This is a genomic window from Streptomyces sp. NPDC057702, assembly GCF_042799315.1.
In the GTDB taxonomy this organism is placed as follows: domain Bacteria; phylum Actinomycetota; class Actinomycetes; order Streptomycetales; family Streptomycetaceae; genus Streptomyces.
Genome location: NZ_JBHVJC010000030.1, coordinates 57,530 through 112,471, shown reverse-complemented (window position 1 = coordinate 112,471; position 54,942 = coordinate 57,530). Strand labels below are relative to the sequence as shown.

Sequence of the window (54,942 nt, the reverse complement as noted above, 5' to 3'; positions counted from 1 at the left end):
ACCTGGGCGGCGCCCACTCCCCCTCCCGCACCGTGAAACCGCCGCACGGGCCGCGCGCCACCCCCCGGGTGGTGCTCTACCGACGCGCCGACCTCGCCTGTCAGCGCACGGTGGCCGTGCCGGGCGAGTCCGTCGACAACCTCGCCTTCCATCCCGTCCTGCCGCTGCTCGCGGTCGGCACAAACGAGGGGGACGAGTACGCGCGACACGGCACGCTGCTGCTGGTCGATGTGGTGACGGGGCGCCAGGCCCGGGTGGTGTGCGCCGACGCGGGCGTCGCCGCACTGCGCTGGCGTGACGGGGACACGCTCGACGTACTCCTGACCGAGACCGACCCCGACCTGATGGCGGAGGGGCGGGTGCGCCCCGTCGCCAGCACCGTGCGCCGGCCGGCCTCCGGCGACTGGCTCGACCTCGGCGGCCCCGAGGCCACCGCCCCCGAGGCCACCGCCCCCGGGGCCACGGCCCTCGACGTGCGGCGGCCGGCCCCCGAGGACTGGTCGACCCGGGTCCCGGCGGTGGACGTCGCCGCGCGCCACGCCGAGCTGCGCGAGCTGGCCGCGTCCGTCGGACGCGACTGGAGCGCGCGGCGCGCGGTGTGGGCGGTGGCGCCGCTGCGCGACGGCCGGGTGCTGGCCGTGCGCGAGGACAGCCCGCTGGAGTGCTGGTCGCCCGAGGGACAGCGGGTGTGGGCGGTGCCACGGCCGACCGGATTCCTGCACCGCGGCGGCCTCCAGCTCCAGGTCACCCCCGACGAGCACACCGCCCGCGTCACCGTGGACACCGGCGACAGCGCGAGCCGCCGCACCCACGTGCTGACGGTCCGCCTGGCCGACGGCTCGGTACGCACCGAGCACCGGCTCGCCTACCCGGCCCTCCTCACGGCCCGCGCCGACGGCCTCTGGGCCGCCCGCGACACCTGCGAGCTCTTCCCCTCGTATCCCTCGTGGACCCCGTCCGCCGCCCTGCTCTTCGCCCCCGACGGCACGCCGCTGGGCGCGGCCCCCCTGGGCCGGTACGACCCGAGGTCCGAGCTCACCGTCCGCCGCTCACCGCACCTGTTCTTCCTGGTCGTACGCGAACGCCGGGCGCCGGAAGGGGAGTTGAGCTCGACTGCGGACCCGGCGCCGGCCTCGGCGTACCTGCCGGACGACGAGGTGTTCGGCACCCGCGCGACCGGCGGGCCGGCCACGTTCGCCGAGGAACAGGCGCTGTTGGCCCGGCAGGAGAGGTGGCTGGCCCGCGTGACGCCCGGCGAACGGAACGCGCCCGGCACCGTCCAACCGCTCTTCGCGCTGGGCCCGAAGAGCGCCGTGCACGGCGGCCCGGCGGTGTACGTCAGCGACGCGGCGGGCCCCGCCCTCATCCTGGCCACCACCGACGCCGGGACACCCCGGCTCACCCGCCGCTCCCTCCCCGACGGCGAGCCGCTGTGGTCGCTGCGGACCGACTCCGCCGTCGCGGGCCTGGACGTGCACGCGGGCACGGTCTACGCGGCCCGCACGGCGGGCGACCTGCTGGCCGTGGACGCCGCCACGGGCACCCGCCACGCCCGCCATCCCCTCACGAGCCCCGAAGGTCACACCTTCACCCCCGTGACGCTGGCCACGACGGTCACAGGCGACGTCGTCATCGGGACGCTGGAGGGGCGGCTGCTGGTGCACCGGGGTTCCGCGCGGGACCCCTGACGGGCCGGGGCACCCGGGGCGGGCGCGCGCGCCGGTGCGCGAGGAGCCGGACTCGCCTACTCCTCCACGACCGCCTCGAACCGCCAACGGTGCACCGCCCGGCTCACCAACTCCCGCTCGGGGTCGGGCAGTTCGGGCAGCTCCGCCTCGTACGGGGCGTCCCACCACGTGATGACCAGCACGCGGTCACCGGGGGCGCGGAGGGTCTCGCGACGCAGCGGGGCGGGGGTGAGGGGCTGGCGGCGGGCCCAGTCCAGGAGCTCGGGGCCGCGCCCCTCGGTCGCCCGGGCTTCCCACATCAGCGCGAGGGTCATGAGTAGAGGTTGTCCTTGCTCAGCTCGTGGAAGTGGTCGTGCGCGTGGTCGTCGCCGTGGCCGTGCCCGTGCCTGTGGCCGGCTCCGTGACCGTGACCGTGGTCGTGCCCGTCGCCGTGGTCGTGGTCCGGGTCGTGGGTGGCCGGCACGTGCGGGTCGGTGACCGGCAGGGAGGAGTCGGCGGACAGGTCCCAGGACGACGCGGCCCGGCCCCGGGCGACCATCTCGGCGCCGAGTGCGGCCACCATCGCGCCGTTGTCCGTGCACAGCCCCGGGCGCGGGACGCGCAGCACGATGCCGGCGTCCTCACAGCGGCGCTCGGCCATCGCGCGCAGTCGCGAGTTGGCGGCGACACCGCCGCCGATCATCAGGTGGTCGACGCCGTTGTCCTTGCAGGCCCGCACCGCCTTGCGGGTCAGCACGTCCACCACCGCCTCCTGGAACGAGGCCGACACGTCCGCGACCGGCACCTCCTCGCCCGCCGCGCGCTTGGCCTCGATCCAGCGGGCCACGGAGGTCTTGAGACCGGAGAAGGAGAAGTCGTACGCGGCGTCCCGGGGCCCGGTCAGGCCACGGGGGAAGCGGATCGCGTTCGGGTCCCCCTCGCGGGCCATGCGGTCGATGACCGGGCCGCCGGGGAAACCGAGCTGGAGCACGCGGGCCACCTTGTCGAACGCCTCCCCCGCCGCGTCGTCGATGGTCGAGCCCAGCGGCCGGACGTCGGAGGTGATGTCGGGGGCGAGCAGCAGCGAGGAGTGGCCGCCGGAGACCAGGAGCGCCATCGTCGGTTCGGGCAGCGCGCCGTGTTCCAGCTGGTCCACGCAGATGTGCGAGGCCAGGTGGTTGACCCCGTACAGCGGCTTGCCCAGCGCGTACGCGTACGCCTTGGCCGCCGACACGCCCACCAGGAGCGCGCCGGACAGGCCGGGGCCGGCCGTGACCGCGATGCCGTCCAGGTCGCTGGCGGCCACCCCGGCCTGCTTCAGGGCCCGCTGGATGGTGGGGACCATGGCCTCCAGGTGGGCCCGGCTGGCCACCTCGGGCACGACGCCGCCAAAGCGCGCGTGCTCGTCCACGCTGGAGGCGATCGCGTCGGCCAGCAGTGTGTGCCCGCGCACGATGCCGACTCCGGTCTCGTCGCAGGAGGTCTCGATGCCGAGGACGAGGGGCTCGTCCCGGCGACCGGTCGCGTCAGCCATGGGTTCCTGTCTCTGTCTCGCGCGCCGCCGGCGGCGCTGACTCGGGTGCGTGCTCGGTTGCCGGCCCCGGGGCCTCGCCCGTGGCGGGGCCGGCGGGGTCGTGGGGGGTGGCGGCGGGGGCCGCCGGGCCGGACAGCCGCATCACCAGGGCGTCCACGTTGCCCGGCTGGTAGTAGCCGCGCCGGAAGCCGATCGGCTCGAAGCCGAAGCGCTCGTACAGGCGCTGGGCGCGCGCGTTGTCCACGCGCACTTCCAGCAGCACCTCGTGGCACTCGAACGCGGTGGCCGCCGTCAGCAGCTCGCCCAGCAGGCGCGCGCCGAGCCCGGTGCCCCAGTGCTCGCGCGCGACGGCGATCGTCTGGACGTCGCCCGTGCCGTCCACGGCGGCCAGCCCGGCGTACCCGACGAGGTGGCCGGCCCCGTCCTGGGCGACCACGTAGTGCCGGGTGGCGCCCGCGCCCCTGGCGTGGGCCAACTCCGACCAGAACATCCCCGGCGACCAGGCGTCCTCGGGGAACAGCGCGTCCTCAAGGGCGAGCACGGGCGCGATGTCCCACCAGCGCATCTCGCGCACCCGGGGCGCGGCCACCGCGTCGCCCCCCACCGTCGCGGCCTCGCCCGCCGCCGCGACACCACCCGCCGCGCCGTCGCCGGTCGTGGCCGCCGCACCGTCGCCGCCGGTCGTGGCCGCTGTGACGCCTGTGGCGTCACTCGCCGTCGCGGCCTCGCCAGCCCGCCCGGCGCTGGCTCGCCCGGCGCCAGCCCGCCCGGCGCTGGCCCGCCCGGCGTCGGGCCGCCGTGTGGCGTCCGCCTCCCGCGCCGTGCTCACTTCGGGGTGACCACCTTGTAGTTCGCGGGCACCTGGGCGTCGGGGCGGCGCAGGTACAGCGGCTGGGCCGGCGGGAACTCCTCGCCGGCGGCCAGCTTCTCCACCGCCAGCGCGGCGAGCGCGGCGGCCGACTGGTGCTCGGGCAGCTCGACCCCCGCGGGCAGCGGCGGCGGCCCGGCCGGCACGCCGTCCCCGCCGGCGCCTCGCTCGGCGGCCGAGCGCGCGTCGGCATCGAAGCCAGCGGCGGCGGGAGCCGCGCCCGCGAAGACCTCCTGGTAGAGGGTGCCGCCGGCGCCCACGATCCGCAGCCCCGCCAGCCCGTCGGCGATGTCGGCCGGCCGGTCGACGGCGGGCTCGGTGAGCCGGGTCCTGGCGTCCGCGTACCGCGCCCAGTAGACCTCCTTGCGCCGGGCGTCCGTGGCGACGACGAACGGCCCGGTGAGCCCGGCCTGCCCGGCGGCGTACGCGATGCCGTCCAGCGTGCCCAGCCCGCGCACCGGGATGCCCAGCGCGGCGCCGAACGCGGCGGCCGTGGCGAGGCCCACCCGCAGCCCGGTGTACGGACCGGGGCCGATGCCGACCACCAGATCGGTGAGGTCCCCGGGCGTGACGGCGGCCGAGGCGAGCACCCGGTGCACGGCGGGCAGCAGGAGTTCGCCGTGGCGGCGGGCGTCCACCTGGTGGGAGGAGGCGAGGACGGAGTGGCCGTCGTGGAGCGCGACGGTCACGGCGGGGGTAGCGGTGTCAAGAGCGAGCAGCAGCACGCCCACAAGCGTACGGCCGCGCGGCCGTACGCCGATCCCGCGCCGGCCCGCCGGGTGCTACCGTCGGCCCGTTGGAAGCGTGCGGAAGGATGGCTCAGCGTGGCACGGAACAGCTCCGGAACCATCGTGGCCGGGCTCACCACAGCGGCGATCGTCGTCGTGGGCGTCCTCGCCTACCACGCCTCCGCCAACGCCCCGATCAACCCGAACCAGGCGGCCCGCCCCGGTGCCTCCGACTCCGCCAAGCCCAAGGACAAGGCGAAGAAGGAGGAGTCCACCGCGATCCCGGCCAGCTCGGGCACCGGACGTCGGGCGGTGTACGCGCTGGGCAGCAAGCGGGTGTGGCTGATCGGCGCGAACGAGCAGGCCATCCGCACCTACCGGGTCTACCCGAGCTCGGTCAGCCCGGCCCCGGGCACGTACAGCGTGACCTCCCGGTCCGCCAGCGTCACCGGCTCGGACGGGGTGTCCATCGAGCACGTCGTGCGCTTCCACACCGAGGGCGACATAGTGTTCGGCTTCAGCGCCGCCGTGGACGGTTCGACGCCCGACCCGGACTCCACCCGCCGCACCGGCGGCATCCGCGAGAAGCGCGCCGACGGCGCCGCGATGTGGACCTTCGCCTCCAACGGCACCGAGATCGTCGTCGTCCGCTAGCCGCCCCACGTCAGCCCCGGCCGCACGCGGCACGATCGCGGCCGACACGGGCGCCGCGCGGACGCGTGTCGGTGTCAGGTGACACGTCACGTCGGGTGACGCTTCCCACGCGTCGCGAGCGGCGGGCCGCCCGGGCGGGGGCCGTCGCCGGTGCGCGAGCGGAAACGTGAAGGAAGGAAAAGCGCGAGGTCAGGCGGCCTCACGCTGACACTGCGCCGTCGGTTCGGTCTCCACGGCCGGTTCGCTCCCGGGGATCGGTTGGCCCCCGGGCGGTGTGGACACCGCTGCTGCCGCGGCACAAGCCGCCAGCATGTCACTCACCGATGGCACCCCGGACACGTATCGCGCTGCGGACTGGCCGGACTCGTGGGTCGCCATGGGGTGCCTCCCGGTACTCCTGGAGCGTGCGGCGCGACCGTGGCGGTTAGGTACGCCTAACTAGTGCGCTCGGATTCCATGTGACCACGCCGAAGGCGGTGGGCGCAACATCTTCCCGACGGCTTGTCGGAATCTACGGCGCGGTAACGCCCGCCGGCTCGCGCCGGGGCACGCCGGCGCCGACGGCGGTACGCCGGGGTCGGCAGCGGCGGGGGCCTCGGGTGTCGCGTACGGCTCGCTCGCGGCCCGGGTCAGTCGGCGTGCGTCAGCCAGCGTGGGTCGCGGACTCCAGCGGGGTCAGGTCCACGTCCGCCCAGCGCGGCCCGACGCCGGTCACGGTGACCCGGCGGACGTCGACGGCACCCGCGTCCTCGGCCTCGATCTCGGTGCCGGCGGCGGGGTCGGAGGCGTTCGCGGGCGACTCCGGGGCGTCCCCGGGGGCGGGCCCCGTGGCGGCCAGGGCGGCGTCCGCGCCCACCGCGCGTTCGATCACGACGTGCAACCGGTCGTCCGACAGCTCCTCGACCTTGCCGTCGCCCCACTCGACGACCACCACCGAGTCCGGCAGCGAGACGTCGAGGTCCAGGTCCTCCATCTCGTCCAGGCCGCCGCCCAGTCGGTAGGCGTCCACGTGCACCAGCGGCGGGCCGTCCCCCAGGGAGGGGTGCACCCGCGCGATGACGAAGGTCGGCGAGGTCACGGCGCCCCGCACGTCGAGCCCCGCGCCCAGGCCACGGGTCAGCGTCGTCTTGCCGGCCCCCAGCTCCCCGGTGAGCAGCACCAGATCGCCCGCCCGCAGGAACCTGGCCAGGTGACGGCCCAAGTCCCCCATGCGGTCCGGGGTGTTGACGGTGATCTGCGCGCGGGCGTACGGAACGTTCATATCCGCCGATGGTACGGGCCCGCGCGGCCCACCCCGTACTCCCCCGAAACGCCCGCCCCGGTCACGCGTCCGGGGCGCCCCGGCGCGCGGGGCGGGAGGGCCCCGACGCGGGCGGCGACTCAGGCCGGCCCGGCCTCGGGACGGCGCGGGGCGGCGGAGGCGGGGTCGGCGGGGTCCGGGGTGGTGGCGGGGTCCGGCGGGTCGGCGGGGCCGGCGGGGCCGGGAGCGGCGGCGGGTTCGGTGGCGGCCAGCAGGCGGAGCAGGCCGGTGGTGACGGTCTCCGGGTGCTCCAGCATCACCAGGTGGCCCGCGTCGGGGACGATCTCCAGGTGGGCCTCGGGCAGGAAGTCGGCGATGGCCTCGCTGTGCTCGCTCGGGGTGATCAGGTCCCGCTCCCCCGCCAGGACGAGCACCGGCAGGCCGCCGAAGAGCGGCAGCGCCTCGGACTTGTCGTGCTCGGCGAAGGCCGGGTAGAACTCGGCCACCACGTCGATGGGCGTCGCCTCGATCAGCCGCTCGGCGAACCGCGCCACGCCGGGGTCCACGTCCCGCGAGCCGAACGAGTACCGCTTGATCACCCCGGCGAACAGGTCGGCCGTCGCCCGCCGCCCCCGCTCCACCAGTTCCGCCTGCGCGCCGAGCGCCCGCAGCGTGCTGGGCAGCACCCGCCGCACGGCGCGTACACCGGCCGCCGGCAGCCCGAAGCTGACCTCGCTGAGCCGGCCCGCCGAGGTGCCGACGAACGCCGCGCCGACCACCCGCTCCCGCACCAGCTCCGGGAACTGCGCGGCCAACGCCATGACCGTCATGCCGCCCATCGAGTGCCCGACCAGGACCAGCGGCCCCCTGGGCGCGGCGGCCTCGATGACCGCCCGCAGGTCGCGGCCGAGCAGGTCGATGGTGACGGGTTCGCCGTCCGTACGCTGCGCCCGGCCGCGTTCGGAGCGGCCGTGGCTGCGCTGGTCCCAGTAGACGGCGCGGACGGTGCCGGCCAGCGCGGCCCGCTGGAAGTGCCAGGAGTCCTGGCTCAGGCAGTAGCCGTGGCAGAACACCACGGTCAGCGGGTCCGCCCCGGCCGGCTCGGCCCCGCCCGCCGGCCCCACCGGGCGCGGGCCGGCCTCGATCTCGTACGCCAGCTCCGTACCGTCCTCGGCCACGGCCGTGCCGGGGACGCCGCGCAGCGACCCGTAGGGGCCGGACGCGTCCAGCGCCAGCCGGGCCTTGCGCCGTACGCCTCGGCCGACGGTCAGCCGCTCCACGGCGACGCCGACGGCGGCACCGGCGGCCACCACTCCTATCGCGGCGCCCGCGAACCCCGCCCCGCGCCGCCAGCCCGCGCGGGCCGCCGCCCGGGCCGCGTCGCCCACCGCGTCCACCGCCCTGCCCGCGTCCTCGCTCATGCCGGGCCGCCCGCCCCCTCGTCTCCCGGCCGGCGCGGCTCGGCGGTGGCGCCCGGGGTGTTCGCGGAGTGCGCTGGGGTGGGGCCGGGTTCGTCGGTCGCGTTCCGGTAGACGCGGGGCACCCGCTGGCCGACGCGGGTGACGATCTCGTACGCGATCGTGCCCGAGGCCCGCGCCCAGTCCTCGGCCGTCGGCTCGCCCCGGTCGCCCGGCCCGAACAGCACGGCCTCCTCGCCCACGGCGGCCCGGTCGCCGGCGAGGTCCACCACGAACTGGTCCATCGCCACCCGGCCGGCCACCGTCCGCCACTTGCCGGCGACCAGCACCGGCCCCGCGTCGGAGGCCGCGCGCGGCACGCCGTCGGCGTACCCGACGGGCACCAGCGCCAGCGTCGTCTCCCCGGGCGTGCGGTAGTGGTGTCCGTAGCTGACGCCGTGCCCGGCCGGCACCCGCTTGACCAGCGCGATCGACGCGGAGAGCGTCATCACCGGGCGCAGCCCGAAGTCGGCGCTGGCGCCGACCTCCGGGCTCGGCGAGATGCCGTACGTCGCGATGCCGGTGCGCACCAGGTCGAAGTGCGCGTGCGGCAGGGTCAGCGTGGCCGGCGAGTTGGCGATGTGCCGTACCTCGGGCGAGATGCCGGCGGCCTCGGCGCGCGCCAGCATCTCCTGGTACGCGGTGAGCTGGGCGACGATCGAGGGGTGGCCCGGCTCGTCCGCGCACGCGAAGTGCGACCAGACGCCGGTGACCTTGATCGTCCGCTCGGCCTCGGCCCGCCGGGCGGCGGCCACCAGCTCGTCCCAGTCGTGCGGCTGGCAGCCGTTGCGCCCCAGGCCCGTGTCCGCCTTGAGCTGCACCCGCGCCGTCCGCCCCGCCGCGCGGGCCCCGGCGATCGCCTCGCGCAGCGCCCACAGTCCGCTCACCGACACGTCGATGTCGGCGGCGACGGCCTCCCGCCAGGGCCCGCCCGGCGTCCACAGCCAGCACATCAGAGGCCCGGTGTCACCGGCCGCGCGCAGCGCGAGCGCCTCCTGCGGGGTGGCCGTGCCCAACCAGCCAGCGCCCGCCTGCCGGGCCGCCCGCGCACACGGCACGGCCCCGTGCCCGTACCCGTCCGCCTTGACCACGGCCATCAGCTCGGCCCGGGGCGCGCGGTCCCGCAGCGCGCGAACATTGTCCCGGAACGCGGCCAGATCGACCACGGCCCGGGCACGCATCGGTGTCTCGTTCATCGGGACCAGTCTCTCAGGCCCCCACGGTGAAGCCCCCGGAGCGGGCGACGGGCGGGCGGCGGGGCCACCGAGGCGGGGCGCCGGCGAGCCGGGGCCCCACCCCGGGCCAGCGCCCCGGCCCGCGGCCTCGCCCTCCTGCTGTCCCGGGCCTCGGCCGCACGCGCCCCGCCCGCTCCGGCCCCGCCCGGGCCCGCACCCGACACGGCGGTGCTCCGCTCACGCGCCCGCCCGCGTGCCGCCGGGGCGCGCTCCGCGGCGCACGCCGGACGACCAGGGGTGGCGAGGTGGCCCGTTCCGCTGCCCGGCCGGGGCGCCTGGCCCGGGCGCGTACGCCGCCGGAGCGACCGAAGCGACTGAAGCGACCGAAGCCGCCGCAGCCGCCGACGGCGGCAGGCACGAGGGCGAGCCGCTGCCGGCCGAGGCCGGCGCGCGAGCCCGCGCCGGGCGACGGGGAGGACAGCTGGACGTGCCGGCCACCGTCCGGGCCCCCGTGGCGACATCGGCGGTCGGCGGAGGCGGACGGCGTCGCTCGGGGCGGCTCAGGCCGTGGTGACGTCGCGCCACGCCGCGCCGAGGGCCTCGGCGACCTCGAAGGCCGTGACGGGAGCGCCGGGGTGTCCGGGGGCGCTCGCCGCGTGGCGGGCCGCCAGGCCGTGCAGGTAGGCACCGACGGACGCGGCCGTGCGGGCGGCCAGGCCGGTGGCGAGCAGGGCGCCGGTCAGGCCGGACAGGACGTCGCCGCTACCGGCGGTCGCCAGCCAGGCGGTGCCGGTCGGGTTGACCCGTACGGGCTCCGCGTCCGGGCCGGCGACCAGCGTGGTCGAGCCCTTGAGGAGCACCGTCGCGCCGGTCCGCGCGGCGAGGGCGCGGACCGCCGCCAGCCGTCGCGTCTCGACCTCGGCGCGGGACCAGCCGAGCAGCGCCGCCGCCTCGCCCGCGTGCGGGGTCAACAGGGTGGCGGCGGGGCGCGCGCGCACGCCGTCGGGGGGCAGCAGGCGCAGCCCGTCCGCGTCGACGAGTACGGGGACGTCGCTGGCCAGCACGTCGGTGAGCGCCTGCCGGGCCTGCGCGTCGTCGCCCACGCCGGGCCCGACCACCCACGCCTGCACCCGGCCGGCCCGGTGTGGCGGGCCGGCGGAGACCAGGGCCTCGGGGAAACGGGCGATCACGGCGTCGGCGGCGGGCCCCACGTACCGCACCGCACCGGCGCCGCCGCGCAGCGCGCCCGCCACGGCGAGCACGGCCGCGCCCGGGTAGCGGGCCGAGCCGGCGACGACGCCGACCACCCCGCGCCGGTACTTGTCGCTCTCCGCCGCCGGGCGCGGCAGCACCGCCGCCACGTCCGCGTGCTGGAGCGCCTCCACGTCGGGCACGGGCGGCAGCCAGGGGCCCAGGCCGATGTCCACCAGGCGCAGGGCGCCGGCGCGTTCGGCCGCCGGGTCGATGAGCAGGCCGGGCTTGTACGTGCCGAAGGTGACCGTGGCCGTGGCGCGTACCGCCGCGCCCGGCACCTCGCCGGTGTCGGCGTCCACGCCGCTGGGCAGGTCGACCGCGACCACCGGCACCCCGGCCGCGACGACGGCCGCGACCAGCGCCTGGGCCCCCGGCCGCAACCCGCCCCGGCCACCGATGCCCACGACGCCGTCCAGCACGAGATCGGCCCGCGCGATGGCGCGCGCAGCGGGGTGCGCCCCACGGACCGCACGGGACCCCGCGCCCCCGCCGGCCGCGCCCGGCCCCCCTCCCGGACCGCCACCCGCACCCGGCTCGCCCGCCGTGCTCGTGGCGACGGTCACGTCCACCGCGTCGACGAACCGGCCGCCGGCCGCGCGCAGCGCCGTGGCGGCGTCGGCATGGGTACGGTCGGGCGCCAGGAGCAGGGCGGTGACCCCGGCGCCACGGCGGGCCAGCCGGGCGCCCGCGTACAGCGCGTCGCCACCGTTGTCACCGCTGCCCACCAGCAGCACCACCCGCGCGCCGGAGACCCGACCGCGCCCGCCCGGCCCCGCCCCGCCGGCGCCCAGTACCCCGGCACAGGCCACGGCGAGGCCGGCGGCGGCCCGGTGCATGAGTGTCCCTGCCGGCAGGCGCGCCATCAGTTCCCGCTCGGCGGCCCGTACGGTCTCCACGCTGTACGCAGTCCTCATGCGCCCAGTCTCCCGCGCCGCACGCCAGCCGGCCGGCGGGGCCGTGGGGCCGGCGGGGCCGCGCACGTCGAGGGGGCCGCGTCAGGTCGCCGGCGTGTCGTCCGCCGGCCAGTCGTCCCCGGCCTCGGCGGGGGCCCCGACTCCGGGCCCCGGCTCGCCCTCGGCGATCACCACGGCCGAGGCGACCCCCGCGTCGTGGCTCAGCGACACGTGCCAGGCGCGGACGCCGAGCTGGGCGGCCCGCTCCGCGACCGTGCCCCGTACCCGCAGCCGGGGCTGGCCGGTGGGCAGCGTCCAGATCTCGGCGTCCGTCCAGCGCAGCCCGCTCGGCGCGCCCAGCGCCTTGGCCAGGGCCTCCTTCGCCGCGAACCGGGCGGCCAGCGAGGCCGTACCGCGCCGTTCGCCGCTGGGCAGCCACAGTTCCCGTGCCACGAAGACGCGCCCGGCCAGTCCCGGCGTACGCTCCATGGCCGCGCCGAACCGGTCGATCTCGGCGACGTCGATTCCCACTCCGATGATCACGCGCCTGTCCCTCTCACCCCGCGTGGGCCACGGCCCCCGGCTCTCGCGCGCACCGTCGCCACCGCCTCACTCCACCGTCCCGGACGTGGCGAGGTTACGCGGCCGGCCCACCGCGTCGCCGCCGAGCCGCGCCCCCGACACTCCAGGCGCCCGGGCCCGGCCGGCACGACATCGCGGGCGAACCGCCCTCCCGCGTGGTCGCGCCTTCGCGCGCGGGGGCGGCGTCCGCGCCCGGGTCGGGGACGGCCGGATGGCGGTCAGCCGGCGGTCGGGGCGTGGCGTGATGGAACGCACGCTCCGCGCGTCGGCGGGAGAACGGACAATGAATCGGTGATCAGGTCTTCGGTAAGCGACCAACGGCCGCAAGGCGGGCAGCACGGCGGTGCCCCGCGGCGGACCGATTCGAGTCCGTACGTCGATCTCTCGCGCGCCCAGTGGAGCGGGCTGCGCGAGAAGACCCCGCTGCCGCTGACGGCGGAGGAGGTGGAGCGACTGCGTGGCCTCGGCGACGTCATCGACCTCGACGAGGTGCGCGACGTCTACCTGCCGCTGTCCCGGCTGCTCAACCTGTACGTCGGCGCCACCAGCAACCTGCGGGGCGCACTCAACACCTTCCTGGGTGACGCGGGCAGCGGGCAGGGCGCGCAGCGGGGCACGCCGTTCGTCATAGGGGTGGCCGGCAGTGTCGCGGTCGGCAAGTCCACCACCGCCCGGCTCCTCCAGGCCCTGCTCGCGCGCTGGCCGGAGCACCCGCGCGTCGAGCTGGTCACCACGGACGGCTTCCTGCTGCCCAACGCCGAACTGCACCGGCGCGGCCTGATGTCCCGCAAGGGCTTCCCCGAGTCGTACGACCGCCGGGCCCTGACCCGCTTCGTGGCCGACGTGAAGGCGGGAAAGGAGGAGGTCAGCGCGCCGGTCTACTCCCACCTGGTGTACGACATCGTGCCCGACCAGCGGCTGACCGTGCGCCGCCCCGACATCCTCATCGTCGAGGGTCTGAACGTGCTCCAGCCCGCGCTGCCGGGCAAGGACGGCCGCACCAGGGTGGCGCTCGCCGACTACTTCGACTTCAGCGTGTACGTGGACGCGCGGGCGGAGGACATCGAGCGCTGGTACCTGGGCCGGTTCCGGAAGTTGCGCGAGACGGCGTTCCAGAACCCGTTCTCGTACTTCCGCAAGTACACGCAGGTCTCCGAGGAGGAGGCACTCGACTACGCGCGCATGATCTGGCGCACCGTCAACCGCCCCAACCTGCAACAGAACGTCGCCCCCACCCGGGGCCGCGCCACCCTCGTACTCCGCAAGGGCCCCGACCACAAGGTGCAACGCCTGCGGCTGCGCAAGCTCTGACCCCCGCCGGCGGGGCGGCGGCCCGGCGATCGTCCGGGGCCGCCGCGCTCCGCTCACAGGGCGATGAGGCCCGCGTCGGTGGGGGTGAACCCGCAGGCGTCGAAGTAGAACGCGCGCAGGTGGTCGTCGAAGTCCACGTGCAGCCACTCGCACCGCGCGGCCCGCGCCCCGTCCACGGCCCCGGCCACCAACCGCGCGCCCACGCCCGTCCGGCGCGCCTCCTCGGCGACCACGGTGTCCAGGACGAACGCGTGCACCCCGCCGTCCCAGGCGACGTTGACGAATCCGACCAGCTCGCCCCCGCGCCGCGCGCACACCCATCCCAGGCTGTGCCGGTGCACCTGGGTGTGCCAGTCGATGTCCAGCGGGGGGTGGTCGAAGCCCTGCGCGTGCAACGCGTTGACCTCGGGGTTGGCGAAGTCCCCCCGCCAGACGTACGCGGTGTCCGCCCCGGGGCGGGGCTGCGACGGGGGCCGGGAGTCGGGCTGCGGGTGGGGCTGGGGCTGCTGCGTGGCATCGGGCGCGGTCATGGTCGGGAGGGTAGGCGGCGGGGCGGCGCGGTGCGCGCGAGTTTCCGTGCGCCGCGCCCGAGTTGACCCGGCACCGGTGCCGTACGGGCCGCGCCGGGCGGGAGCCGGCGAGGTGATCGACGACGCGACCGGCGCGGCGGAACGCCTCAGTCGAACCACAGCTCCCAGCGCTTGCGGGGCGGCTCACAGCGACCCGACTCGACGGCCGTCGCGAAGGCCCGGTCGGTGACGTCCCGCTCGCGCGTCCAGATCGCCAGGTCGGGCTCGGTGGGGACGGTGGGGCTGGTGATGCGGGAGACGGCCACGACGCACTCGGAGTGCACGGTCCCCGTCGCGTACCGCTCCATGCCCACGGCCCCCAGGGCCGCCACGAGCCAGGCGAGAGCGATCAACCGCTCGGCTCCGCGACTTCGTTGGGAGGGCATCGCCGCATCGTAGCGGCCGCCGAGGCGGCACGAGCCGGCCGGCCGTGGGAGCCGGGCCGGTTCTCCACGGGACGCCCGAGCGCCGTCGCGTGGGGGCGCACGACGCGTCCGCCCGTGGTGGGAAACGGCGCACGCGTACGTCCTATCCGGTCAGTTACGAACGGCGCGTGGCATGACCCCTCGCCTTTCCAGCAGCCTCATGGTGCTCGCCTGAGAATTCCCGTACCCCGGTCACGGCTCTCCACTGTCGGCCACCTTCCTTTTCCGTAGCGAACGGAGACCGCTTTTCAGTACTCGCGCACGAGATGTCGCCCCACCGACAGGTGGTTATCGCGGCGGCACACCCAAGGCGCGAGATGGCGCATACGCGCGGGCGAGGGATTCCTTCCGTATACGGCCGTTGCCAGCGCGCGACGCCGATGGCTACGTTCACCCGAAAGCCCGTCGGGCACCACTCGAAGAAGGAGAACAATGTCCACGAGAAAGGCTCTCACCTCGGCCGCGACCGCCGCGGCCATTGCCGGCGCGGGGCTCGTGGCCACGGCCGGCCCGGCCCAGGCGTCGGTCCCGGGCACGGAACAGTTCCGGAATGTGGCCACCGGATTCTGCCTGGACAGCAATTCCGCCAAGCAGGTGTACACACACGCCTGTAACAGCGGGAGTTACCAGAAGTGGAAGGTCACCAGGGTAAGCGGAGGCTATCGCCTCAAGAACGTCGCCACCGGTTTCTATCTGGACAGCAACGCCCGCAAACAGGTCTACACCCACGTCGGAAACAACGGCAGCTACCAGAAATGGAAGATCACCAAGTCAGGTGGCAACTACCGCCTCAGGAACGTCGCCACCGGTTTCTATCTCGACAGCAACGCCCGCAAACAGGTCTACACCCACGTCGGAAACAACGGCAGCTACCAGAAGTGGCGTTGAACGGCGCGGCGGTAACGCCGTAGGTCAGCGGCCGGCCCCCTTCGCCACGCGAGGGGGCCGGCCTTCCGGCCCCGCCAGGCGGCGCGGCGCCCGTCGCCCCGGCCCGGGTGTCGGAGGGGGGCCGTAGCCTCTGGCGTCATGGGCATTGAGGTGGACGCGGTGGTCAGTTACCCGATCAACGACGAGATGGAGCGGGCGCTCGGGCTGGCCGAGGCGGTCGGCGAACCGGTCACGGTGACGTTCGTGTACGAAGGGGGCCGCGAGCCCGAGCGCCGGGTGCTCGTGCCCGCGGCCACGCTGGCCCGGTGGGAGCACTGGGCCCCGGCGGCGTACGCGGCCGGCGACGAGGAGGGCGCGGGCCGGGACGTGGTGGAGCGGGCCGAGTTGGCCCACCCCGTGGAGCACGGCGCGTTCACGCTCTACCGCCGTCGCGTGGGCGGGCGCACGGCGGTGGCGCGCGACGGTGTCGTGGTCGCCGAGTTGCTGGACCCCGGCGAGGCGCACTGGCTCCGGGAGCGGGCCCGCGAGGTCCGCCAGGGCTTCATGGACCCGAAGCAGAAGGCGGCGTTCGAGGAGTTCCTCGCCCGCCAGGCGTCCCGCGAGGCGCGCTGACACGCCGCCGGGCCGACGCCGCCCGGCCCCCCGCTCGCGGGGCACCCCCGGAGGTTGCGCACCATGCGACACACCCGCGCCCGGCACACCGTCGTCGGCGCGCTCGCCGCACTGCCCCTCGCCCCCCGCGCGGCCTGCGGCGCGGGCGGCTCCTCGGACGCGCCGGCCGGGACCCGGACGGGGCCGCCCGCGTCGCACACGCCGTCGGCCCCGGCACCCACCTCTACCTCCACCTCGCGGGGCGGCCCCGTCGGCGCGTCGCGGCGGCTTGAGCGGAGGTCGAACCCGGGCTCGACGACTGGGGCCCGGCCTCCACGCGGGACACCACCACGCCCCGGGCGTTCGCGCGTGGACCTGCGGGCCTTCGTCCTCGGCGACGTCCTCCGACCGGCCGAACGCGCCCAGCTCACCACCTGGCCGCGTACCCATCACCCCGGGGACGGGCTCGTCCGGGCCGGCGTGCCGAAGGGGGGCGGGTCGGCGGCAGGACCGGCGCCGGCGGCACCTACGGCACCCGTGCCGACATCGCCGCGGTGTGGCCGCCGAACTCGGCCCCCCTCGTCCTGGCCGTCACGACCCACCGCGCCGACAGGAACGCCGACCACGACAACCGGCTGATCGCCGAGGCGGCCACGATCGTCACGGACACGCTGTCCCAGCCCCGACCCCGACCGACCCTGACCCCGGCCCCCGCCGCGCCGCCGGGTCAGCCGGGTCAGCGGTGGCTGAGCACGTTGACCACCCGGCCGTTGGGGTCGCGGACGAAGAACCGGCGTACGCCCCACTCCTCGTCCCGCAGCTCGTGCACGATCTCCGCCCCGCTCGCCCGCACCGCCGCGTACGCCGCGTCCACGTCGTCCACCTCCACGCTCAGGTCGGGCACCACGGGCCCGGTCCTGTCCTCGGTCATCAGGCTGACCTGCGCCGTCGGGTCGGACGGCGAGGCCAGCGTCATGATCCAGCCGTGGTTCATGACCTCCTCGAAGCCCAGCAGCCCGTAGAAGTCGCGGCTTAGCTCGGGGGCCTGGGAGGCGATGTTGGGGACGACGCGGCGAATGGTCATCGGGGTACTCCCGGGGAAGGACGGCGCGGGCCGTGGAACGGCCACCGGCTCCCCGGCCGCGCCGCCCCACGCGGGGTCGAACTGCACACCACGCTAGACCGCCGCACTGACAGTCGCGCCGCGCGGCCCGCGCCCCGGCCCCTCGCTCCCTCCCCGCCGCCCCGTCCCCGGTCGCCCGGGATCCCGCTCCCTCAGTCGCCCTCGCGGGCCCGGTGGAAGCGGTCGCGGCCGGCGGCGAGGTCGACGATCGGCTCGGGGTAGTCGTAGCGGGCGCGCTCCTCCGCCGACAGCTTCCACGGCTCGTGCACCGCGGGCCCGGCCAGCTCGGCGAGCTCGGGCAGCCAGCGACGTACGTACGCGCCGTCCGGGTCGAACCGCCGCCCCTGCCGGACGGGGTTGAGCACGCGCCCCGGCCGGGTGTCGGTGCCCGTGCCCGCCACCCACTGCCAGTTGAGCTGGTTGTTGGCCACGTCGCCGTCGACGAGCAGTTCCAGGAAGTGCCGGGCGCCGACGCGCCAGTCGACGTACAGCGTCTTGGTCAGGAAACTCGCGGTCAGCAGCCGGCCACGGTTGTGCATCCAGCCCTCGTGGGCCAGTTGCCGCATGGCCGCGTCCACCACGGGAAAGCCGGTGCGGCCGGCCCGCCAGGCCGCGATGTCCTCCGCCGCCGCCCCGTCCTCCTCGTCGCGCCAGCGGTCGCCGCGCGGCCGGTAGTCGGCCGAGGACGTCGCGGGCCGCGCGGCGAGCACCTGATGGTGGAAGTCCCGCCAGCAGAGCTGTCGTACGAAGCCCTCCGCGCCGGGCCCGCCCACCTTGCGCGCGCGGGCGACGAGTTCGACCGGCGAGAGCGTGCCGAAGTGCAGATGCGCCGAGAGGCGGGAGGTCGCGTCGCCCGGCAGGTCGTCGTGCCCCTCTCCGTACGAGGTCAGCCCGTCGCGCAGCCACGCCGTCAGCCGGCGCCGGCCGTCCTTCTCACCGCCGGCCGCCAGCCCCGGCGAGACCCCGCGCACGGCACCACGTACGGGCATCCGGTCGGAGGCCACGGCCCGGTCCGGCAGCCGCACGCTGCGCGGGGCCGGCAGCGGATCGCGCGGCGCCTGGCGGGACCAGGCGCGGAAGTACGGCGTGAACACGGCGAAGTGGTCGGAACCCCCCGAGGGGGTCACGGCCCCGGGCGGCAGGACCGTGGTCACCGCCTCGTGAACGATCAGCCGCCGCCCGTCCCGCTCCAACGCGACCCGCAACCGCTCCTCCCTGCGCTGCGCGTAACCGCTCACCCCCGCGGACACATGCACCTCCGCCGCCCTGACCTGCGCCGCGACCCGCAGCGTCTCCTCCACCACATCCCCCGAACGCAGCACCAGCCGGCCCCCGCGCGAACGCAACCCGGCATCCAGGTCGGCCAGGCAGTCGCGGAGGAACGCCTCCCGGTTGGGTGTCTCGAAGCCGGTCGCGAGGATGCCGTTGTCACAGACGAAGAGCGGCACCACCCTGCCGCCGCCCGCCGTGGCGGCCCGCAGCGGCGGGTGGTCGTACACCCGCAGATCGGCGGTGAACAAGACGACGGAGACCTTCATCGGCTCCTCCTGGTCGGGTGGTCCAGATGCGCACGGGGTCGCGAGGCGCGACGGGAACGTCCCGCCGCCAGCTCACCCGACGGAACGGGACCCGACCCCCGATGGACCAACGCCACGGAGACCGGCTCGGTGCTGTCAGGCGAGGCGAACGAGCGCCACGCGATCGACGGAACGGGGCTGGGGCGGGGCGGGAACGGCGCTGGGGCGGGGCGGGAACGGCGCTGGGGCGGGTGGGGGTGAGTGGGAACGGACGGGAACGCGGACGGTTCAGGGGTGGGGCAGGGGTGACGGTGTGGCAGGGGTGACGGTGTGGCAGGCGGGCTGTTCGGAGCGGCTGGGTGGTCGGCTCATGCGGTGACCGACGCGGAGGCGGTCGGTCTCGGGCGAGGTCGTCGGTGGCGGCTGGGTGGACGGTGGCGGGGTGGACGGTGGCGGCGGGGCGGTCGGTCTACGCGGGGCTGGCGCGGAGGCGGTCGGTGGGGGCTGGGTGGTCGGTGGCGAGGTGGACGGTGGGCGGTCGGCCTTCGCGGCGGGGGTCGTCGGGTACGGCGGTTGGTCGGTCTGCGCGGCGGGGGTGAGTGGTCGGGCCCGGATGGCGGACGGTCCGGTGCGGATCGGACGCGGGGGGCCGTGGAGGGCTGTGTGGTCGGGCGGCGGGCGGGCTGGTCGGTTTCGGCTGGGTGGTCGGCTCACGCGGTGACCGACGCGGAGGCGGTCGGTCTCGGGCGAGGTCGTCGGTGGCGGCTGGGTGGACGGTGGCGGGGTGGACGGTGGCGGGGTGGACGGTGGCGGCGGGGCGGTCGGTCTACGCGGCGAAGTGGTTCGGTCGCGGTGGGTGGGGGGTGGTGGGCGGGAGGTGGTGGGCGAGGTGTGGTGCGTGGTGTCGGTGGGGTGGTCGGCTTCCGGTGCGGCGGCCAGCGTGGGGGGCGGGGTGGTCGGTCGCGGCGGGGCGGGCTCGTGCGGGTGGTCGAGCCACGTGGTCGGGCGCGGCGGGCGGACGGCGTCCGCCGGTAGGCGGGGCGCGGCGTGACGGTCGGTGCGGGCGGGGCGGACGTGGCTGGTCGGGTGGTTCCGTCCTCGGCCGGTGGGCGGGGGGTCTCCGTCCTCGGCCGGTGCGGTCGCGGTGGGTGGGACGGTCGGTCTGCGGGGCGGGGCGGGGCGGGCACGGTGGGCGGGGTCAGCGCGGTGTGGCGGGCGGTGCCGCGTCGGGCGCCGTCTCGCGGGTGGCGGCCCGCACGATGTTGCGGGCCATGCCACCGAAGATGACGGTGTGGAAGGGCGCGACAACCCACCAGTATGCGTGGCCCAGCAGCCCGCGCGGGTGGAACAGCGCCCGCTGCCGGTACCACGTACGACCGCTGTCCTCCTCCCGGTCCACCCGCAGCTCCAACCACGCCAGCCCCGGCATCCGCATCTCGGCACGCAGCCGCAGCAGTCGGCCCGGTTCGACGGCCTCGACCCGCCAGAAGTCGAGCGCGTCGCCCACCCGCAGGCGCTGGGCGTCGCGGCGCCCCCGCCGCAGCCCGGCCCCGCCGACCAGCCGGTCCAGCCAGCCGCGTACCGCCCAGGCCAGCGGAAAGGAGTACCAGCCGTTCTCCCCGCCGATGCCCTCGACAACCCGCCACAGCGCCTGCGGCGAGACGTCCACGGCCGACTCGCGCAGGTCGATGTACAGGCTGCCGCCGGCCCAGTCCGGGTCGGTGGGCAACGGGTCGCTCGGCGCGCCCGGCAGCGCGGCCGACGACCAGCGGGTGGCGACCTGCGCGTCCTGGATCTTGCGCAGGGCCAGTGCGAGCGCGGTGTCGAAGGGCATCGGCTGGCCCGGCGCGTCGGGCACGTACCGGGCGATGTCGTGCTCCTGGCAGACGACCTCGTACCGCAGCGAGGCCGCGAGCGGCTTGGCGATGGCGTGCGGCACCGGCGTCACCAGGCCCACCCAGTAGCCGGACAGCCGTGGCGTCAGCACCGGCACCGGCGCGATGACCCGCCGAGGCAGCCCGGCGACCTCGGCGTACCGGCGCATCATCGCCAGATACGTCATGACGTCGGGACCGCCGATGTCGAACGCGCGGCTCACCCCGGCGGGCAGCTCGGCGCTCCCGACGAGGTAGCGCAGGACGTCGCGGACGGCGATCGGCTGGATACGGGTCCGCACCCAACTCGGTGTGATCATGATCGGCAGCCGCTCGGTGAGATAGCGCAGCATCTCGAAGGACGCGGAGCCGGAGCCGATGATCACGGCGGCGCGCAGCACGGCCGCCGGCACGCCCGAGTCGAGCAGGATGTCGCCCACCTCGGCCCGCGAACGCAGGTGTGGCGAGAGCTCCTCGCGCGGCACGCCGGCCGGCGTGAGGCCACCGAGGTAGACCAGGCGGCGTACGCCCGCGCCGGCGGCGCACTCACCGAAGACCCGCGCGGCGCGACGGTCGCTCTCCTCGAAGCCACGCCCGGTGCCCAACGCGTGGACCAGGTAGTACGCCACGTCGATGCCCTCCATCGCGGCGCGCGTCGCGTCGGCGTCCAGCACGTCGCCGCGCACGATCTCGACCTGGTCCGCCCAGGGGTGCGCGCGCAGCTTCTCGGGCGAACGCCCCACGCACCGCACCCGGTGCCCCGCCGCCAACAACTCGGGCACCAGCCGGCCCCCGATATACCCCGTGGCCCCCGTGACCAGGCAGTGCAGACCGGTTCGGCCATCGTCGTTCACGCCGCTCACCTCGGGTCGCGTCGGTTCCTACCGCACAGTGCGCCTGACGCTACGACTCTTCCCACCGCACCCCACGCCCCCACGCGGCCCCACCCCCAACAAACCCAAACACACTCCCCACGCCCAGCCCCCTCCCCCACACACCCCACCAGCACCTCACGCAACGCCCCAACCCACCCCTCCACCCCATCCGAGCCACACGACACCCCCCGCCTCAACCCGTACCCGCCACGTGACGCCCCCCGCCTCGACCCCGTACGCACCACGCGACGCCCCCGCCTCGCCCCCGTACGCCGCAAACACAGCGCCCCACCTCTGCGCGCGCACCGCACACGCACCACCCACAACACCCCGACCCACCCCGTACGCCACACGCGCACCGCCCCCCACCCACGCATACGCAAGAACGCGCGGCCCCACCCCGCACGCCACACACGCGGCACACCGCCCCACCCCCGACACCACCCACCCCCACCACACACGACCCGCCCCACTCCGAAGCTCGCCCACCCCCGTAAGGCCACAACCGCGCCCCGGCCCGCACCCCACGGGCCACGCACTCCCGTGAGCCCCCCACGCGCGACCCGGCCCACCTCCACGGGGTCCCCCACCCCTGTTGAGGCACCACGCACGACCCGGCTCGCCTCACCGGCCACGCACTTCCGTGATCCACCGGCGCACCACCCGGCCCACCCCCACGAGCCACCCACCCAGTGACCCTCACGCGCGGCCTGGGGCCACGCCCGCGAGTCACCCACACGCAGCGACCCGGCCCCCACGGCCACGCACTCCCCTAAGCCATCCCCAGGCGGCCCAGCCCACCCCCACGCTCGGCTCACCCCCTGTGAGCCGCCTGGCGCGCGCCCCCCACGGGTCACACATCCCCACGAGTCACCCACACAGCGACCCGGCCCGGCCCCACTGATCGCCCACCCTGCGTACGCCGGGCAGCGCACCCCGCTCGCCAGCGCCTGGGCTCGACCGGCTCCCCGAACTCACCGAACAGGCCGCTCGCGAGTCACCCACGCAGCGACCCGGCCCCACGGGCCACCCACCCCCGTAGGCCACAACCGCACCCCACGGGCCTCGCCCCCCACAGGCCACACACTCCCGTGAGCCCCCACGCGCGACCCGGCCCCCACCGCCGCCCACCCCAGTGGGCCACCCACGCGCAGCCCGGCCCGCCTCACGATCACCCACCCCGTGAGCCCCCACCCACAGCGCCCCGGCCCCACGGGTCACCCACCCCCGTGAGCCCACACCCGCAGCGGCTCGGGCCGCCCCTACGAATAGCCCACCCCCGCGAGCCACCCACACCCGCAACGCCCCCCGCGCGGACGGGCCAGTCCGGCGTCAGCGGGCCCGCTCCGTGTGGAGCCCCGCTCGACGCACGACTCTTGTCATGCGCGCGACCGCAGACTTACCGTCAGGTAACACACGCTGAGCGCGCCCCCTTCGGGTCGTGGCCAGCAACGACACCGCGCGCACCCACGCGCCACCGGCACCGCCGCGCAACACCCGCGCCCCACACCCCGCACCACCGCCGGCACCCGCAACGCCCCGCAACGCCCACGCGCCGCGCCGCCCCGCCCCGCCCCGCCCCGTCAGGAACCGTGCGCCCAGGCGAACCCCCACACCACGCTCCCGACGGAATCCCCCCACCCCCACGGAAGCCCGCACCCACCCCTCGCGCCAAAGGCGACGCACCACGAACCAGACCCGCCCGCATCCCAGGCGAAACCGCCCCGCACTCACGACCAGAGCCACACCCCCACCCACCTGCGAAGCCCTCTCGGAACCACCCCGCCCCCACCCACCGGCAGCGCCATCCGCGAAACCGCCCCCACACCCCAGGCGAAGCCACCCCACGCCCCACGCCAGGTTCTCGCCGCACCCACCTCCCACACCGCGCCGAAGACCACACGCACCAGCCGAACACCACACGCCGCGCGCCACGCACCACACCCCACCACCCCAGGTCAGGCACGCCCGCAGGACGAACCGTGCCGTTGCCGGGGGCGGGCCCCGCGCCCGCCGGCCGGCCAGGTCCCCGTGCCCTCGCACGCTCACGCGCGCCGTTCGGCACACCCCCACAGGGCCCGACCGGACCACGGTTGGTCCGAGTCGGCGCTCTCCCCCTCGGAGGAACCCCACCCATGACCGAGACCCTCGACCGCCACCGGCCACGACGCCCCGTACGCCGCTGGGCCACCGCCGTCGGCATGGCACTGTGCCTCGGCGCGGCGCCCCTCTCCATCGCCGGCCCGGCCCAGGCCGAACCCGCACACCGAGCGGAACCAGCCACCCGCGCGCCACAGCAACAGGTCGCCCAGCAACAAGCCGGGCAAACCAGGCATCCGGTGGGCGGCCTGGCAGAGGCCGTACGCAACTTCGTCGCCAGCCCGGGAGCCGTGGCGGGCGCCAACGACTGGCGGTGCCGGCCGAGCGCCGAGCACCCGTACCCCGTCGTCCTCGTCCACGCCACCGGCGTCAACCTCGGCGCGAACTGGACGAAGATCGCGCCCACTCTCGCCAACGCGGGCCACTGCGTCTTCGCCCTGAACTACGGCATGAACCACCTCTCGCTCGGCCGCGTCGGCGGTCTGGCCGACATCCCGGCCTCAGCCCGGCAGTTGAGCGCCTTCGTCGAGCGGGTGCTGGCCGCGACGGGGGCGCCGAAGGTCAACCTCGTGGGCCACTCCCAGGGCGGCATGATGCCGCACTACTACCTCAAGCGACTGGGCGGCGCCGGCAAGGTGGGCACCCTGGTCGCGTTGTCGCCGAGCAACCACGGCACCACGCTCTCGGGCCTGACCCACCTCGGCCGGGCCCTGGGCCTGATCGGCTTCGTCAACGACCTCTTCGACTTCGTCGGCCTGCCCGCGCTCACACAGCAGGAGGTCGACTCCCGCTTCCAGCGCGATCTCTTCGCCGACGGCGACACCGTGCCCGGGGTGCGGTACGTGGTCCTCCAGACGACCCGGGACGCCGTCGTCACCCCGTACACCCACGCCTTCCTCACCGGCGACGCGGTCCGCAACATCACCCTCCAGGACCAGTGCCCGGCGGACCCGGTCGGCCACGTGGGGATGTTCGTGGACGGGCCGGCCGTCCAACACGTCGTCAACGCGCTCGGCCCCAACGACCCGCGGTTCAGGCCCACCTGCACCGACTACGGGCCGGCGCTGTAGGCCCGACACGGACGACGTACACGCCCCGCGCCGCAGCGCCTGAGCGGCAGCGCGGAGACGGGACGGCCACCACGGCGGCCGTCCCGTCCGGCCCGCCCGTTCGACCGGGCCGACACCACCGCCTGGTTCATGGCTGAAAGCGGACCCATCCACAGGCCATCGCTTCGGGTCACCTCTAGTACGGATGCCGCACTCGCGGCCATCCGCACATCCCGCGCACAACGCCGGGTCAGTACGAGGAGGGGCCGAACCCATCATGCACAGCACCCGCACCACCAGCACCGCAGCACGGCACACCCCGCGCACCCGCGCGGCCGTCACCGGGGGCGCGACCCTGGCCGCGGCCCTGTTAGTCGCCGGCCTGACCGCGAGCAGCGCGGGTGCGGCCGGCCACCCGACCGCCGATCGTGGCGCGTCCACCGCGGCTGCCACGCCCACCTGCAAGCTCGCCGGCCTCAAGGTCACGCTGGACAAGGGCGGCGTGCCCGACGGCGCACGCAGCGGCATGAGCCACGCCGGCATCTACCTGCGGTTCGAGAACACCACGAAGAACACCTGCATCTTGCGCGGCTACCCGGGGCTCGGCCTGGAGAACACCGGGCACAAGCCGCTCGTCACCAAGACCGAGTGGGGCTCGACCTGGTACGCGAAGGACCCGGGCAAGACCAACGTACGCGTGGAGTCCGGCGATTCGGCCTGGGCCGACCTGGCGTGGACCCAGTCGGGCACGGACGCGGTGCACGCGGGGAACCTGAAGGTCACCCCGCCCGCCGAGACCCGGTCCGCCACTCTGCGCTTCGACCGCGTCGTGGACTGGGGCCGGCTCCAGGTGACAGCCCTCGCGGACACGCCGCCGAAGATCGGCTGAGGCCCGCCGGGCCCGGCGACACCCCGGTCACTCGCCCAGGCACCGCCGCCTCCCGCTCACGCCCCGACCCGCGCACACCCACGCGCCGGCTCCCGCCAGTCGTCCCCCGTGGGCCGGCTCCCGCCAGCTCCGACCGGACCTCCGCCGGAGCGGAGGTGGGCACGGCGGCCCGGCGACGGCGTCGGACGGCGGCCCCCGCCGTAGTGGTGCCGTCCGTCGCCGACTCACCCCGGCGCTCCGGGGACGCCGCCGGCGACCCGCCCGGCGCCGTGCCGCGGCGCGGGGCGGATCAGGCGGAGAGCGCCGGCGTGCGGTGCCGCCGTGCCCGGTCCGGATTTAGCTGACGTTCACGTCCACGCAGGCGTAGAACGCGTTGGGCGTGTCGGCGACGTTCCACACCGCCAACACCTTCTGCTTGCCGGACAGGCCACCGAAGTTGACCTGGTGGGTCACGGTCTCACCGGGCCGAGCGCCGCCATCGTTGAACTCGGCGATCTTGTTGCCGCCCACGTAGTACTGCCAGGTGCTGGTGGCGTGGCGGGCGGTCAGGCGCCAGTTGAAGCTGGTGGTACGGCTGACCGGGGTGACCTTCCAGGCCTTGCTGTCATCGTCCAGCTCGGCGAAGGCGGCGTTGCCGCCGCTGCAACTCCGCAGCCCCTTGGGGCCTTCCACGCTCTGCGGCTCGTACTTGATGGGCCCGCAGGGCAGGTCGCCGGCCGCGCACTGGGCCTGCCGGCTGGGCGGCGAGTTGATGTAGCCGTGGGCGCTGGCCGAGCCAGAGGGCAGGCTGACGGCCAGGATCGGCGCGATGGCCGCGCCAAGCGCGACAGCCAGCTTCTTCTTACCGTGCATCGTGGGGCTCCTTACAGTGGGGGGCCTACCGTGGGGGCAGGTGTCGTACGCAGGAGGCGCGGGATCGCGGGCGTCTGAGATGGCGACCGGGTGTGGGGGCACGGGTCGTCGGCCGTTGAAGCGACCCCACGCCGCCTGCTTGGTCTAGACCATACTGATTGTCAGAGCGCGGTCAAGAGTTTGTTCCATCCGAACTTTCCCGGCCCTCCACCAAGGCACCGGTTCACGCCGCCCCGCTCACTGGCGTACCGTCAGCTCCCTCCACACCACGCCCATCTCACACGCTCCGCCCACCCACCGCGCCGCAACCCCGCCGCCACCCGACCCCGGCCCCCGCGCCACCAGCCCCGACCTGCGCGGCGACGACTCACCCCGCCCGCGAGGGCCCCCTCCCAGGCGATCCCGCCACGCCCCCGGTCGCTACAGCGGCAGCGGGAAGACGGCCCGGATGACGCGAGCGCCGACCGGACTCAACTCCGCGTGCGCGTTGGTCGCGTTGACCGAATAGACGAGGGTGCGGGTCAGGTCCCGGGTCGCGGCTATGGCGGTGGCGTACCCGGGCCGCGCGCCGGACTTGGCCCACACCTCCGTGCCGTCCTCCCCCACGAACCGCTGGAGCCCCGCGCTGTAGGTGGCGCCCTTGATCTTCGGCAGCGTGAACATCTCCCGGTCCAACAACGGCTGGGGCACGAGCCTCCCGCGGAACAGCGCCTGAATCAGCCGCTCCAGATCGGCGGTGGTCGAGATCATGTCGCCGGCCGCCCACCGGTCCGAGACGTTCCACTCCGTCGCGTCCACCAACCTGCCGTCCCGCAGCAGTTGGTAGCCCCGGTGGTGCGGGCCACGGATGCGCGGGTCGGACCCGGCCGGGAACGAGGTGTGCCGCATCCCGGCGGGTCGGAGCACCCGCACTGTCGCCTGGTGCGCGTACGAGTCGCCCGTGACCTTCTCGATGAGCAGGCCGAGGACGGTGTAGCCGATGTTGCCGTACCGCTGCTTCCTGCCCGGCCCCTCGCCCTCCCCGACATAGGGCCCCTTGGCGACGGACGCGGCCACCACCGCACGCGGCGTCAGGGTCTCGAAGCGGCGCTCGTACCCTTCGCCGTCCGTCGGGCCGAGATCGGCGCCCGGCTGGAGCCCACTGGTGAACGTCAGGAGATGGCGCACCGTGATGGGCTCGAAGGCGTCCGAGAGCAGCCCCGGCAGGTACTCCTGCACCGTGCCGTCCAGGTCGAGCCGCCCCTCGGCGGCCAGTTGCAGCACGACGGCCGAGGTCACCACCTTGGTCGTGGACCCGGCGCGGAACCGGGCGTCCGACAGCGCCCCGCGCCCGCTGACCAGATCACGCACCCCGGCCTTCCCCCGCCAGGTGCCGTCGCCCCCCACCCGCACCAGCGCCGCGCTGGCCTCCGAGCTCGGCAGCCCGCGCAACGCCTCCTCCAGCGCCGCGACGTCGGGCCCGTCCGTCACGGAGGCCGCCGGCGAACCGGCCCGCACGTGCGCCGACGTCGCCTCGGGGCCGGCGGCGGCCCCCTCCCGGGCCCACGCCGGCCCGGCGGTCAGTGGCACCACGGCGCCCAGCCCCACGGCCAGCGCGGCGGCCACCACGGCGCGAGCCCGGCGCCGAGGCCGACCGGACCGACCACCCGACAGGCCACCACCCCCCAAGCCGGAGCCGGAACCAGAGCCGACCCCCGCGACACGCTGACGCCCGGTCAGCTCGACCGCCCCCGCACCCCCGCCCGCACGGCCGGACCCACCCGCGCGGACGCGCCGGTCGGCCCCACCCTCGCGAACGCGCTCAGCACCACCCCCGCGCACCCGGTCAGGCTCACGGTCAAACGCGCGGTCAGGCTGGGTGTGGGCGCTCATGCGGTACTCCCCGAAACGGACGGCAGATGCGTACGTCCCCCATGGTGGCGAGCGCCTCGCGACCGCGAATCAGCCCGCCGTACTACGCCGCCCCTGGCCCCACCCCGACCCCCGCACCCCCACACGCCCCCGTGCGCGTCGGGGTTCTTCCCTAGGAGGGCCACCCACGACCGAACCCCGGTACTCCTGGGGGGGAGTTCCGGGGTTCGGGTCGTACGGCTTCGGCGGGGCGCCACGGCGGGCCCGGCTAGCCGAGGGCCGACTTCACCACGTCCGCCAGCCGGCCCGCGACCGACCCGGCGTGCTCGATGTCGGCGGCCTCGACCATGACGCGCACCAGCGGCTCGGTACCCGAGGGACGCAGCAACACCCGCCCGGTGGCGCCGAGTTCACGCTCCGCGTCGGTGACCGCGATCCGCACCTCGGGCGAGGTGGCCACGCGCGACTTGTCGACGTCCGGCACGTTGATCAGGATCTGCGGCAGCCGCTCCATCACGCCCACCAGGTCCGCCAGCGAACGCCCGGTGGCGGCGACCCGCGCGGCCAGGAGCAGGCCGGTCAGGGTGCCGTCGCCGGTGGTCGCGTGGTCCAGGACGATCACATGCCCAGACTGCTCGCCGCCCAGCGCGAAACCGCTGCGCTTCATCTCCTCCAGGACGTACCGGTCGCCCACCGCCGTCTGCACCAGGGACAGCCCCTCGCGCTCCATGGCCAGCTTGAAGCCCAGGTTGGACATGACGGTGGCCACCACGGTGTCCTTGCGGAGCGTGCCCGCGTCACGCATGGCCAGCGCGAGGACGGCCAGGATCTGGTCGCCGTCCACCTCGGCGCCGGCCCCGTCCACCGCCAGGCAGCGGTCGGCGTCGCCGTCGTGGGCCACGCCCAGGTCGGCGCCGTGCTCGACGACGGCGGCGCGCAGCTTGGCCAGGTGCGTCGAGCCGTAGCCGTCGTTGATGTTGAGGCCGTCCGGGTCGGTGCCGATCGTGATGACCTCGGCCCCGGCCCGCGCGAACGCCTCGGGCGAGACCCGCGCCGCCGCGCCGTGCGCCCCGTCGATGACGACCTTGAGCCCGTCCAGCCGGTTGGGCAGTACGCCGATCAGGTGCGCGACGTAGTTGTCGAAGCCCTGGTCGTACGCGGTGACCCGACCCACGCCGGCGCCGGTCGGGCGGTCCCACGGCTGCCCGGAGGCGTGCGCGCGGTAGGTCTCCTCGATGCGGTTCTCCAGCTCGTCGGCGAGCTTGTGGCCGCCACGCGCGAAGAACTTGATGCCGTTGTCGGGCATCGCGTTGTGGCTGGCGGAGAGCATGACGCCGAGGTCGGCGCCGAGCGAACCGGTCAGGTAGGCGACGGCCGGCGTCGGCAGCACGCCCACCCGCAGGACGTCCACGCCGGCGCTGGCCAGACCGGCCACCACGGCCGCTTCGAGGAACTCTCCGGAGGCTCGCGGATCACGTCCGACCACTGCCACCGGCCGATGGCCCTCGAACGTGCCCGCCTCGGCGAGCACGTGCGCCGCCGCGACCGACAGGCCGAGCGCCAGCTCCGCCGTCAGATCGGCGTTGGCGACACCGCGCACGCCGTCCGTACCGAAGAGTCGTCCCACTGGTGTCCTCCGAGATCACGTCACATGAACCAGGGTTTACGTCCAGGTATACGCCCCTGGTTGTCCATAACCGAACGCCCCGGCAGCACGAATGGTGCCGCCGGGGCGTTGGAAGCGCAGCGAGACTCGCTGCAAACCGCTGCGAAGCGTTCTGCGCGAGATTAGCGCTTGCTGTACTGCGGGGCCTTGCGGGCCTTCTTCAGACCGGCCTTCTTGCGCTCGACCGCACGGTCGTCACGCTTGAGGAACCCGGCCTTCTTGAGGGCGCCGCGGTTGTTGTCCACGTCGGCCTCGTTCAGCGCACGGGCCACGCCCAGGCGCAGCGCACCGGCCTGGCCGGAGATGCCGCCGCCGCTGATGCGGGCGATGACGTCGTAGCGGTCGTCGAGCTCAAGCACCTTGAAGGGCTCGTTGACTTCCTGCTGGTGCACCTTGTTGGGGAAGTAGCCCTCAAGGGTGCGACCGTTGATCTTCCACTTGCCGGTGCCCGGCACGATGCGGACACGGGCGATGGCGTTCTTGCGACGCCCGAGGCCCGCGGCGGGCTGCGGGTCGCCGAAGCGGGACGCGAGCGACTCGCTCGTGTACTCCTCGACCGGAACGTCCTCGATGTGCTCGGTCGTCTCGACGACCTCGTCGACGACGGGGGTCTCTGCGGTGGTCTCGGCCACGATGCTCCTCAGATTCTTTTCGTCTTAGGGGGTGGCCGGGACTACTGCGCGACCTGGGTGATCTCGAACGGGACCGGCTGCTGAGCGCCGTGGGGGTGCTCGGCGCCCGCGTAGACCTTCAGCTTCGAGAGCATCTGACGGCCCAGGGTGTTCTTGGGAAGCATGCCCTTGATGGCCTTCTCGACGGCCTTCTCGGGGTTCTTCGCCAGCAGCTCGTCGTAACGGACGGACCGCAGACCACCCGGGTAGCCCGAGTGGCGGTAGGCCATCTTCTGGGTCCGCTTGTTGCCGGACAGGTGCACCTTGTCAGCGTTGATGATGACGACGAAGTCGCCGGTGTCAACGTGGGGCGCGTAGATCGCCTTGTGCTTGCCCCTCAGGAGGGACGCGGCCGTCGTGGCCAGACGGCCCAGGACGACGTCCTGCGCGTCAATGATGTGCCACTGGCGCTGGACATCGCCGGGCTTGGGGCTGTACGTACGCACGGTCGTAGCCTTCGCTTCTTCAGTGATGGGGTCGCCCCTGATCCGCGAGGATCAAAAGGACGAGGTCCTGACAAGGCCACCCGGACGATCACGACAGCCATGGCCGCACGCCGGGGACGCAACCCGAGTGCCTGCCGCTGGTCATCGGCCCGGTGGACCGGCGTAAGGGCCCCTCACGTGAGATCGAGCAAGCCAATACGCATAACGAACTGGCAGAATACCGGCCCGCCCCCATCCGGGTCAAAACCGCCCGCCGACCGCGGCTCAGCCCGGCCCCGCGCCCCCTGACCCGGCCCGGCCCGCCCCGCGCGCCGGGCTACCGACCCGGGCCAGCCCACCGGCCCACGCCGGCCTCACCGCGCGCGCCGCACCCGCCCCTCGTCCCAGACCGGCTCCGAGACCTCGCGGACCAGGCCGTCGGCGCCGAAGACCAGGAAGCGGTCGAAGGAGCGGGCGAACCAGCGGTCGTGGGTGACCGTGAGCACCGTCCCCTCGTACGCCGCCAGCCCCTCCTGAAGGGCCTCCGCGCTCTCCAGGTCCAGGTTGTCCGTCGGCTCGTCCAGCAGCAGCGCGGTGGCGCCCGCCAGCTCCAGGAGCAGGATCTGCAACCGGGCCTGCTGGCCGCCGGAGAGCTTGTCGAAGGGCTGGTCGCCCTGCCTCTCCAGCTCGTACCGGCGCAGCGCGCTCATCGCGCCCCCGCGATCCTTGGCGTGCTCCTGCCACAGGATCTCGACCAGGGTGCGGCCCATCAGCTCGGGGTGCGCGTGGGTCTGCGCGAAGTGGCCGGGCACCACCCGCGCGCCCAGCTTCCACTGCCCGCCGTGGGCCACGTCACCGCCGGCCAGCAGGCGCAGGAAGTGGGACTTGCCCGAGCCGTTGGAACCCAGCACCGCGACCCGCTCGCCGAAGAAGACCTCCAGGTCGAAGGGGCGCATCAGACCGGTCAGCTCCAGCTGGCGACAGGTGATCGCCCGCACCCCGGTCCGCCCGCCGCGCAGCCGCATCCGGATGTCCTGCTCGCGCGGCGGCTCCTGCGGCGGGCCGGCCTCCTCGAACTTGCGCAGCCGCGTCTGCGCGGCCTGGTAGCGCGAGGCCATGTCCGCGTTGTACGCCGCCTTCTGCTTGAACATGAGCATCAGCCGCCGCAGCTTGGCGTGCTCCTCGTCCCAGCGCCGGCGCAGCTCCTCGAAGCGCGCGAACCGCTCCTTGCGCGCCGCGTGGTACGTCGCGAAGCCGCCACCGTGCACCCAGGTGTCGCTGCCGGCCGGGCTCGGCTCCACGCTGATGATCTTCTGGGCCGAGCGGGCGAGCAGCTCCCGGTCGTGGCTGACGAACAGCACCGTCTTCGGCGTCTCCCGCAGCCGCTCCTCCAGCCACCGCTTGCCCGGCACGTCCAGGTAGTTGTCCGGCTCGTCGAGGAGCAGCACCTCCTCGGGCCCGCGCAGCAGCGCCTCGAGGACCAGCCGCTTCTGCTCGCCACCGCTGAGGGTGCGCACCTGGCGCCACTGCGCGCGCTCGTACGGCACCTCCAGCGCGGCCATCGTGCACATGTCCCACAGCGTCTCCGCCTCGTACCCGCGCGCCTCGGCCCAGTCGCTCAGCGCCTGCGCGTACGCCATCTGGGCGGCCTCGTCGTCGACGGTCATCACCGCGTGCTCGGCCGCGTCCACCGCCCGCGCGGCCTCCCGCAGGCGCGGCGGGGAGACCGAGACCAGCAGGTCACGGACGGTCCGCTCGTCCCGCACGGAGCCGACGAACTGCGGCATCACGCCGAGCCCGCCGCTGACCGTCACGCTCCCGCCGTGCGGCTTGAGCTCGCCGGCGATCAGGCGCAGCAACGTCGTCTTGCCCGCGCCGTTCGCCCCGACCAGCGCGACCGCGGCGCCCTCCCCCACCCGGAACGAGACGTCGCCGAACAGCACCCGCCCGTCGGGAAGGTAGTACTCCAGATGCGCGCCCTCGACGTGTCCCATACGTGAAGTCTCCCCGCCGCGCGCCAGCGCGGGCCAACCGTTTTCCGGCGCGTCCACCGCGCCGGCCGACCACCACGACGTGCCCATAGGATGCGCGGCATGAGCTTTGGGCAAGGGGGGCCGTACGGGCCCGGGGGTTCTGAGCCGCACACGCCGGACTGGTCGGCCCTCGCCGACGACGCGGCCCGTGACCGACGCCGCAGGTGGCTGCTCTTCGGCGGCGGGGCGCTGGCCGCCGCGGCCGTCGCCGCCATCGTCGCCACCGCCGTGATCACGAGTGACGACGGCGGGGACGGCGACGACAAGGGCGCCTCCCAGCTCCCGACCCCCGCCGAGCTGCCCAGCGAGTCGGCCCAGCCCGAGCCGACGTTCTCCGACGTCCAGCCGCCCGCGCCGATCAGCCCGCTCCAGGTCATCGCCGACGGGTCCAAGGACACGGCGCCCATCACCGCGGCCGGCTTCTTCTCCGACCAGCGGGTCACCGTCGCGGGCCGGGACTACACCAGGGGCGCCACCGCGAGCACGCGGGACTGCGGCTCGGTGGCGCAGAAGAAGCTGTACCCCGCGCTGACCGGCAACGGCTGCCGACAGGTGGTGCGGGCCACCTACACCCGGGACGGGGTCGCGGTCACCGTCGGCATCGCCGTCTTCGACACCCGGACCGTGGCGGAGAAGGCCAAGGAGGCGGCGGGCCCGTTCCTGGTCTCGCTGCCCGGCCAGGGCGTCGAGCGCTTCTGCTTCAACACCGCCTGCCGCTCCACCAGCAACGCCATCGGCCGCTACGGCTACTTCACCATCGCCGGCAACACCGACGGCAGCGCCGTGCCCACCACCGACACCAAAGCCCGCCAGGCCGGGCTCGACATCGCCGACCACGCCTTCCGCCAGATCATGGCCCGCGCCAACGCGCAGGCCTCCGCGGCGGCCAAGGCCCCCGGCGACTGACCCGCCCCCGCTCCCCCACGCCGCCCGCCGCGCCCGCGTCCACACCGCTCCCGGCTCCGCCCGGGCCCGGCCCGTACGCCTCCGCGGCGAGCGCCCGCGTAAAGCGCCCGCGCGTCGCCCGCGCGGACCGCTCTACGCGGCGGAAGGTTGTGTCACGACCCGTGATTGTGGGCCATTGCATATCACCGCATGCATAAGCAACTTTCGCCACTCCGGATCGTCTAATGAGGCAGGCCAGGCCAGAGGGGAGGCAACACGCATCGGGCGCAACTCGTCCGACGTGAAGTCCACATGAAGATCTCATTTCTGCTGCACAACGTGTACGGCATCGGCGGAACGATCCGCTCCACGTTCAATGTGGCGGGCGCCCTCGCCGAACACCACGAGGTGGAGATCGTCTCCGTCATGCGCACCCAGGAGGCCACCAGCCTCCCGCTGCACGACGCCGTGCGCATCGTCAACCTGATCGACCTGCGCAAGGGCACCCGCACCAGCGACGTGGGCAACCCGCTGCTCAAGCAGATCACCCCACGCATCCCGGCCGCCGAGGCGAACGGCACGGTGAACTTCAACGGGCTCACCGACGAGCGCATCGCCGCCTACCTCGACACCACCGACGCCGACGTCGTCATCGCGACCCGCCCCGGCCTGCTCATCTACCTGGCCGAACTCGGCCGCTCCCGCGACGGCGGCCCGGCCACGGGGCGCGGCCGAAGCCGCGGCTACCTGCGCATCGGCCAGGAACACCGGCTGTACGAGACGCACAAGCCCGCCCTGCGCGCCGCCTGCGACGCGGCCATCGCCCGGCTCGACGCGCACACCACCGTCTCCGAGGCCGACGCCGTCACCCACCGGGCCAAGCTGCCCGGCATCGACACGCGCCTGGTCGCGCTGCCCAACGGCGTGCCCGCCACCGACGTGGAGCCCTCCGACGGCACCGCCAAGCTGGTCGTCGCCGCCGGCCGGCTGATCCCCGTCAAGCGCTACGACCTGCTCGTCACCGCCTGGGCCACGGTCGCCGCCGAGCACCCCGACTGGAAGCTGCGGCTGTACGGGCGCGGCCCGCAGCAGGCCGCGCTGCGCCAGCAGATCGACGACCTCGGGCTGGCCGACCACATCACCCTCATGGGCCCGCACGCCCCCATCGAGACCGAGTGGGCCAAGGGCTCGATCGCCGCCGTCACCTCCCGCGAGGAGTCGTTCGGCATGACGATCGTGGAGGCCATGCACTGCGGCGTCCCCGTGGTGGCCACCAACTGTCCGCACGGCCCCGGCGAGATCATCGCCGACGGCGAGGACGGCCTGCTGGTGCCCAACGGCGACGCGGGCGCCATCGCCAAGGGCCTGCTCTCGCTGATCGAGGACGACGACCGCCGCCGCCGGATGGGCCAGGCCGCCCGCGCCGCCGCCCAGCGCTACGCCCCCGAGCGGGTGGCCGCCGCGTACGAGAAGCTGATCGGCGAGCTGCACGCGGCCCGCGGCCAGGCGGTCGCCCAGCAGCGGCCCGCGAGTGGCCCGCGCGCCCCGCGCACGCCGCTGGCCTCGGTCCTCAAGAGCACCGTCAAGAGCCTGGTCCGCAAGCCCCCGCTGCGCCCGGTCGCCACCTGCCGGGCCGACGACCGGGCCCGCCTCACCCTGGCCGTACGCGGCGCGGGCGTACACGGCCCGAAGCTGGCGCTGACCGTGACCGAACGGGCCAAGGGCGACCACCACCGCGTCCCGCTCCAGCCGCCCACCACCCCGGGCGGCCCCTGGACCGCCACGCTCGACCCCGAGCGGGTCCGGCTCACCGAGGGCCGCTGGGACCTGCACATCGTCCGGGGCGACGGCGCCCGGCGCCGGCTGAGCTGCCACTACGCCGAGGGACGCGGTCTGCTCACGGCCCAGCCGGTGACGGGCACCCCGTTCACCTGGTGGGTGCCGTACACCACCGTGGACGGCTTCCTCGCGCTGCGCGCCTGGTACCGCGACGCCCACGCCGAGGCGCAGACGGTGCACGCCGACAGCGCCGGAGTGACGGTCACCTGCGCCCTGTACGGCGCGGCGCTGACCGAGAGCGGCGCGAGCGCCCCCCGCGTGGTCGCCAAGCCGCGCACCGCCGGCGAGACCCTCACGGCGCCGGTGACCGTGCTCGGCCCCGACCGGTTCCGCTTCACGCTCTCCTACGCGCAGGTGCACGCGGCCCGCGCCGGCAAGGAGTCCGTCGACCCGGTCTGGGACGTCAGCCTCCAGCCCGGCGCCGACGGCCCCGCCAGCCTGCGGGTCGGCCGCGTCCTGGGCGACGTGCTCGACCGCAACAAGACCGACCTCTACCCCGCCGTCGACGACGTACGGCCCTACTTCACCAAGGCCAACAACCTCGCTCTGACCTGCCCCAAGCGCACCGCGTAAACCGCCGGGCGCGGCCCGCCGGCACCCGCCCCCCGATGGGCGCCGCCGAGCCGACCCAGACCGTCCGGGCCGGCGGGCGGGCACTCCCCCGCGCCCGCCCGCCGGCCCGGGCACCCCCTTCCGCTCCGGACGCCGCCCGGCCGCCCCCGGGCGACCGGGCCCCAGGTCGGCCGGCACCCCGAAAGCGGGGCCCCAGAAGGCAGCACCCCGGAAGGCGGGGTCCGCGAGCCCGGCCCGAGCAGGCATAGCCCGGGAGGGGCCGAGCCGGAGCCCCGAGAGCCGCCCGGCATCCCGGCCCGCACCCCGCGCCGCCTCAGCAGCAGCCCGCGTCGGCCCCCGCGCCCGGCGGCGTCCGCTTGTTCCTGGCCTCTCGACCACGGGCCGCCAGCAGCTCGTCGGCCGGGTAGCCGACCTCCTCCAGCGTCAGCCCGTGCGGGCGCACCACGTGCACGGCCGAGTCGCGTACGCCCGCCGCCAGCACCTTCCGTGGCCACTCCACCGGCCGGTGCCCGTCGCCCACGAAGAGCATCGCGCCCACCAGCGAGCGCACCATGTTGTGGCAGAAGGCGTCCGCCCGCACGGTCGCGGTGACCACCCCGTCCGCGCCCCGCTCCCAGGAGAACCGCTGGAGCGTACGGATCGTCGTGGCGCCCTCGCGCCGCTTGCAGTACGCCGCGAAGTCGTGCTCGCCCACCAGGTGCCCGGCCGCCTCGTTCATGGCGGCCACGTCCAGCGGCCAGTCATGCCACAGCACGTGGCCGCGCAGCAGCGGGTCAACGCCGCCGGGGTGGTCGGTCACCCGGTAGGCGTACCGGCGCCAGACCGCCGAGAACCGGGCGTTGAAGCCCGCCGGCGCCGGCTCGATCCGCCACACCCGCACGTCGTGCGCCAGCCGCCCGGCCAGCCGGCGCGACAGCCGCTCACGGTGCTCCTCCCAGACCTCCACCGGCAGGTCCACGTGGGCGACCTGCCCCCGCGCGTGCACCCCGGCGTCCGTACGACCGGCCACCGTCAGCTCGTACGTCCGCGTGGAGCGTGTCACCGTCCGCAGCGCGTCCTCGATCTCGCCCTGCACGGTGCGCCGCCCGCCCGCCTGCCGCGCCCAGCCCGAGAAGTCCCTGCCGTCGTAGCTCAGGTCCAGCCGCAGCCGTACCCATCCGGGAGCCGCCTCGTCACTCACTCGCAGTCCTCATCCACGCCACATCCCTCGTCTACGCCGAACGGGCCCGCCCCAGAGAATCTGGAACGGGCCCGTCCGTGGAGCCGTCACCCCGCACCCCGCCAACGGCGGGAGGAGTGTCAGGCGTCCTTGGCCTCGGTCTCGTCGGCGGCCTCGGCCGGGGCCTGCTCGGCCTCGCCCTTCTTGAGGTCCGCGACGGCCTGGTCGCCGGCGGCGTCCTTGGCGGACCGCTTGGTGGCGGCCTCGGCCTCGCCCACGGCGGACTGCTGCACGGTCAGCGCCTCGACCAGCTCGATGACGGCCATGGGCGCGTTGTCGCCACGGCGGCTACCGATCTTGGTGATGCGGGTGTAGCCACCCGGGCGGTTCTCGTAACGCGGGCCGATCTCGGTGAAGAGCGTGTGGACGACGCTCTTGTCCGTGATGACCTGGAGCACCTGACGGCGGTTGTGAAGGTCGCCCTTCTTCGCCTTGGTGACCAGACGCTCCGCGTAGGGGCGCAGCCGGCGGGCCTTGGCCTCGGTCGTCTTGATGCGACCGTGCTCGAACAGCGCGGTGGCGAGGTTCGCCAGCAGCAGCTTCTCGTGCGCGGCGCTGCCGCCCAGACGGGCACCCTTGGTGGGACGCGGCATGGTGTTTCTCCTTGTGATCTGCACCGGCCGTACGAGGTACCGGTGTCAGTATCCGAGCAGACGGTCGTCTGTCGGAGACCCGCGCCCCCGAGGGGGCGCGGGGAGCTGTGCGACCGGCCACGGCGGGGCCGGGACGGTCGAACAGGTGAGCCCGAGCTGCTAGTACTGCTCGGTCTCGACGAACCCGGCGTCCGCGTCGTCGTCGGCGCCGAAGGCGTCGGCGGCGGCGGTCGGGTCGAATCCGGGCGGGCTGTCCTTGAGCGCCAGGCCCATGCCGGCCAGCTTCGCCTTGACCTCGTCGATCGACTTGGCACCGAAGTTGCGGATGTCCAGCAGGTCCGCCTCGGAGCGGGCCACCAGCTCGCCCACCGAGTGGATGCCCTCGCGCTTGAGGCAGTTGTACGAGCGGACCGTGAGCTCCAGCTCCTCGATCGGCAGCGCCAGATCGGCGGCGAGCGCGGCGTCCGTCGGGGACGGGCCCATGTCGATGCCCTCGGCGTCGACGTTGAGCTCACGCGCCAGACCGAACAGCTCGACCAGGGTCTTGCCCGCCGAGGCCATCGCGTCACGCGGACGCATGGCCTGCTTGGTCTCGACGTCGACGATCAGCTTGTCGAAGTCGGTGCGCTGCTCGACACGGGTCGCCTCGACCTTGTACGTGACCTTGAGGACCGGCGAGTAGATCGAGTCGACCGGAATCCGACCGATCTCCTGGCCGACCTGCTTGTTCTGCACGGCGGAGACGTAGCCGCGACCGCGCTCGACGGTCAGCTCCATCTCCAGCTTGCCCTTGCCGTTCAGCGTGGCCAGGACCAGGTCCGGGTTGTGCACCTCGACACCGGCCGGCGGGGCGATGTCCGCGGCGGTGACCAGACCGGGGCCCTGCTTGCGCAGGTACATCACGACCGGCTCGTCGTGCTCCGAGGAGACGACGAGCTGCTTGATGTTGAGGATGAGGTCGGTGACGTCCTCCTTGACACCCGGCACGGTGGTGAACTCGTGCAGGACGCCGTCGATCCGGATGGACGTGACCGCCGCACCGGGAATCGAGGAGAGGAGCGTACGACGCAGGGAGTTGCCGAGGGTGTAGCCGAAGCCCGGCTCCAGCGGCTCGATCACGAACCGGGAGCGGTACTCGTCGACGACCTCTTCGGTCAACGAAGGACGCTGAGCGATCAGCATGAGGTGTTGCCTCCAGTCTTCGGCACCCACTATTTGATGCCGACGGATACTGCAAGGGTACGGGCGGTACGCCGCCACGTCGCAGAACGCGGGGACATACCGCCCGTAACCGTTGAACCACTACCGTCCGTAGCGCCGGTGCGCCGGGACGGGGCGTGTCCGCGGGTGGGAACCCGCGGCCGGTCGATCAGACCCGGCGACGCTTGGGGGGACGGCACCCGTTGTGCGGGGTCGGCGTCACGTCCTGGATCGAGCCGACCTCAAGGCCAGTGGCCTGGAGGGAGCGGATCGCGGTCTCACGGCCGGAGCCGGGACCCTTGACGAAGACGTCGACCTTGCGCATGCCGTGCTCCTGCGCGCGACGCGCGGCCGACTCGGCGGCCATCTGCGCGGCGAACGGGGTCGACTTGCGCGAGCCCTTGAAGCCGACGTGGCCGGCGGAGGCCCAGGAGATCACGTTGCCCGTGGGGTCGGTGATCGAGACGATCGTGTTGTTGAACGTGCTCTTGATGTGAGCGTGCCCGTGGGCGACGTTCTTCTTCTCCTTGCGGCGCACCTTCTTGGCGCCGGCCGTACGGCTCTTCGGAGGCATTCTGATGAACTCCCGTGGAGGTGATCGGTCCTACAGCTCGGACCGCGAACTGCTCGCGGGAACCGGGAGCGAACTCCCGGACCGCGGCGCGTCCGGTGCGGACTACTTCTTGCCCGGCTTCTTCTTGCCGGCGATGGCGCGACGCGGGCCCTTGCGGGTGCGGGCGTTGGTGCTCGTGCGCTGACCGTGAACCGGCAGGCCACGACGGTGACGCAGACCCTGGTAGCAGCCGATCTCGACCTTGCGGCGGATGTCGGCCTGAATCTCGCGACGGAGGTCACCCTCGGTCTTGAGGTTGGCGTCCACGTACTCGCGGATCTTGACCAGGTCCTCTTCGGCCAGGTCGCGCACGCGGGTGTCCGGGTTGACGCCGGTGTTCTTCAGGGTCTCCTGGGCACGGGTGCGACCAATGCCGAAGACGTAGGTGAGGGCGACCTCCACGCGCTTTTCGCGCGGGAGGTCAACGCCTGCGAGGCGTGCCATAAATCTGGCTCCAGTTGTATGCGGAGGTCTTCCGCAGCACCACTCCCGGCCGGCCTCCGAAGAGGCGGTCGCCGGGTCCCCGGCCTCCGCCGGGGGTGTCACCCTCGGGAACCGAGGACGGGTGACTGCGTATGTACGAGTTGCTCGCGTCGCGCGAAGGTACTGCGAGGTGCGGGGTCGTGCGTCAGCCCTGGCGCTGCTTGTGGCGCAGGTTGTCGCAGATGACCATGACCCGGCCGTGACGGCGGATCACCTTGCACTTGTCGCAGATCTTCTTGACGCTCGGCTTGACCTTCATGGGTGTGAGGTTCTCCGGGTCGTGCCATCGCCCCACGGGAGCGGGACGGCAGCGAGATCTACTTGTAGCGGTAGACGATGCGTCCGCGCGTCAGGTCGTAGGGAGACAGCTCCACCACGACCCGGTCGTCAGGGAGGATGCGGATGTAGTGCATGCGCATCTTGCCGCTGATGTGCGCGAGGACCTGGTGACCGTTCTGGAGCTCCACCTTGAACATGGCGTTCGGGAGGGACTCGATCACGGTGCCCTCGATTTCGATGGCACCTTGCTTCTTGGCCACGCTTCGCCCTTCGAATCGGCTACCTTGATCAACTCTCGACACGCGGACGCGCTCGCGACCTTCTCCGGGGGAGACGGCGTGCGGGCGCGCGGATATACGAGAGCCGACGCATCAGTCTACGTCAGGGCTTCCGGAAAGACGAATCCAGGTCTTCTGCCCGTACGTAGAGATCATTAAGCAACGCCCCGCTCAGCGGCGCGCACACCACGGCCGACCCCACCGCGCGCGGGAACCCGTGCCCACCGCGCCGGCGGCGCCCCGCCCCGTCAGGCCGACGCCAACGGATCCGGCGCGATGCTCACGCCGTACTCCGCCAGCTTCGCCGCCCCGCCGTCGACCGCGGTCAGCACCAGCGGGCCCTCCTCGGTCAGCGCCACCGAGTGCTCCCAGTGGCTCGACCAGGAACCGTCGTCCGTCTTGACCGTCCAGTCGTCGGCCAGCACGTGCGTGGCGGCGGTGCCCAGGCTCACCATCGGCTCGATCGCGATGCAGAAGCCCGGCACCAGCTTGGGCCCCTTGCCCCGCTTACGGGTCACGTAGTTCAGCAGGTGCGGTTCCATGTGCATCTCGCTGCCGATGCCGTGGCCGCCGTAGTCCTCGATGATCCCGTACCGACCGGAGGCGGGCCGGGGCTGGCGGCGGATGTACCCCTCGATGGCCTTGGAGATGTCCACGAGCCGGTTGCCCTTGCGCACCGCGGCGATGCCGGCCCACATGGACTCCTCGGTGACCCGGCTCAGCTCGTGCAGCTCCGGCGCGTGCCCCTCGCCGACGAAGGCGGTGAAGGCCGCGTCGCCGTGCCAGCCGTCCACGATGGCGCCCGCGTCGATAGAGATGATGTCGCCGTCGCGCAACACCGTCTCCTGGTCGGGGATACCGTGCACCACCACGTCGTTCACGGACGTGCAGATCGTCGCGGGGAAGCCCCCGTAACCCAGGAAGTTCGACTTCGCGCCGGCGTCGGCGAGCACCTTGCGGGCGGCCTCGTCCAGGTCCCTGGTGGTGGCGCCCACGACGGCCGCCTCCCGGCACGCCTGGTGCACGCGCGCGACGACCAGCCCCGCCGCACGCATCTTCGCGATCTGCTCCGGGGTCTTGATCTCCAGCATGGGTCGCCTTCTTCCGCCTTCCGTGTCTCGTGATACCTGCACACACAACAGTACGGCCGTGGTGCTCTCCAGGAGCACCACGGCCGCACACGCACTGTCACCACTCCGCCGTGCCGGGCACCCGACGCGTCCCCGCGTCCCGCCCGGCCGGGGGCTCACGGACCAGGTACGGTCCGCTCGTCCGACTCCGCGGCCCGCTCGGCCCGCTGCGGCAGGGCCTCCATGGCCCGCTGGGTGACCTCGGCCACCTTGCCCAGCGCCGGAATCGTCACGACCAGGCCCTGCGCCTTGTAGAAGTCGATGATCGGCTCGGTCTCGCTGTGGTAGACCTCAAGGCGCTTGCGGACCGTTTCCTCGCTGTCGTCCTCGCGCTGGTAGAGGGCCCCGCCGCAGATGTCGCACACGCCCTCCACCTTCGGCTTGCTGTACTCCACGTGGAAGGTGTGGCTGGAGTCCGTACGACAGGTGCGCCGCCCGGCGATCCGCTTCACGACCTCGCCCTCGGGCACCTCCAGGTCCAGCACCGCGTCCAGCCGCAACCCGCTCTCGGTCAGGAGCTGGTCGAGCACCTGGGCCTGGTGGAGGTTGCGCGGGAAGCCGTCGAGCAGAAAGCCGCGCTCGGCGTCGGGCTGGCCCATGCGGTCCTTGGCCATGCCCACCGTGACCTCGTCCGGCACCAGTTGGCCGGCCTTCATGTACTCCTGCGCCTTCTGGCCCAGGGGCGTGCCCTGGCTGATGTTCGCGCGGAAAAGGTCACCCGTGGAAATGTGCGGGATTGACAGATTCTTGGCGAGGTACGCGGCCTGCGTTCCCTTGCCCGCCCCGGGAGGCCCGACGAGGACGATTCGCATCAGCGGAGGAACCCTTCGTAGTGTCGCTGCTGAAGCTGGCTCTCGATCTGCTTCACCGTCTCCAGCCCCACACCCACGATGATGAGGATGCTGGTACCACCGAACGGGAAGTTCTGATTGGCGTTGAGCGTCACCAGCGCCACCGTTGGCACCAGAGCGATCAGGCCCAGGTAGAGCGAGCCGGGCCACGTGATGCGGTTCAGCACGTAGCTCAAGTACTCCGCAGTGGGACGACCAGCCCGGATACCCGGGATGAAGCCACCATACTTCTTCATGTTGTCGGCGACTTCCTCGGGGTTGAACGAGATCGCGACGTAGAAGAAGGCGAAGAAAACGATCAGCAGGAAGTACGTGACGATGTAAACCGGGTGGTCACCCGTCACGAAGTTGTTCTCGATCCACGTCGCCCATTCCGAGTCGGAGCCGCTGAATTGAGCGATCAGCGCCGGAATGTAGAGCAGCGACGAGGCGAAGATGACCGGGATCACACCGGCCTGGTTCACCTTCAGCGGGATGTAGGTCGAGGTGCCGCCGTAGGAACGGCGGCCGATCATGCGCTTCGCGTACTGGACGGGAATGCGCCGCTGCGCCTGCTCCACGAAGACCACCAGGGCCACCATCGCCAGACCACAGAGGATGACGAGGCTGAACTCCAGCCAGCCGTCCATGATCTTGCCCTGCTGACGGATCGCCCACAGCGCGCTCGGGAAGCCGGCGGCGATGGAGACGAACATCAGGATGGACATGCCGTTGCCGATGCCGCGGTCGGTGACGAGCTCACCGAGCCACATCACCAGCGCGGTGCCGGCGGTCATGGTGAGCACCATGGTGATCGTGACGAAGATCGACTGGTCGGGGACGATCTGGTTGCCAACCGAGCAGTTCTGGAAGAGCGAACCGCTACGTGCGGTGGCCACCAGGCCGGTGCCCTGCAAGATCGCCAGCGCCACCGTCAGGTAACGGGTGTACTGCGTGATCTTCGCCTGCCCCGACTGGCCCTCCTTCTTGAGGGCCTCAAGGCGGGGGATCACCACCGTGAGCAGCTGAAGGATGATGCTCGCCGTGATGTACGGCATGATCCCTAGCGCGAAGATGGTGATCTGCAGCAGGGCGCCACCGCTGAACATGTTCACCAGACCGAACAGGCCCTGCTGGGCCTCAGCCTGATCCATGCACTCTTGGACGTTCTTGTAGTCGATGCCCGGAACCGGGACGTGCGCCCCGAGCCGGAACAGGACAATGATGCCCAACGTGAAGAGCAGCTTCTTGCGCAGGTCGGGCGTCTTGAACGCTCGGGCGAACGCGGTGAGCACGGTGCCTCCTGCGCCCCCCGCGTCGAGCGCGAGAGGTGACGGTCTTGAGGATCGACGAATACAAATCAGTCAAAACCCGCGCGGACACAGGCCACGCGGAGGGTAACAGCGCACGCCACCTTACCGGCGACTGGGCCCCCCTAGGAACGACCAACCGGGGATGCCCCTCATGAGGGACATCCCCGGTCGCTTGTCACCGGCTCAGATGAGCTCGGAAACGGTGCCGCCAGCGGCGGCAATCTTCTCCTTGGCGGAGCCGGAGACGGCGTCCACCGTCACCTGCAGCGCCACGGAGATCTCGCCGGTGCCCAGCACCTTGACGAGCTCGTTCTTGCGCACCGCGCCCTTGGCGACCAGATCGGCCACCGTGACCTCGCCACCCTGCGGGTAGAGCGAGGCCAGCTTGTCCAGGTTCACGACCTGGAACTGCTTGTGCGCGGGGTTCTTGAAGCCCTTCAGCTTCGGAAGACGCATGTGGAGGGGCATCTGCCCACCCTCGAAGCGCTCCGGAACCTGGTAGCGGGCCTTCGTGCCCTTGGTACCACGACCGGCCGTCTTGCCCTTCGACGCCTCACCACGACCCACACGGGTCTTGGCGGTCTTGGCGCCCGGAGCCGGACGGAGGTTGTGGACCTTCAGCGGCTTGCTCTCGGAGGAACCAGCCATGATCAGTCGACCTCCTCAACCGTGACGAGGTGGCGGACGGTGTGCACCATGCCGCGGAACTCGGGACGGTCCTCCTTGACCACCACGTCGCCGAGCCTCTTCAGGCCGAGCGAACGCAGCGTGTCACGGTGGTTCTGCTTGCTGCCGATGTACGACTTCGTCTGCGTGACCTTGAGGCGAGCCATTACGCACCCACCCCGGCACGCGCCCGCAGCAGAGCCGCGGGGGCGACGTCCTCCAGCGGCAGGCCACGGCGGGCGGCGATCTCCTCGGGACGCTGAAGCCCCTGGAGCGCCGCACGCGTGGCGTGCACGATGTTGATCGGGTTCGACGAACCGAGCGACTTGCTCAGCACGTCGTGGATGCCCGCGCACTCCAGGACGGCGCGCACCGGGCCACCGGCGATCACACCGGTACCGGGGGACGCCGGCTTGAGCAGCACGACACCCGCGGCCTCCTCACCCTGGATGGGGTGCGGGATGGTGCCCTGGATCCGGGGGACCTTGAAGAAGTTCTTCTTGGCCTCCTCAACACCCTTGGCGATGGCGGCCGGAACCTCCTTCGCCTTCCCGTATCCGACACCCACGGTGCCGTCACCGTCGCCCACCACGACCAGCGCGGTGAAGCTGAAGCGACGACCACCCTTCACGACCTTGGCGACGCGGTTGATCGCGACAACGCGCTCAACGTACGCGGTCTTCTCGGCAGCAGCGCCGCCGTCCCGGCCCTTCCGGTCCCGCCGCTCGCCGCCACCGGCGCCGCCACCGCGGCGCTGGGGTCCAGCCATTGGAAATACCTCTCTCTGTTACGGTCCGCTAGCTCCGGAACCGGGGCTTAGAACTTCAGCCCGGCTTCGCGGGCGGCGTCCGCCAGAGCGGCGATGCGCCCGGCGTACTGGTTGCCACCGCGGTCGAACACCACGGCCTCGACGCCGGCGGCCTTGGCACGCTCGGCCACCAGGGCCCCGACCTGCTGGGCCTGGGCGCTCTTGTCGCCTTCTCCGCCGCGGATCGACACGTCCAGGGTCGACGCCGACGCGAGCGTGTGGCCCGCGATGTCGTCGATGACCTGCGCCACCATGTGGCGGTTGGAACGCGTGACCACGAGGCGGGGACGCTCGGGCGTACCCGAGATCCGCTTGCGAACGCGGATGTGGCGCCGCTTGAGGGCGGCACCCTTGCGGGCGTTGCCCTTCGCGATCTTCACACCGTATGCCATGGCTTACTTACCAGCCTTTCCGACCTTGCGGCGGATGACCTCGCCCGCGTACTTCACGCCCTTGGCCTTGTACGGGTCGGGCTTGCGCAGCTTGCGGATGTTCGCGGCGACCTCGCCGACCTTCTGCTTGTCGATGCCCTCGACGCTGAGCTTGGTCGGGGACTCGACCTTGAAGGTGATGCCCTCGGGGGCCTCGATCAGGATGGGGTGGCTGTAGCCCAGCGCGAACTCCAGGTTGGAGCCCTTCGCCTGGACGCGGTAGCCGACACCGCTGATCTCGAGAGCCTTGCTGTAGCCCGCGGTCACGCCGGTGATCATGTTCGCCACCAGCGTCCGGGACAGGCCGTGCAGGGCCTTGTTCTGACGCTCGTCGTTGGGGCGCGTGACGTTGAGTACGCCGTCCTCGCCCTTAGCGATCTCGATAGGCGCGGCGACGGTGTGGCTGAGGGTGCCCTTGGGGCCCTTCACCTGGACCGTACGGCCATCGATGGTGACGTCCACACCAGCGGGAACCTGGATGGGCAGCCGTCCAATACGCGACATTGGCTATTCCTCCGTTCCCGGTTACCAGACGTAGGCGAGGACTTCCCCACCCACGCCCTTCTTCTGCGCCTGCTGGCCGGTGAGCAGACCGTGCGACGTGGAGATGATCGCCACGCCCAGGCCGCCGAGCACCTTCGGCAGGTTGGTGGACTTTGCGTAGACCCGCAGGCCCGGCTTCGAGATGCGCTTGATGCCGGCGATCGAACGCTCACGGTTCGGGCCGAACTTCAGCTCGAGGATGAGGTTCTTGCCGACCTCGGCGTCCTCGACCTTCCAACCGGTGATGTAACCCTCCTGCTGGAGGATCTCTGCGATGTGCGACTTGATCTTGCTGTGCGGCATCGCCACCGAGTCGTGGTACGCCGAGTTCGCGTTTCGCAGACGCGTCAGCATGTCTGCGATGGGATCAGTCATGGTCATGAATTGGCCTTCGGCCTCTCTCGCCGGGGTTTCCTATCTGCGCCATCCCTCTCCCCGAATCAGTTCGGGACGGGTGCGGCGCGGGGACCTTCGGCGTAGTAAGCGACTTCTTGCGGGCGGCTCGCCCGCAGTGGTCTCGGGCGGCGGGGCGCCCAACCCTTCTACCTTACGGGACGAAGGGCGGGGCCCCCACCGGTCCGATGCTTACCGAGAGCTCCGGTGATTCCGGCACACCGCCTCGGTGGCTCCCGTGAGGGCGCTCACCAGGCAGGCGGCGGATCTACCAGGAGCTCTTGGTCACGCCCGGCAGCTCGCCACGGTGGGCCATCTCACGAAGGCACACCCGGCACAGGCCGAACTTGCGGTAGACGGAGTGCGGCCGGCCACAGCGCTGGCAGCGGTTGTACGCGCGCACAGCGAACTTCGGCTTGCGGGCGGCCTTAGCGATCAGAGCCTTCTTCGCCACGGTCAGTTCTCCTTGAACGGGAAGCCGAGGTGACGAAGCAGGGCACGGCCCTCATCGTCGTTCTGGGCGGTCGTCACCACGGTGATGTCCATGCCCCGGACCCGGTCGATCTTGTCCTGGTCGATCTCGTGGAACATGACCTGCTCCGTGAGACCGAAGGTGTAGTTGCCCCGGCCGTCGAACTGCTTGGGCGACAGGCCACGGAAGTCGCGGATGCGCGGCAGCGCGAGCGACAGCGTGCGGTCCAGGAACTCCCACATGCGGTCACCACGGAGGGTGACGTGGGCACCGATCGGCTGGCCCTCACGCAGCTTGAACTGCGCGATGGACTTGCGGGCCTTGGTGACGGCCGGCTTCTGACCGGTGATCGTGGTGAGGTCGCGGATGGCGCCCTCGATCAGCTTGGAGTCGCGGGCGGCGTCGCCCACACCCATGTTGACCACGATCTTGGTGAGGCCGGGAACCTGCATGACGTTCTCGTACGAGAACTCCTCACGCAGCTTGGCCGAGATCTCTTCGCGGTAGCGCAGCTTGAGGCGCGGCGCGTTGGTGGTGGCAGTCATCAGATGTCCTCACCGGTCCGCTTGGCAACGCGGATCTTGTTGCCCTCGTCGTCGAAGCGGTACCCGACGCGGGTGACGACCTTCGCGCCGTCCTTCTCCACCACGAGCTGTACGTTGCTCACGTGGATGGGGGCCTCGGTCGTCACGATGCCGCCGGTCTTCGAGCCACGGGCGGTCTGGCCGGCCTTGGTGTGCTTCTTGACCCGGTTGACACCCTCGACCAGGACGCGGTCCTCGCGGGGGTAGGCCACGATGACCTTGCCCTGCTTGCCCTTGTCCTTGCCGGTGATGACCTGGACCAGGTCACCCTTCTTGATCTTCATCGGTTACAGCACCTCCGGCGCGAGCGAGACGATCTTCATGAACTTCTTCTCGCGCAGCTCACGGCCGACCGGGCCGAAGATACGGGTGCCGCGGGGGTCGCCGTCGTTCTTCAGAATGACGGCGGCGTTCTCGTCGAAGCGGATGTACGAGCCATCGGGGCGGCGGCGCTCCTTGACGGTGCGCACGATGACCGCCTTGATGACGTCACCCTTCTTCACGTTGCCACCGGGGATCGCATCCTTGACGGTGGCGACGATGACGTCACCGATGCCCGCGTAGCGGCGACCGGAACCACCGAGAACACGGATGCAAAGGATCTCCTTCGCACCAGTGTTGTCGGCGACGCGCAGTCGCGACTCCTGCTGGATCACGTCTATCTCCTGATCGTCTGCCGGTTCCCGGCAGGGACTCGGTCGCCCGAGTCCCTGCCGAGCCTGGCGGAACTATTCCGAGGGGGTCCCCCTCGGAGGGGATTACTTGGCCTTTTCGAGAATCTCGACGACGCGCCAGCGCTTCGTCGCCGACAGCGGCCGGGTCTCCATCAGGAGAACGCGGTCGCCGATGCCCGCGGCGTTCTGCTCGTCGTGCGCCTTGAGCTTGTTCGTACGACGGATGACCTTGCCGTACAGCGCGTGCTTGACGCGGTCCTCGACGGCGACGACGACGGTCTTGTCCATCTTGTCGCTGACGACCAGACCCTCACGGGTCTTGCGGAAGCCGCGCTCGTGCTTGTTCTCAGTCACATTCGTCTCGCTCATCAGGCGCTCTCCACCGTCTCGATGCCGAGCTCGCGCTCGCGCATCAGGGTGTAGATCCGGGCGATGTCCTTGCGGACGGCCTTCAGCCGGCCGTGGTTCTCAAGCTGTCCGGTCGCCGCCTGGAAGCGGAGGTTGAACAGCTCCTCCTTGGCCTCACGGAGCTTGGCGACGAGGTCCTCGTCATTCAGCTCGCGCAGCTCGGTCGCCTTGGTACCGGCCGCCATCACGACTCACCTGCCTCGCGCCGAACGATGCGGCACTTCATCGGAAGCTTGTGCGCGGCGCGGGTCAGCGCCTCGCGAGCAGTCTTCTCGTTCGGGTAGGACAGCTCGAACATCACCCGACCGGGCTTGACGTTCGCGATCCACCACTCCGGGGAACCCTTACCGGAACCCATGCGGGTCTCGGCGGGCTTCTTGGTGAGCGGCCGGTCCGGGTAGATGTTGATCCAGACCTTGCCGCCACGCTTGATGTGGCGGGTCATGGCGATACGAGCGGCCTCGATCTGACGGTTCGTCACGTACGCCGCGGTGACGGCCTGAATGCCGTACTCACCGAACGCCAGCTCCGTACCGCCCTTGGCCATACCCGACCGCTTCGGGTGGTGCTGCTTGCGGTGCTTGACCCTGCGAGGGATCAGCATGTCGGTCAGGCCTCCGTTCCGGTGGTCTCCGCCGGAGCAGCGGCGGCGGGCGCCTCGGCCTTGGGGGCCTCGGCGGCCGGGGCCGACTGCTGCTGCGGCTTGCGGCCGCGGCCGCCCCGCTCGCCGCCACGGCCACCACGGGCCGGGCGCTCGTTGCCGCCGCCACGCGAGGGGCGGTTGCCGGCACGGGCAGCGGCGTTCTCGGCGCGGACCTCGGCGATGTTCTTGACGTCGCCCTTGTAGATCCACACCTTCACGCCGATGCGACCGAAGGACGTCTTGGCCTCGAAGAAGCCGTAGTCCACGTTGGCACGCAGGGTGTGCAGGGGCACCCGGCCCTCGCGGTAGAACTCCGAGCGGGACATCTCGGCGCCGCCGAGACGGCCACCACACTGGATCTTGATGCCCTTGGCGCCCGCCTTCATCGTCGACTGCATGCTCTTACGCATGGCGCGACGGAAGGAGACACGCGAGGAGAGCTGCTCGGCGACGGCCTGGGCCACCAGCTGAGCGTCCGTCTCCGGGTTCTTCACCTCGAGGATGTTGAACTGGATCTGCTTGCCGGTGAGCTTCTCCAGGTTGCCCCGGAGCCGGTCGGCCTCCGCGCCGCGGCGGCCGATGACGATGCCCGGCCGGGCGGTGTGGACGTCGACGCGGACCCGGTCCCGGGTGCGCTCGATCTCGACCTTGGAGATGCCGGCCCGCTCCATGCCCTGCGTGAGCATGCGACGGATCGCGACGTCTTCCTTGACGTAGTCCTTGTACAGCTTGTCGGCGTACCAGCGGGACTTGAAGTCCGTGGTGATACCGAGCCGGAACCCGTGCGGGTTTACCTTCTGGCCCATTACCGGGTTCCTTCCTTGCTGCTGACGACCACGGTGATGTGGCTGGTCCGCTTGCGGATCCGGTAGGCACGGCCCTGGGCGCGCGGCCGGAACCGCTTCAGGGTCGGGCCCTCGTCGACGTAGGCCTCGGAGATGAAGAGGCTCTGCGCGTCGGTGTGGTCGTAGTTGTGCGCGGCGTTGGCAATGGCGCTGTCCAGCACCTTGCCGACCGGCACGCTGGCGGCCTGCGGGGCGAAACGCAGGACCGCCTGAGCCTCCGTGGCATCCATGCCACGGATAAGGTCCACCACGCGGCGGGCCTTCATGGGCGTGACGCGGATGTACCGCGCCTGGGCCCTGGCTTCCATGGTTGTCCCTTCGGTGTCTGTCATGGTCTTCGCTTTCCGCAGATCAGCGACGACGCGACTTGCGGTCGTCCTTCTCATGGCCGCGGAAGGTGCGGGTCGGCGCAAACTCGCCGAGCTTGTGGCCGACCATCGACTCGGTGACGAACACCGGGACGTGCTTGCGGCCGTCGTGCACCGCGATCGTGTGGCCGAGCATGGCCGGGACGATCATGGAGCGGCGGGACCAGGTCTTGATGACGTTCTTGGTGCCTGCCTCGTTCTGTACGTCCACCTTCTTGCTCAGGTGGTCGTCGACGAAGGGCCCCTTCTTGAGACTGCGCGGCATCTAAACCCGCTCCTAGCGCTTCTTGTTCGTCTTGCGGCGGCGGACGATGTACTTGTTGCTGGCCTTCTTCGGCGAGCGCGTACGGCCCTCCTTCTGACCCCACGGCGAGACCGGGTGGCGACCACCGGAGGTCTTGCCCTCACCACCACCGTGCGGGTGGTCGACGGGGTTCATCACGACACCGCGGACGGTCGGGCGAACGCCCTTCCAGCGCATACGGCCGGCCTTGCCCCAGTTGATGTTCGACTGCTCGGCGTTGCCGACCTCGCCGACAGTGGCGCGGCAGCGGACGTCGACCAGGCGAATCTCGCCGGACGGCATGCGCAGGTGCGCCATGGAGCCCTCACGCGCCAGGAGCTGCACGGAGGCGCCGGCGGAGCGGGCGAACTTCGCGCCGCCACCGGGCCGCAGCTCGATGGCGTGGATGACCGTACCGACCGGGATGTTGCGCAGCGGCAGGTTGTTGCCCGGCTTGATGTCGGCCCCGGGGCCGTTCTCGATCCGGTCACCCTGCTTCAGGCCGGCCGGCGCGATGATGTAGCGCTTCTCGCCGTCGGCGTAGTGCAGGAGCGCGATGCGCGCGGTGCGGTTGGGGTCGTACTCGATGTGAGCGACCTTCGCCGGGACGCCGTCCTTGTCGTGACGACGGAAGTCGATGACGCGGTACGCGCGCTTGTGTCCGCCACCCTGGTGGCGAACGGTCACACGACCGGCGTTGTTACGACCGCCCTTGCTGTGCAGCGGGCGGACCAGCGACTTCTCCGGCGTGGACCGCGTGATCTCGACGAAGTCGGCGACGCTGGAGCCACGACGGCCCGGAGTCGTCGGCTTGTACTTGCGGATACCCATTTCTCAGTCCTCGGAAGATTCCGGACTTCTGGACGTTCCGATCTCCGTTAGGAGACCGGGCCGCCGAAGATGTCGATGCGGTCGCCCTCGGCGAGGGTCACGATGGCGCGCTTGGTGTCCTTGCGCTTGCCGAAACCGGTGCGGGTGCGCTTGCGCTTGCCCTGCCGGTTGATCGTGTTGACCCCGGTGACCTTGACCGAGAAGACCGCCTCGACGGCCTGCTTGATCTGGGTCTTGTTCGCGCGCGGGTCGACGATGAACGTGTACTTGTTCTCGTCCAGCAGCGCGTAGCTCTTCTCGGAAACCACCGGCTTGACCAGGATGTCACGGGGGTCCGTGAAGGTCTTGCTGGTGATGGTCCCCGCGGTTGCCTCAGTCATCAGGCGTCGCTCCCTTCGAGCTCGGCCTCGGAGGCGACAGCCTTGGCAGACGCGGCCGGACCGGCCACGAAGGACTCGAAGGCGGTCTGCGTGAAGACCACGTCATCGGAGACGAGCACGTCGTACGTGTTCAGCTGGCCCGGCTCCAGGATGTGCACCTGGGGCAGGTTGCGGGCGGACAGCCACGCGGCCTCGTCGGCCCGGTCGACGACCAGGAGCAGGTTCTTCCGCTCGCTGATCTTGCCGAACAGGGTCTTGGCGGCCTTGGTGGAGACCTCGCCCTCGACCACGCCGGTGACGACGTGGATGCGGCTGTGACGCGCCCGGTCGGAGAGGGCACCGCGCAGGGCGGCGGCCTTCATCTTCTTCGGGGTGCGCTGCGAGTAGTCGCGCGGCACGGGACCGTGCACGACGCCACCACCGGCGAACTGCGGCGCGCGGGTCGAGCCCTGACGGGCGCGGCCGGTGCCCTTCTGGCGGTAGGGCTTCTTGCCACCGCCGCGGACCTCGCCACGGGTCTTGGTCTTGTGCGTGCCCTGGCGGGCAGCGGCCAGCTGGGCGACGACGACCTGGTGGATCAGCGGAACGCTGACCTGCGCGTCGAAGATCTCCGTGGGGAGTTCGACGGTCCCGGCCTTGTCGCCTGCCGGCGAAAGGATGTCAATGGTGCTCATCGGTTACCTCAGGCCCCCTTGGCCGCGGTACGGACCAGGACGAGGCCGCCGTTCGGACCAGGAACCGCGCCCTTGATCAGGAGCAGGCCCTTCTCCGCGTCAACGGCATGGACGGTCAGGTTCTGGGTGGTGACCCGCTCGTTGCCCATGCGGCCAGCCATACGCAGGCCCTTGAACACGCGACCCGGGGTGGCGCAGCCACCGATGGAGCCGGGCGAGCGGTGCTTGCGCTGCGTGCCGTGGCCGGCGCCGAGGCCACCGAAGCCGTGGCGCTTCATGACACCGGCGGTGCCCTTGCCCTTGCTGGTGCCGGTCACGTCGACCTTGACACCGGAGTCGAACACCTCGGCGGTGACCTCCTGGCCGAGCGTGTACGCGCTGGCGTCAGCGGTACGCAGCTCCACCAGGTGGCGGCGCGGGGTGACGTCGGCCTTGGCGAAGTGACCCTTGAGGGGCTTGTTCACCTTGCGCGGGTCGATCTCGCCGAAGGCGATCTGGACGGCGTTGTAGCCGTCCGAGTCAGCGGTACGGACCTGGGTCACGACACAGGGCCCGGCCTTGACGACGGTGACCGGAACAACGCGGTTGTTCTCGTCCCACACCTGCGTCATGCCGAGCTTCTCGCCCAGGACGCCCTTGATCTGCTTAGCCATCTCGCGCGTCACCTCAGAGCTTGATCTCGATGTCGACGCCCGCCGGCAGGTCGAGACGCATGAGCGAGTCGACGGTCTTCGGCGTGGGGTCGAGGATGTCGATGAGGCGCTTGTGCGTGCGCATCTCGAAGTGCTCGCGCGAGTCCTTGTACTTGTGCGGCGACTTGATGACGCAGTACACGTTCTTCTCAGTGGGCAGCGGCACCGGGCCCGCGACCGACGCACCAGTGCGCGTCACCGTCTCGACGATCTTCTTCGCCGAGGAGTCGATGACCTCGTGGTCGTAGGCCTTGAGCCGGATGCGGATCTTCTGTCCCGCCATGGCTACTTCGTAGTCCTGTCTCTCGTCACGCTCTGGGACCCGGTGCGTTCGCGACCTTTCCCCGACCCACGCGGTCGGGCGTGTCGCCCTCCCTCTCGTAACTCTCCATAGGAGAATTCCCTGGTGAAGGGGGTTGTGGGGGAAGATCACCCACCGGGTGCCTGGCTGGGGCCCCGCTGCACTTCCCGGAAGATTCCCGTACTTCCGCCCCTGCGCCTTTCGGCACACAGCGTGGGGCGACGAGTACTGCGGGACTCGCTTCCAGTCCCCCCGGCGGGAGGCGCGCAACATCGGCACTCAACCGAGCAACCTGGACAGTGTGCCATACGGGGCATGCCGGTCGCGAATCGAGCCTTGGAGGGTACCCCACAGGAGTGGCGGCGAATCCTCACCCGAGACGCCCCGGCGCGCCAGGGGGCCGGAGTGACGGCCTCCCCCGAGACGCGCGCCGCGCGGCACGGCCGGCCGGGCGCGGGGCCGATCCCCAGGGTAACCGCCGTCGCGGCGCCGGACCGCCCGCGCCCCCACCCCCATCACCCCGCCCCGCCCCAACCCACGCCGCCCGCATGCCAGTTGGCGATCCCCCGCGCGTCCCGCGCACGCTCTCGCAGTGATCAACTTGTGATCACCGAGTTCACTCGTCCCGGGCAACCAACCCGCACCGCGCACCGTCTGCCATAACGCGAGCGCAGCCCGCGAACGTAGGCGCTGCCCCGGAATGACATCGCGAGGCACAGCAGGTGAAAAGCACGACCCCGTGGTCACCGCCCGGACGACGGCAGGTGGTGGCGGCCCTGGCGGCCCTCACGGCGGCTGGCGTCGTCGGCGGCCGGGCCCCGGACACCCTCGCCGCCCCGACGACGCTCCCGGGCGGCCCTCTCACCCCCGTGCGCTCGGTCGACCCACACGCGGCGGAGCCGTTCACCTCGGTCACCGGCGACAAGGACGCGCTGCTCCTCCAGGTCCTG

The 54,942-nt window shown here is 72.6% G+C and carries 61 protein-coding genes (2 of these 61 only partly in view); 10 read left to right on the top strand and 51 right to left on the bottom strand.

Annotation, left to right across the window (positions count from 1 at the left end; translation table 11 throughout):
- Positions 1-1,688 carry the 3' portion of a PQQ-binding-like beta-propeller repeat protein gene (locus ACFVFR_RS23105; protein WP_383704668.1) on the top strand. Its footprint begins 100 nt before the window's first position, so the window shows 1,688 of its 1,788 coding nt (coding positions 101-1,788); its start codon lies beyond the left edge, outside the window; its stop codon occupies positions 1,686-1,688.
- 56 nt (positions 1,689-1,744) lie between these two features.
- Here the strand turns inward: ACFVFR_RS23105 and ACFVFR_RS23100 are convergent, their stop codons facing one another.
- From ACFVFR_RS23100 to tsaB, 4 genes are all read right to left on the bottom strand, one after another.
- Complete coding sequence (locus ACFVFR_RS23100; protein ID WP_383704666.1) at positions 1,745-2,002, bottom strand: hypothetical protein; 258 nt, start codon at positions 2,000-2,002, stop codon at positions 1,745-1,747.
- Entirely contained in the window at positions 1,999-3,201 is a 1,203-nt protein-coding gene (gene tsaD / locus ACFVFR_RS23095) for a tRNA (adenosine(37)-N6)-threonylcarbamoyltransferase complex transferase subunit TsaD (RefSeq protein ID WP_383704664.1), read from the bottom strand. The genes ACFVFR_RS23100 and tsaD overlap by 4 nt, the downstream gene beginning before the upstream one ends.
- Positions 3,194-3,766, bottom strand: a complete 573-nt coding sequence (gene rimI, locus ACFVFR_RS23090) for a ribosomal protein S18-alanine N-acetyltransferase (RefSeq protein ID WP_383704689.1) — start codon at positions 3,764-3,766, stop codon at positions 3,194-3,196. The genes tsaD and rimI overlap by 8 nt, the downstream gene beginning before the upstream one ends.
- Positions 3,767-4,026: 260 nt before the next feature.
- Positions 4,027-4,794, bottom strand: coding sequence for a tRNA (adenosine(37)-N6)-threonylcarbamoyltransferase complex dimerization subunit type 1 TsaB (gene tsaB / locus ACFVFR_RS23085; protein WP_383704662.1), 768 nt, complete (start codon positions 4,792-4,794; stop codon positions 4,027-4,029).
- A gap of 99 nt (positions 4,795-4,893) precedes the next feature.
- Between tsaB and ACFVFR_RS23080 the strand changes: the two genes are divergently transcribed.
- Positions 4,894-5,451: a hypothetical protein gene (locus ACFVFR_RS23080; RefSeq protein ID WP_383704660.1), complete on the top strand. Its 558-nt coding sequence runs from the start codon at positions 4,894-4,896 to the stop codon at positions 5,449-5,451.
- 643 nt (positions 5,452-6,094) lie between these two features.
- On the opposite strand, the gene tsaE is transcribed toward ACFVFR_RS23080, so the two are convergent.
- The 5 genes from tsaE to ACFVFR_RS23055 all read right to left on the bottom strand — a co-directional run bounded on the left by tsaE (position 6,095) and on the right by ACFVFR_RS23055 (position 12,013).
- A complete protein-coding gene (gene tsaE / locus ACFVFR_RS23075; protein ID WP_383704658.1) occupies positions 6,095-6,712 on the bottom strand; it encodes a tRNA (adenosine(37)-N6)-threonylcarbamoyltransferase complex ATPase subunit type 1 TsaE in 618 nt (205 codons plus the stop codon).
- A 119-nt stretch (positions 6,713-6,831) separates the two neighbouring features.
- A complete protein-coding gene (locus ACFVFR_RS23070) occupies positions 6,832-8,112 on the bottom strand; it encodes an alpha/beta fold hydrolase (protein ID WP_383704656.1) in 1,281 nt (426 codons plus the stop codon).
- A complete protein-coding gene (gene alr, locus ACFVFR_RS23065; RefSeq protein WP_383704654.1) occupies positions 8,109-9,344 on the bottom strand; it encodes an alanine racemase in 1,236 nt (411 codons plus the stop codon). Before alr ends, ACFVFR_RS23070 begins: the two co-directional genes overlap by 4 nt.
- 539 nt (positions 9,345-9,883) lie before the next feature.
- Positions 9,884-11,491 (bottom strand): NAD(P)H-hydrate dehydratase, encoded by a 1,608-nt coding sequence (locus ACFVFR_RS23060; RefSeq protein WP_383704652.1) that lies wholly within the window; start codon positions 11,489-11,491, stop codon positions 9,884-9,886.
- An 81-nt stretch (positions 11,492-11,572) separates the two neighbouring features.
- Positions 11,573-12,013, bottom strand: coding sequence for a holo-ACP synthase (locus ACFVFR_RS23055; RefSeq protein WP_383704650.1), 441 nt, complete (start codon positions 12,011-12,013; stop codon positions 11,573-11,575).
- 330 nt (positions 12,014-12,343) lie between these two features.
- On the opposite strand from ACFVFR_RS23055, the gene coaA reads away from it, so the two are divergent.
- Complete coding sequence (gene coaA, locus ACFVFR_RS23050; RefSeq protein ID WP_383704648.1) at positions 12,344-13,363, top strand: type I pantothenate kinase; 1,020 nt, start codon at positions 12,344-12,346, stop codon at positions 13,361-13,363.
- 53 nt (positions 13,364-13,416) lie between these two features.
- Here coaA and ACFVFR_RS23045 read toward each other — a convergent pair whose 3' ends face one another.
- Complete coding sequence (locus ACFVFR_RS23045; RefSeq protein WP_383704645.1) at positions 13,417-13,893, bottom strand: GNAT family N-acetyltransferase; 477 nt, start codon at positions 13,891-13,893, stop codon at positions 13,417-13,419.
- A gap of 146 nt (positions 13,894-14,039) precedes the next feature.
- Positions 14,040-14,318, bottom strand: coding sequence for a hypothetical protein (locus ACFVFR_RS23040; RefSeq protein ID WP_383704643.1), 279 nt, complete (start codon positions 14,316-14,318; stop codon positions 14,040-14,042).
- A 471-nt stretch (positions 14,319-14,789) separates the two neighbouring features.
- On the opposite strand from ACFVFR_RS23040, the gene ACFVFR_RS23035 reads away from it, so the two are divergent.
- Together ACFVFR_RS23035 and ACFVFR_RS23030 are read left to right on the top strand one after the other, a co-directional pair.
- A complete protein-coding gene (locus tag ACFVFR_RS23035; RefSeq protein ID WP_383704641.1) occupies positions 14,790-15,245 on the top strand; it encodes an RICIN domain-containing protein in 456 nt (151 codons plus the stop codon).
- Between the two features lie 138 nt (positions 15,246-15,383).
- Positions 15,384-15,857 (top strand): hypothetical protein, encoded by a 474-nt coding sequence (locus ACFVFR_RS23030; RefSeq protein ID WP_383704638.1) that lies wholly within the window; start codon positions 15,384-15,386, stop codon positions 15,855-15,857.
- A gap of 715 nt (positions 15,858-16,572) precedes the next feature.
- Here ACFVFR_RS23030 and ACFVFR_RS23025 read toward each other — a convergent pair.
- From ACFVFR_RS23025 to ACFVFR_RS23015, 3 genes are all read right to left on the bottom strand, one after another.
- Complete coding sequence (locus ACFVFR_RS23025; RefSeq protein WP_383704636.1) at positions 16,573-16,920, bottom strand: VOC family protein; 348 nt, start codon at positions 16,918-16,920, stop codon at positions 16,573-16,575.
- A gap of 191 nt (positions 16,921-17,111) precedes the next feature.
- Positions 17,112-18,497, bottom strand: a complete 1,386-nt coding sequence (locus ACFVFR_RS23020) for a cryptochrome/photolyase family protein (protein ID WP_383704634.1) — start codon at positions 18,495-18,497, stop codon at positions 17,112-17,114.
- A 1,177-nt stretch (positions 18,498-19,674) separates the two neighbouring features.
- Entirely contained in the window at positions 19,675-21,204 is a 1,530-nt protein-coding gene (locus ACFVFR_RS23015) for an SDR family oxidoreductase (RefSeq protein WP_383704631.1), read from the bottom strand.
- Positions 21,205-23,360: 2,156 nt separating this feature from the next.
- On the opposite strand from ACFVFR_RS23015, the gene ACFVFR_RS23010 reads away from it, so the two are divergent.
- Positions 23,361-24,395 carry an esterase/lipase family protein gene (locus ACFVFR_RS23010; RefSeq protein WP_383704628.1) on the top strand — a complete coding sequence of 345 codons (1,035 nt, stop codon included), beginning with the start codon at positions 23,361-23,363 and terminating at the stop codon, positions 24,393-24,395.
- 256 nt (positions 24,396-24,651) lie between these two features.
- On the top strand, positions 24,652-25,263 hold the full coding sequence (locus ACFVFR_RS23005; RefSeq protein WP_383704626.1) for a DUF4232 domain-containing protein: 612 nt from the start codon (positions 24,652-24,654) through the stop codon (positions 25,261-25,263).
- A 336-nt stretch (positions 25,264-25,599) separates the two neighbouring features.
- On the opposite strand, the gene ACFVFR_RS23000 is transcribed toward ACFVFR_RS23005, so the two are convergent.
- The 6 genes from ACFVFR_RS23000 to ACFVFR_RS22975 form a co-directional block, all read right to left on the bottom strand.
- Positions 25,600-26,115 carry a lytic polysaccharide monooxygenase auxiliary activity family 9 protein gene (locus ACFVFR_RS23000; protein ID WP_383704624.1) on the bottom strand — a complete coding sequence of 172 codons (516 nt, stop codon included), beginning with the start codon at positions 26,113-26,115 and terminating at the stop codon, positions 25,600-25,602.
- Between the two features lie 420 nt (positions 26,116-26,535).
- Entirely contained in the window at positions 26,536-27,696 is a 1,161-nt protein-coding gene (locus ACFVFR_RS22995) for a serine hydrolase domain-containing protein (protein ID WP_383704687.1), read from the bottom strand.
- Positions 27,697-28,234: 538 nt separating this feature from the next.
- Entirely contained in the window at positions 28,235-29,593 is a 1,359-nt protein-coding gene (glmM, locus tag ACFVFR_RS22990; protein WP_383704622.1) for a phosphoglucosamine mutase, read from the bottom strand.
- Between the two features lie 161 nt (positions 29,594-29,754).
- A complete protein-coding gene (rpsI, locus tag ACFVFR_RS22985; protein ID WP_383704619.1) occupies positions 29,755-30,264 on the bottom strand; it encodes a 30S ribosomal protein S9 in 510 nt (169 codons plus the stop codon).
- A 41-nt stretch (positions 30,265-30,305) separates the two neighbouring features.
- Positions 30,306-30,749: a 50S ribosomal protein L13 gene (gene rplM / locus ACFVFR_RS22980; protein WP_383704617.1), complete on the bottom strand. Its 444-nt coding sequence runs from the start codon at positions 30,747-30,749 to the stop codon at positions 30,306-30,308.
- A 353-nt stretch (positions 30,750-31,102) separates the two neighbouring features.
- The gene (locus ACFVFR_RS22975) at positions 31,103-32,722 is read right to left on the bottom strand and encodes an ABC-F family ATP-binding cassette domain-containing protein (RefSeq protein ID WP_383704615.1); all 1,620 of its coding nucleotides are present in this window, start codon (positions 32,720-32,722) and stop codon (positions 31,103-31,105) included.
- A 99-nt stretch (positions 32,723-32,821) separates the two neighbouring features.
- On the opposite strand from ACFVFR_RS22975, the gene ACFVFR_RS22970 reads away from it, so the two are divergent.
- Positions 32,822-33,667 carry a hypothetical protein gene (locus ACFVFR_RS22970; RefSeq protein ID WP_383704612.1) on the top strand — a complete coding sequence of 282 codons (846 nt, stop codon included), beginning with the start codon at positions 32,822-32,824 and terminating at the stop codon, positions 33,665-33,667.
- 291 nt (positions 33,668-33,958) lie between these two features.
- Complete coding sequence (locus ACFVFR_RS22965; RefSeq protein ID WP_383704610.1) at positions 33,959-36,058, top strand: glycosyltransferase; 2,100 nt, start codon at positions 33,959-33,961, stop codon at positions 36,056-36,058.
- A gap of 313 nt (positions 36,059-36,371) precedes the next feature.
- On the opposite strand, the gene truA is transcribed toward ACFVFR_RS22965, so the two are convergent.
- The 31 genes from truA to rpsJ all read right to left on the bottom strand — a co-directional run bounded on the left by truA (position 36,372) and on the right by rpsJ (position 53,974).
- Positions 36,372-37,238 carry a tRNA pseudouridine(38-40) synthase TruA gene (gene truA / locus ACFVFR_RS22960; RefSeq protein WP_383704608.1) on the bottom strand — a complete coding sequence of 289 codons (867 nt, stop codon included), beginning with the start codon at positions 37,236-37,238 and terminating at the stop codon, positions 36,372-36,374.
- 119 nt (positions 37,239-37,357) lie between these two features.
- A complete protein-coding gene (rplQ, locus tag ACFVFR_RS22955) occupies positions 37,358-37,870 on the bottom strand; it encodes a 50S ribosomal protein L17 (RefSeq protein WP_383704606.1) in 513 nt (170 codons plus the stop codon).
- Between the two features lie 159 nt (positions 37,871-38,029).
- Positions 38,030-39,052, bottom strand: a complete 1,023-nt coding sequence (locus ACFVFR_RS22950) for a DNA-directed RNA polymerase subunit alpha (protein WP_144380962.1) — start codon at positions 39,050-39,052, stop codon at positions 38,030-38,032.
- 187 nt (positions 39,053-39,239) lie between these two features.
- Positions 39,240-39,644 (bottom strand): 30S ribosomal protein S11, encoded by a 405-nt coding sequence (rpsK, locus tag ACFVFR_RS22945; protein WP_009715860.1) that lies wholly within the window; start codon positions 39,642-39,644, stop codon positions 39,240-39,242.
- Between the two features lie 102 nt (positions 39,645-39,746).
- Positions 39,747-40,127: a 30S ribosomal protein S13 gene (gene rpsM / locus ACFVFR_RS22940; protein WP_176163520.1), complete on the bottom strand. Its 381-nt coding sequence runs from the start codon at positions 40,125-40,127 to the stop codon at positions 39,747-39,749.
- A gap of 184 nt (positions 40,128-40,311) precedes the next feature.
- On the bottom strand, positions 40,312-40,425 hold the full coding sequence (gene rpmJ, locus ACFVFR_RS22935; protein ID WP_003956441.1) for a 50S ribosomal protein L36: 114 nt from the start codon (positions 40,423-40,425) through the stop codon (positions 40,312-40,314).
- A gap of 58 nt (positions 40,426-40,483) precedes the next feature.
- Positions 40,484-40,705, bottom strand: a complete 222-nt coding sequence (infA, locus tag ACFVFR_RS22930; RefSeq protein WP_030262853.1) for a translation initiation factor IF-1 — start codon at positions 40,703-40,705, stop codon at positions 40,484-40,486.
- 266 nt (positions 40,706-40,971) lie between these two features.
- A complete protein-coding gene (gene map, locus ACFVFR_RS22925; protein WP_383704602.1) occupies positions 40,972-41,814 on the bottom strand; it encodes a type I methionyl aminopeptidase in 843 nt (280 codons plus the stop codon).
- 155 nt (positions 41,815-41,969) lie between these two features.
- Positions 41,970-42,665, bottom strand: coding sequence for an adenylate kinase (locus tag ACFVFR_RS22920; protein ID WP_383704600.1), 696 nt, complete (start codon positions 42,663-42,665; stop codon positions 41,970-41,972).
- Positions 42,665-43,978 carry a preprotein translocase subunit SecY gene (gene secY, locus ACFVFR_RS22915; RefSeq protein ID WP_383704598.1) on the bottom strand — a complete coding sequence of 438 codons (1,314 nt, stop codon included), beginning with the start codon at positions 43,976-43,978 and terminating at the stop codon, positions 42,665-42,667. Before secY ends, ACFVFR_RS22920 begins: the two co-directional genes overlap by 1 nt.
- A 201-nt stretch (positions 43,979-44,179) precedes the next feature.
- Entirely contained in the window at positions 44,180-44,644 is a 465-nt protein-coding gene (rplO, locus tag ACFVFR_RS22910; protein WP_383704595.1) for a 50S ribosomal protein L15, read from the bottom strand.
- A 2-nt stretch (positions 44,645-44,646) separates the two neighbouring features.
- On the bottom strand, positions 44,647-44,829 hold the full coding sequence (rpmD, locus tag ACFVFR_RS22905; protein WP_041130781.1) for a 50S ribosomal protein L30: 183 nt from the start codon (positions 44,827-44,829) through the stop codon (positions 44,647-44,649).
- Positions 44,829-45,431 carry a 30S ribosomal protein S5 gene (gene rpsE / locus ACFVFR_RS22900; protein WP_176163514.1) on the bottom strand — a complete coding sequence of 201 codons (603 nt, stop codon included), beginning with the start codon at positions 45,429-45,431 and terminating at the stop codon, positions 44,829-44,831. Before rpsE ends, rpmD begins: the two co-directional genes overlap by 1 nt.
- A gap of 47 nt (positions 45,432-45,478) precedes the next feature.
- The gene (gene rplR / locus ACFVFR_RS22895; protein ID WP_383704593.1) at positions 45,479-45,862 is read right to left on the bottom strand and encodes a 50S ribosomal protein L18; all 384 of its coding nucleotides are present in this window, start codon (positions 45,860-45,862) and stop codon (positions 45,479-45,481) included.
- 3 nt (positions 45,863-45,865) lie between these two features.
- On the bottom strand, positions 45,866-46,405 hold the full coding sequence (rplF, locus tag ACFVFR_RS22890) for a 50S ribosomal protein L6 (protein ID WP_383704591.1): 540 nt from the start codon (positions 46,403-46,405) through the stop codon (positions 45,866-45,868).
- 21 nt (positions 46,406-46,426) lie between these two features.
- The gene (rpsH, locus tag ACFVFR_RS22885; RefSeq protein ID WP_176163511.1) at positions 46,427-46,825 is read right to left on the bottom strand and encodes a 30S ribosomal protein S8; all 399 of its coding nucleotides are present in this window, start codon (positions 46,823-46,825) and stop codon (positions 46,427-46,429) included.
- A 280-nt stretch (positions 46,826-47,105) separates the two neighbouring features.
- Positions 47,106-47,291, bottom strand: coding sequence for a type Z 30S ribosomal protein S14 (locus ACFVFR_RS22880; protein WP_030890724.1), 186 nt, complete (start codon positions 47,289-47,291; stop codon positions 47,106-47,108).
- Positions 47,292-47,293: 2 nt separating this feature from the next.
- Positions 47,294-47,854: a 50S ribosomal protein L5 gene (gene rplE / locus ACFVFR_RS22875; RefSeq protein ID WP_383704588.1), complete on the bottom strand. Its 561-nt coding sequence runs from the start codon at positions 47,852-47,854 to the stop codon at positions 47,294-47,296.
- A complete protein-coding gene (rplX, locus tag ACFVFR_RS22870; RefSeq protein WP_383704586.1) occupies positions 47,854-48,177 on the bottom strand; it encodes a 50S ribosomal protein L24 in 324 nt (107 codons plus the stop codon). Before rplX ends, rplE begins: the two co-directional genes overlap by 1 nt.
- 3 nt (positions 48,178-48,180) lie before the next feature.
- On the bottom strand, positions 48,181-48,549 hold the full coding sequence (gene rplN / locus ACFVFR_RS22865; protein ID WP_176163508.1) for a 50S ribosomal protein L14: 369 nt from the start codon (positions 48,547-48,549) through the stop codon (positions 48,181-48,183).
- A 102-nt stretch (positions 48,550-48,651) separates the two neighbouring features.
- On the bottom strand, positions 48,652-48,936 hold the full coding sequence (gene rpsQ / locus ACFVFR_RS22860) for a 30S ribosomal protein S17 (RefSeq protein ID WP_383704584.1): 285 nt from the start codon (positions 48,934-48,936) through the stop codon (positions 48,652-48,654).
- Positions 48,936-49,160, bottom strand: coding sequence for a 50S ribosomal protein L29 (gene rpmC, locus ACFVFR_RS22855; protein ID WP_030890741.1), 225 nt, complete (start codon positions 49,158-49,160; stop codon positions 48,936-48,938). Before rpmC ends, rpsQ begins: the two co-directional genes overlap by 1 nt.
- On the bottom strand, positions 49,160-49,579 hold the full coding sequence (gene rplP / locus ACFVFR_RS22850) for a 50S ribosomal protein L16 (RefSeq protein WP_311726659.1): 420 nt from the start codon (positions 49,577-49,579) through the stop codon (positions 49,160-49,162). Before rplP ends, rpmC begins: the two co-directional genes overlap by 1 nt.
- A 5-nt stretch (positions 49,580-49,584) precedes the next feature.
- Positions 49,585-50,424 (bottom strand): 30S ribosomal protein S3, encoded by an 840-nt coding sequence (gene rpsC / locus ACFVFR_RS22845; RefSeq protein ID WP_176163505.1) that lies wholly within the window; start codon positions 50,422-50,424, stop codon positions 49,585-49,587.
- Positions 50,424-50,771, bottom strand: a complete 348-nt coding sequence (rplV, locus tag ACFVFR_RS22840; protein ID WP_277324111.1) for a 50S ribosomal protein L22 — start codon at positions 50,769-50,771, stop codon at positions 50,424-50,426. The genes rpsC and rplV overlap by 1 nt, the downstream gene beginning before the upstream one ends.
- Before the next feature lie 43 nt (positions 50,772-50,814).
- Entirely contained in the window at positions 50,815-51,096 is a 282-nt protein-coding gene (gene rpsS / locus ACFVFR_RS22835; protein WP_014054167.1) for a 30S ribosomal protein S19, read from the bottom strand.
- Positions 51,097-51,108: 12 nt separating this feature from the next.
- Positions 51,109-51,945 carry a 50S ribosomal protein L2 gene (gene rplB / locus ACFVFR_RS22830; protein WP_176163504.1) on the bottom strand — a complete coding sequence of 279 codons (837 nt, stop codon included), beginning with the start codon at positions 51,943-51,945 and terminating at the stop codon, positions 51,109-51,111.
- Between the two features lie 47 nt (positions 51,946-51,992).
- Positions 51,993-52,325 (bottom strand): 50S ribosomal protein L23, encoded by a 333-nt coding sequence (gene rplW, locus ACFVFR_RS22825; RefSeq protein ID WP_383704579.1) that lies wholly within the window; start codon positions 52,323-52,325, stop codon positions 51,993-51,995.
- The gene (gene rplD / locus ACFVFR_RS22820; RefSeq protein ID WP_383704577.1) at positions 52,325-52,999 is read right to left on the bottom strand and encodes a 50S ribosomal protein L4; all 675 of its coding nucleotides are present in this window, start codon (positions 52,997-52,999) and stop codon (positions 52,325-52,327) included. Before rplD ends, rplW begins: the two co-directional genes overlap by 1 nt.
- Positions 53,000-53,007: 8 nt before the next feature.
- On the bottom strand, positions 53,008-53,652 hold the full coding sequence (gene rplC / locus ACFVFR_RS22815) for a 50S ribosomal protein L3 (RefSeq protein WP_383704575.1): 645 nt from the start codon (positions 53,650-53,652) through the stop codon (positions 53,008-53,010).
- A 13-nt stretch (positions 53,653-53,665) separates the two neighbouring features.
- Positions 53,666-53,974, bottom strand: coding sequence for a 30S ribosomal protein S10 (rpsJ, locus tag ACFVFR_RS22810; RefSeq protein WP_003948644.1), 309 nt, complete (start codon positions 53,972-53,974; stop codon positions 53,666-53,668).
- Between the two features lie 740 nt (positions 53,975-54,714).
- Here rpsJ and ACFVFR_RS22805 point away from each other — a divergent pair.
- A protein-coding gene (locus ACFVFR_RS22805) for a PIG-L family deacetylase (protein WP_383704573.1) crosses the window boundary here: on the top strand, positions 54,715-54,942 show its 5' end (the start). Its footprint extends 1,974 nt past the window's final position; 228 of the gene's 2,202 nt are visible here — the first part of the coding sequence; its start codon is at positions 54,715-54,717; its stop codon lies beyond the right edge, outside the window.

Bases quoted from the DNA above. Each gene is read 5' to 3' on its own strand.
- ACFVFR_RS23010 (WP_383704628.1), top strand. From the start codon at position 23,361: ATGACCGAGACCCTCGACCGCCACCGGCCACGACGCCCCGTACGCCGC.
- ACFVFR_RS23000 (WP_383704624.1), bottom strand. From the start codon at position 26,115: ATGCACGGTAAGAAGAAGCTGGCTGTCGCGCTTGGCGCGGCCATCGCG.
- ACFVFR_RS22965 (WP_383704610.1), top strand. From the start codon at position 33,959: ATGAAGATCTCATTTCTGCTGCACAACGTGTACGGCATCGGCGGAACG.
- alr (WP_383704654.1), bottom strand. From the start codon at position 9,344: ATGAACGAGACACCGATGCGTGCCCGGGCCGTGGTCGATCTGGCCGCG.
- ACFVFR_RS23100 (WP_383704666.1), bottom strand. From the start codon at position 2,002: ATGACCCTCGCGCTGATGTGGGAAGCCCGGGCGACCGAGGGGCGCGGC.
- rplC (WP_383704575.1), bottom strand. From the start codon at position 53,652: ATGGCTAAGCAGATCAAGGGCGTCCTGGGCGAGAAGCTCGGCATGACG.
- rplD (WP_383704577.1), bottom strand. From the start codon at position 52,999: ATGAGCACCATTGACATCCTTTCGCCGGCAGGCGACAAGGCCGGGACC.
- rpsM (WP_176163520.1), bottom strand. From the start codon at position 40,127: ATGGCACGCCTCGCAGGCGTTGACCTCCCGCGCGAAAAGCGCGTGGAG.
- ACFVFR_RS23040 (WP_383704643.1), bottom strand. From the start codon at position 14,318: ATGCCCTCCCAACGAAGTCGCGGAGCCGAGCGGTTGATCGCTCTCGCC.
- rplO (WP_383704595.1), bottom strand. From the start codon at position 44,644: ATGGCTGGTTCCTCCGAGAGCAAGCCGCTGAAGGTCCACAACCTCCGT.
- rpsK (WP_009715860.1), bottom strand. From the start codon at position 39,644: ATGCCTCCGAAGAGCCGTACGGCCGGCGCCAAGAAGGTGCGCCGCAAG.
- ACFVFR_RS23035 (WP_383704641.1), top strand. From the start codon at position 14,790: ATGTCCACGAGAAAGGCTCTCACCTCGGCCGCGACCGCCGCGGCCATT.
- rpsJ (WP_003948644.1), bottom strand. From the start codon at position 53,974: ATGGCGGGACAGAAGATCCGCATCCGGCTCAAGGCCTACGACCACGAG.
- rplE (WP_383704588.1), bottom strand. From the start codon at position 47,854: ATGACTGCCACCACCAACGCGCCGCGCCTCAAGCTGCGCTACCGCGAA.
- rplX (WP_383704586.1), bottom strand. From the start codon at position 48,177: ATGAAGATCAAGAAGGGTGACCTGGTCCAGGTCATCACCGGCAAGGAC.
- ACFVFR_RS23025 (WP_383704636.1), bottom strand. From the start codon at position 16,920: ATGACCATTCGCCGCGTCGTCCCCAACATCGCCTCCCAGGCCCCCGAG.
- rplF (WP_383704591.1), bottom strand. From the start codon at position 46,405: ATGTCGCGTATTGGACGGCTGCCCATCCAGGTTCCCGCTGGTGTGGAC.
- ACFVFR_RS22970 (WP_383704612.1), top strand. From the start codon at position 32,822: ATGAGCTTTGGGCAAGGGGGGCCGTACGGGCCCGGGGGTTCTGAGCCG.
- rpsC (WP_176163505.1), bottom strand. From the start codon at position 50,424: ATGGGCCAGAAGGTAAACCCGCACGGGTTCCGGCTCGGTATCACCACG.
- rpsH (WP_176163511.1), bottom strand. From the start codon at position 46,825: ATGACCATGACTGATCCCATCGCAGACATGCTGACGCGTCTGCGAAAC.
- rpsS (WP_014054167.1), bottom strand. From the start codon at position 51,096: ATGCCGCGCAGTCTCAAGAAGGGGCCCTTCGTCGACGACCACCTGAGC.
- rpsE (WP_176163514.1), bottom strand. From the start codon at position 45,431: ATGGCTGGACCCCAGCGCCGCGGTGGCGGCGCCGGTGGCGGCGAGCGG.
- ACFVFR_RS23020 (WP_383704634.1), bottom strand. From the start codon at position 18,497: ATGAAGGTCTCCGTCGTCTTGTTCACCGCCGATCTGCGGGTGTACGAC.
- map (WP_383704602.1), bottom strand. From the start codon at position 41,814: ATGCTGGAGATCAAGACCCCGGAGCAGATCGCGAAGATGCGTGCGGCG.
- ACFVFR_RS22975 (WP_383704615.1), bottom strand. From the start codon at position 32,722: ATGGGACACGTCGAGGGCGCGCATCTGGAGTACTACCTTCCCGACGGG.
- ACFVFR_RS22950 (WP_144380962.1), bottom strand. From the start codon at position 39,052: ATGCTGATCGCTCAGCGTCCTTCGTTGACCGAAGAGGTCGTCGACGAG.
- tsaD (WP_383704664.1), bottom strand. From the start codon at position 3,201: ATGGCTGACGCGACCGGTCGCCGGGACGAGCCCCTCGTCCTCGGCATC.
- ACFVFR_RS23045 (WP_383704645.1), bottom strand. From the start codon at position 13,893: ATGACCGCGCCCGATGCCACGCAGCAGCCCCAGCCCCACCCGCAGCCC.
- rpmD (WP_041130781.1), bottom strand. From the start codon at position 44,829: ATGGCTCGCCTCAAGGTCACGCAGACGAAGTCGTACATCGGCAGCAAG.
- ACFVFR_RS23030 (WP_383704638.1), top strand. From the start codon at position 15,384: ATGGGCATTGAGGTGGACGCGGTGGTCAGTTACCCGATCAACGACGAG.
- rplW (WP_383704579.1), bottom strand. From the start codon at position 52,325: ATGACTGAGGCAACCGCGGGGACCATCACCAGCAAGACCTTCACGGAC.
- rpmC (WP_030890741.1), bottom strand. From the start codon at position 49,160: ATGGCGGCCGGTACCAAGGCGACCGAGCTGCGCGAGCTGAATGACGAG.
- ACFVFR_RS23070 (WP_383704656.1), bottom strand. From the start codon at position 8,112: ATGAGCGAGGACGCGGGCAGGGCGGTGGACGCGGTGGGCGACGCGGCC.
- ACFVFR_RS23060 (WP_383704652.1), bottom strand. From the start codon at position 11,491: ATGAGGACTGCGTACAGCGTGGAGACCGTACGGGCCGCCGAGCGGGAA.
- rpsQ (WP_383704584.1), bottom strand. From the start codon at position 48,936: ATGAGCGAGACGAATGTGACTGAGAACAAGCACGAGCGCGGCTTCCGC.
- rplR (WP_383704593.1), bottom strand. From the start codon at position 45,862: ATGGCATACGGTGTGAAGATCGCGAAGGGCAACGCCCGCAAGGGTGCC.
- ACFVFR_RS22920 (WP_383704600.1), bottom strand. From the start codon at position 42,665: ATGCGAATCGTCCTCGTCGGGCCTCCCGGGGCGGGCAAGGGAACGCAG.
- rimI (WP_383704689.1), bottom strand. From the start codon at position 3,766: ATGCGCTGGTGGGACATCGCGCCCGTGCTCGCCCTTGAGGACGCGCTG.
- rplV (WP_277324111.1), bottom strand. From the start codon at position 50,771: ATGGAAGCCAGGGCCCAGGCGCGGTACATCCGCGTCACGCCCATGAAG.
- tsaE (WP_383704658.1), bottom strand. From the start codon at position 6,712: ATGAACGTTCCGTACGCCCGCGCGCAGATCACCGTCAACACCCCGGAC.
- rplB (WP_176163504.1), bottom strand. From the start codon at position 51,945: ATGGGTATCCGCAAGTACAAGCCGACGACTCCGGGCCGTCGTGGCTCC.
- rpmJ (WP_003956441.1), bottom strand. From the start codon at position 40,425: ATGAAGGTCAAGCCGAGCGTCAAGAAGATCTGCGACAAGTGCAAGGTG.
- rplP (WP_311726659.1), bottom strand. From the start codon at position 49,579: ATGCTGATCCCTCGCAGGGTCAAGCACCGCAAGCAGCACCACCCGAAG.
- rplQ (WP_383704606.1), bottom strand. From the start codon at position 37,870: ATGCCGCGTCCCACCAAGGGTGCCCGTCTGGGCGGCAGCGCCGCGCAC.
- ACFVFR_RS23005 (WP_383704626.1), top strand. From the start codon at position 24,652: ATGCACAGCACCCGCACCACCAGCACCGCAGCACGGCACACCCCGCGC.